A 48,221-nucleotide genomic window follows, 5' to 3' on the forward strand; every position below is an offset into this window, starting at 1 on the left:
TTTGCCACGTAAGCCTGCAGTACCAAAGGCAAGGCGTGAGCCAAAGCGATCAGTAAGTTCTTGTTCATTGTTCGTATCGACGAGGTGTTGTAGCTCTTCACGAGTCTTAGGATCAGGGTCTCGTTCTAGCCATTGCGTAATTAGTGCTGTCATATCAGTCATTCCTTAGTAGGGGGAGCCTACTTTCTTGGACACTTCGTTTGGTAAGTATCTCAATGTTTTCTTTTAAATCAATGTAAATGGTTCTCAATTACATTTCAAAGAGGGCAATCGATAAACCGAATTAATTTTTCTTATCCGAACAAAATTTAATCATATTTAATTTCTTGAAGAACCTTGGAACTATAACTAGCCTTTTAACATAAATATAACAAACCGTGTCGAAATCGTAGTTTTTGTGATTTTTCGTAAAGTTGTTCGATATTTGCATCGGGACGCAAGGAAGCTCGCGTAGGCGTAGCGGCTGAGCAGAGGAGAGATCTTTTGAAAAGATTAACGACTACTCTAGCCTTATCACTGAATGTGATTTTAATCACATTTTCCTCTTTTGGTTGGTCAAAGGAAAATGACTACAACATGACAAAAGGGGTCACAGAGATAAGTGGGCAAGTGTATGAATTACATATGCTGATTTTCTATATCTGCTGTGTAATTGCTTTGATTGTTTTTGGTGTGATGTTCTATTCCATCTTCCGTCATCGCAAGTCAAAAGGAGCAGTTGCCGCACATTTCCATGAAAGTACAAAAGTGGAAATTATTTGGACGGTCATACCCATCATCATTCTTGTCGCTATGGCGATTCCCGCAACGAAAACTTTAGTCGCAATGGAAGACACAAGCCAATCGGATATCACGGTCAAGATCACAGGCTCGCAATGGAAATGGCATTACAGCTATTTTGGCGAAGATGTTGAGTTTTTTAGTTTGCTTGCCACCAGCCAAAAACAAATTGATGGAATCGAAGCTAAAGGCGCACATTACTTACTGGAAGTAGACAACCCTTTGGTGTTGCCTGTGAATCGCAAAGTGCGTTTTTTGATGACTTCTGATGATGTCATTCACTCTTGGTGGGTACCGGACTTTGCCGTCAAGAAAGACACCATTCCAGGTTTTATTAATGAAGCATGGACAAGAATTGATGAGCCAGGCGTATATCGCGGCCAATGTGCGGAGCTATGTGGTCGTGCACACGGATTTATGCCAGTGGTGGTGCATGCGATGGAAGAAGAAAAGTTCGATGAATGGCTAGCGAGTAAGAAGGAAGAACTCGCACTTCAAAAAGCGGCGGCACAAGAAGCGCTCTCTCAAGACCTATCTATGGACGAATTGATGTCGCAAGGCGAATCGATATACACGGCGCGTTGCGCTGTGTGTCATCAGGCAAATGGTGAGGGGATTCCGGGTGCATTTCCCGCGATTAAAGGCAGTCCTATTGCAACCGGAGACGTTACAGAGCACATAGATATTATTGTCAACGGTCGCCCGGGCACCGCAATGCAGGCTTTTTCTAATCAGTTAAGTGACAAAGAAATTGGCGCGGTTATCACATATCAACGAAATGCATGGGGCAACGATACTGGCGATACAGTGCAAGCATCCGATGTGAATGCCTTTAAGGCACAAGACAGTGCTAAGGAGGAAATATGAGTAAGCCAATAGATAAGGCAGTGAAGTCTGCGCCAGCAGAAGCCAGTGCGAACAGTACCATTGCGATTGATGATGGTCACGAGCATCATGCACCTCAGGGCATCACTCGTTGGTTGTATTCCACAAGCCATAAAGACATAGGCACCCTCTACCTTTGGTTTAGTTTTGCAATGTTTCTAACAGGAGGTGCGATGGCTATGATCATTCGTGCCGAACTGTTCCAGCCAGGGCTACAGCTAGTCGATCCGCAGTTTTTTAATCAAATGACCACGGTACACGGTTTAGTGATGGTATTTGGTGCGGTGATGCCAGCATTTACTGGTCTTGCTAACTGGATGATTCCGATGATGATCGGCGCTCCAGATATGGCGCTGCCGCGCATGAACAACTTGAGCTTTTGGATCTTACCTTTTGCATTTCTTATTTTGTTGAGCTCGTTGTTTTTACCTGGCGGCGGTCCTGATTTTGGTTGGACGTTTTATGCTCCGCTGTCCACGACTTATGGCCCGGATAGCACTGCGCTGTTTGTATTCTCTGTTCATATCATGGGTATCAGCTCCATTATGGGCGCGATCAACGTTATCGTGACGATCGTAAATATGCGAGCTCCGGGAATGACTTGGTTCAAGTTACCAATGTTTGTTTGGACTTGGCTAATCACCGCTTTCTTGTTGATCGCGGTTATGCCGGTACTAGCGGGTGCGGTGACCATGGTTCTTACTGACAAATATTTCGGGACTAGCTTCTTTGACGCAGCTGGTGGTGGTGACCCGGTAATGTTCCAACACATCTTTTGGTTCTTTGGTCACCCAGAAGTGTACATCATGATTTTACCGTCGTTTGGAATCATCTCCGCTATTCTGCCTGCTTTCAGTGGTAAGAAGCTGTTTGGTTATCATTCGATGGTTTACGCGACGTGCAGCATTGCATTGTTATCTTTCCTTGTGTGGGCGCACCACATGTTTACCACGGGGATGCCAGTTTTTGCTGAGCTCTTCTTTATGTATTGCACTATGCTGATTGCGGTACCAACGGGGGTTAAAGTCTTTAACTGGGTTGCCACCATGTGGCGTGGAGCTCTGACATTTGAAACGCCAATGTTGTTTGCCATTGCCTTTATTGTGCTTTTTACTATTGGCGGCTTCTCGGGACTGATGTTGGCGATTGTGCCGGCGGATTTCCAATATCATGACACTTACTTCGTGGTTGCCCATTTCCATTATGTGTTGGTATCTGGTGCGGTATTCTCGATCATGGCAGCAGCATACTACTGGCTACCTAAGTGGACGGGCAATATGTACGACCACAAGCTGAGTTTATGGCATTTCTGGTGCTCAATTATTTCCGTCAATGTCCTGTTTTTCCCAATGCACTTCCTAGGCTTAGCAGGCATGCCAAGGCGCATACCGGATTACGCCATTCAGTTTGCTGATGTTAATCAAATAGTATCAATTGGTGGGTTTGCATTTGGGTTGTCACAACTGATCTTCTTATGGTTGGTGATCAAGTGTATTCGTGGCGGGGAGAAGGCTTCTGCAAAACCGTGGGAACGTGCGGAAGGCTTAGAGTGGACAGTGCCAAGCCCTGCGCCGCATCATACGTTTACTACACCGCCTAAGATTGACTAGCAAAGAGTGGGGTGAGTGACATGAAACCGAATCCATCAAACAAGAAGCTCACCGTGAAGTTGCTTTTGGCGACCCTGTTAATGTTTGGCTTCGGCTATGCACTGGTCCCACTTTATGACGTGATGTGCGACGCACTGGGAATCAATGGAAAGACAAGTGAAGTAGCCGCCATTCAACCGACAGGTATGCAACCGGACATGAGCAGAACTGTTCGCGTGGAGTTTATGGCGCATGTCAGCCCAGATATGCCTTGGGAGTTTAGACCCAAAGTGATTTCGATGGATGTTCACCCAGGTGAAGTCGTACAAACCGAATACCTTGCATTTAATGAAAGCGGGCAGAAGTTGGTGGGGCAAGCCGTTCCTTCTGTTTCTCCCGGGACTGGAGCTGCTTACTTCAATAAGATTGAGTGTTTTTGTTTTAACCAGCAGCCTCTGGATGGTAAACAGCAAGCTCAAATGCCGTTGATTTTTTATATCGAACCGGACTTGCCGGAGTCTATACACACGTTAACGCTGTCTTACACACTCTATAAACTTCCCCCTCCTACAGGCTCTTAGCCACTCAGGGAGAGAGATACAGACCAAGGTTGGTCAGTAAGGAGAGAAATTATGAGTAACAAGCCAGGAACATATTATGTTCCCGCTCAAAGTAGCTGGCCGATCATCGGTGCATTTGCTCTGTTTTTGGTTGCTGTTGGCGCGGGCATGACCGTCCAGGGGACACAAAGTGACGGTGCAGTGGGAACCATTGGTGGCATTGTGCTAGCGGTGGGCTTCTTGTTCTTGCTTTACATGTTGGCTGGTTGGTTTAGTAATGTGATTACTGAATCACTGAGTGGAAAATACAGCTCGCAAATTACTCGTTCTTTTCGCCAAGGAATGAGCTGGTTTATCTTTTCTGAAGTGATGTTTTTTGGTGCCTTTTTTGGTGCCTTGTTTTACGCCAGAATGATTTCTGTGCCTTGGTTAGGTGGGGCAGATAATAACTTCATGACCAACGAAGTCCTGTGGCCAACCTTCGAAGCGATGTGGCCACTCACACTGACACCGGGGGGAGAAACAACACAAGCTATGCCGTGGCAGGGCATACCCCTTACCAATACTATCTTGCTGCTATTGTCGTCTATTACGCTACATATGGCGCATATAAGCCTTGAACAAGACAAAAGAACGGCACTGATTGTTTGGTTAGAGATAACCATCGTACTTGCTGGCTTTTTCCTATATTACCAAGCGGTTGAGTATGTTCATGCTTATCAAGACATAGGGCTCACGTTGCAGTCCGGTATTTACGGTAACACGTTCTTCATGTTGACGGGGTTCCACGGTTTACACGTTTGTCTTGGGACTATCTTCTTGATCGTGCTGCTGTTCAGAATCGCTAAAGATCACTTTTCGCCAAAGAACCATTTTGCCTTTCAAGCCGGCAGCTGGTATTGGCATTTCGTGGATGTGGTTTGGTTATGTCTGTTTGTGTTTGTTTACGTACTTTAGGCGCAGTGTGAACTCTTGGTTCGACTAATAAGGGCGAGGGTTTGGTGCTAGCCAACCCGAGCTGAGCGCAATAAGCAAAAGGACGACCACCAAAGCGGAGAACATGACTCGACGGCCTAAGTAATGACTCATGGGTTTGTCTCTTTTTTCAGGATTATCTGGGTCTTCACGAACCATTTCGATAAGCGCTTTTGCGAGGTTGAAGATAATGAAAAGCAGCAAAAGGACAAGCGTCAGTTTGAATAGAAATACGGTGGACATGGCACCTCCGGTTTCATCATTGTTGTTATCAAGACAATTATGGCTATCGAAACGGTTTTGGGTTGCAGTTGGTTTAACTGTGGTTGTGTTTTCTCTTTTGGTCAAACTGGGTTTTTGGCAGTTTGAGAGAGGGCAAGAAAAACAAGCATTGGAACAAGCCATTCTCGCGCGTGCGGATAGTGCGTACCAAGCACTAAGCGTCGTTCTTGAAGACAACGACTGGCGAGAGGAAAGTATCCTCGGGAAAAAAGTGGAAGTTAATGTTGTTCCTCAGGCGTTTCCCGTAATTTTGTTAGACAACCAAACGCATCAAGGCAGTGTGGGATATTTAGCATTTCAGATTGTATTGACGAGCGATGAGCCTAGTACCTATGCGTTATTGGAGCTTGGTTTTGTCGAGGGAAGAGCAGATCGCTCAATGTTACCAACGGTCACCAAACTCGATAATTCGATTTTCATCACAGGACGCCTGTACCGAAAATCTACTAATCCACTGAGCTCAGAGTTAATGCCGGAAGTTGGCGATGTTATTCGCGTGCAAAACCTAAACATCGCGCAATTGAATCAGCTACTGAATATTGAACTTATGCCCGCAGTCTTGCAGCCAGACAATTTAACTCGTTGGCCCTATGACTTTCCTTGGAATCCATTACCACTCAATAGTGCCAAACATTTTGGCTATTCGATTCAATGGTTTTCGATGGCAGGTGTTTTCTTAATACTGACTTTAATTGTTTTTGTTCGTTGGCAAAAAAAGTTGCGTCACATGGAGGTGAAGCATGACATCTAAAGTAACCAAAGGACGACTAATGTTGATTGCGCTGGTTTGTACGTTCGCGCTTCCCGCTGTCATTGCAAAAGTCATTCTCACACAAGGGTGGTATCAAAGCGGAGTGACCAATAGAGGCGAGTTAGTCGAACCATACACGACGTTAGAGCAGCTTGGTCAAGAGTCACCTCTCAAAGACCATGGTTGGCAACTCGCTTATGTATTGCCTAACGAATGCACTGAACAGTGTAAACAGCAGCTTTACCTGCTTCAGCAAAGTCATGTTGCTTTAGGTAAGTATCAAGAGCGAGTAGTGCCAGTCGTTTGGCAGACTGAGCATTCAGATCCCATGGAAGTATCGATGTTAGCGATGCAAATGAATGAATTGGTTACCGCAAAAGTGAAACCTGGGCAAATGTTGATCGTTGATCCTCTTGGGCAACTGGTGATGTCTTACTCGCCAAAACCAAATGAGGACTTAGTCCTATTGAATAAAGGTATGTTGGCGGACTTACGCAAGCTCTTAAAACTGTCACGAGTCGGTTAGAGGAAGTGCATATGAAATTAATTCAGTTGGTTAGATTCAGTTTGCTGCTAACTCTCGTGGTGATCATGTTAGGGGCATATACTCGCCTTTCAGATGCAGGGTTAGGTTGCCCGGATTGGCCTGGTTGTTATGGGCACTTTTCTGTGCCGCATCAAGAAGAAGACGTCATACGTGCTAACCTGAACTTCCCCGAGCGGGCAGTAGAGCATGAGAAAGCATGGCTTGAGATGATTCATCGCTATTTTGCGGGAACGTTAGGTTTAGTCATTTTTGCGATGGCAGCGATATCAATAAGGTCTGAGCGTGTAAATTCAACCATTCCGATGTTGCTAAGCGTATTGGTGATTGGGCAGGCACTTTTGGGAATGTGGACAGTTACTCTTAAATTAATGCCCGTCATCGTGATGCTTCACTTGCTCGGTGGTTTTGTTTTATTGGCGTTACAGGCGATTTTTTACTGCCAATTAAAAGCGCAAAACAATCTCTATTTCTCTCCATCTTCTAGCTCTCTGAGAGGCTTTTCATTGTTGGTTTTTCTGGTCGTTTTGGTGCAAGTGCTCCTTGGAGGGTGGACTTCGTCAAATTATGCTGCGCTGATGTGTACCACACTGCCGATTTGTGAGGGAGACTGGATGAGCCATCTCTCATGGAAAGAAGCGTTTTCTTTCTGGCAAACTGGATTCGAGAATTATGAATTTGGTGTTTTGGAGTATCCGGCAAGAATGACTATACACGTCACTCATCGTATAGGCGCTATTGTTACCGCCACCGTGGTATTGGCTTATAGTATTGGGCTTATGAGGCAAGATTCTCATCATTCACAGAGAATCGGAGGGTGGTTGTTATTCACTCTGGTGTGCCAAATTATGCTGGGTGTAAGCAACGTAGTATTTCAACTTCCTATCTATGTCGCGGTGGCGCACAACCTTGGTGCCGCTGTTATGTTGAGTCTCGTTTGTGTTAGCCAGTTTTACTTGTGGCAGGGTAAAACGGCTTGGAATTACACCGCGAAAGGAGTTCGCTATGAGTAAAGAAATCGCGCTGTCGTTAAATGGGCGAAAGCGACTAAGTTCCGTTTATTTGAAGTTAACGAAACCTAAAGTGGTGGCGTTAATGTTGGTGACGGCAGTAGTAGGGATGAGCTTAGCCCCGGTTGATGATTTCCCCTGGTTGCAGGCGGTAGTTGGCCTAACGGGGATTGGTCTGATGGCCGGGTCTGCGGCAGCGTTTAATCATCTAATTGACCGCCGAATTGATGCGAGAATGGCACGCACACACAAACGACCATTGCCATCGGGTGAGACTAAGCCATCATCGGTGATAGCCTTCGCTACAGTTTTAGGTGTCTTAGGGTTTGTACTTCTATATGCGATGGTCAACCCGCTGACGGCATGGTTGACTTTGATGAGTTTGCTCGGCTATGCGATGGTATACACAATGTACCTCAAACGTGCTACGCCCCAAAATATCGTCATTGCAGGGATTGCCGGTGCGATGCCGCCTCTTCTCGGTTGGACTGCTGTAACAGGGCAATTACATGCGAATGCTTGGCTGCTCGTGATGATCATTTTTATCTGGACGCCACCACATTTTTGGGCTCTCGCTATTCATCGTGTCGAGGATTACCGCAAGGTAGATATTCCCATGCTGCCAGTGACACACGGCATTGAGTACACCAAAACTTCTATTCTGTTGTATACGGTGCTATTGACTTTGGTTTGTGTTCTACCGGTTTTGGTTGGCATGGTCGGCGTGGTGTATCTTTTTGCCTCGCTACTACTCAATGTTGGCTTTATGTACCATGCATGGAAGCTAAAATATGCACCAGAGCCAAATACCGCGATGGAGACGTTTAAATTCTCTATCTATCATCTTTTGGCGTTGTTCATTGCATTGCTTTCGGATCACTATATTGGTTTTTAACCTCTCTTAAAACAGAAAACGCCGCGTGGTTCGCGGCGTTTTTGGTTTTGATACTTTGGCTTTAAGACAAAGCTTTCTAGATTTATTGAATTTCTAGCAGTTCAACATCAAAGATCAAAACACTTGCTGGTGGAATTGGGCCAGAGCCACTCTTACCATAGCCAAGCGTGCTTGGTACGAAAAGGCGGATTTTCTCACCTTCTACCATGTATTGTAGACCTTCTTGCCAGCCTTTAATGACTTGGTTAAGACCAAATGAAATCGGCTCACCACGATTAACAGAGCTATCGAATACCGTTCCATCAATCAAGGTGCCGTGGTAGTGTACTTTTACTTTACTTGTTGCAGTTGGGTGAACCTCACCTTCGCCTTTTTCAAGAACCATGTATTGAAGGCCACTTTCTGTTGTGATAACGCCTTCTTTTTTCGCATTTTCTAGTAAGAATGCTTGGCCTTTGGCAAAGTTTTCATCCGCTACTTTATGGTTTGTCCAAGTACGGTAAATGAAAAAGCCCGCCAAAATAAAAATAATAAGAGGAAACAAAAATTTAGACACGTAATCTCCTTGTCTATTTAGGTTGTTTTAGCAAAAAGTTGATGGTTTCTGCCATGGCTTCAACGCTGTCATGACCACCAGTAATCACTTGATATTTTCCGTTTACGATAAAGGCTGGAACGGAGTTAATTTGGCCGCGAGTCGTGATCGCTTCTGCCTTAGTGATGTACTCAAACAGCGTTTTTTGCTGTGCTTCATCTAAATGGTAAGGGCTGATAAGGTTGCGAGACTCAAAGGCTTTCTCTACGGCGATTTGGCGTTCCTCAGCCGTTGCATCGGCACCCATTTGCACAGCAGTAAAAAGATCCGCCATAAACGCTTTATCTGGTGTTGATTCAAGCTGCATTACGGCAGTATAGAAGATGATGGCGCTCACTTGTGCACTTTCATTGAACGTTACATGCATTTTTTCAACGCTTTGATCGGTCAATGATTCAATTTGAGGGACAAACTCTTCCATTGAGCGGCAGTGGCCACAAGTTAAAGAGAATGCTTCAGTCAGGGGAGCTAAATCATATTCTTCAAGGGATACTGGCAAAACTTCGTATTGTTTGCCTTGCTGAGGCTGACTCTTGCCGCTATCGCATGCCGACAAAGCCATTACGGCAACAACAACAGCAAAGCCTTTCGATATGGTTTTTAACATAGTAGTGCTCTAAATGAGAAATTTGCGTTAGTTTATCGGTTAACGATAGTGACTAAAACCATTAAATAACAATAAAGTGAGACCATTGGTAACAGACTTTGCCTGACGTATGGACTGTAAGGGTAGGGTATTTTAGTGTTGCGTTTTATTTGAGAGATGATTTTGCATTGACTCCAGTGGCATGAACGCTGCATAGACAAACCAGTCGGTGGACAAAAGCGCTAAAGATTCGGCGTGTTTTGTCGACACAATGAACAAGAGTTTTTCTACGTTGGTAATGGTATGAAGCATTGGTTTTTAATTGTTTGTGGCATTCTGGCCGGGTGCAGCAGCCTCGATCAAGATATGGTCCCTGGTGGGAACATTTTAGATACAGCTCCTAAATCAAACACTGAGCTGAGACACCCAGAGTGGGGATACCCGAGCGCATCCAATGTGGCTTCTTCCCCTCGTTCATATCAAACGGCGAGGGCGTCAGTAAAAAAGTCGCAAAACGTGACCTCTCTGGAAATGTTCCTGAGCAGGCATAACATTCCTCACGAGACGCTCAGTGGTGGTCACCTGATGATACGTTTGAAAGAGCAAGTGCATTTTCAAACGGGTTCTGCACGGTTATCTGCTCAATCTCAAGACTGGATTCGAAACATTGGTCACTATCTGGCTGGAAGAACTGATGTTGATGTCGTGATTGATGGTCATGCGGATAGCACGGGAGCTGAAAGCTTCAATGACACGCTATCTGAAAAGCGAGCTCGTGAAGTAGAAAAACAACTATTGGCGACGAGTATTCCACGTCAACGAGTGTTTTCTAGAGGCTTCGGAGAGTATGTACCGAAGTGCAGCAATGTGACAGCGAGTGGTAAAGCTTGCAATCGGCGCGTAGAGCTAACATTGATCGTGGATGAATAACGCAGACGTTAGGCGGTAATCTTCGTTGTGTTGTTCTCGCATACCCGTTATTTGCTTAGTGGAGTTTAAGTTCGGAGTTGAGCAAGAAGACTGAATAAGGAAAGCTCGCACGGCAACATTTAGCTAGAAAAAATAGAAAAGAGGCACCGTTAGGTGCCTCTTTTACATCCGCCAATGTTCATAGGGGGAACTTAGGCAAATTCTTTTTCAACGTAAGCGACGATGTCAGATGACTCGTATAACCACTGTGTCTCGCCATCTTTTTCGATACGAAGACAAGGGACTTTAACTCGCCCACCACCTTGCTCTAGTTCAGCTCGATGAGTCGGGTTATTTTTTGCATCACGTAGCTCAATGTTCACCGATTGACGCTTCATTGCACGGCGGACCTTTACGCAAAAAGGGCAGGCTTCAAATTGGTAAAGTGCGTATTGTTTCGCTTTTTCATCAATACGTTGCTGTTCTTCTGCGGTGCGCTTAATACCACGAGGTGAGAACACCGCGTTCAGCAATAAGATAACCTTGCCTAAAATCCAACGGATAAACTTCATAATGATCCCTTGATGTTCATTGGGTAATTGTCCTTTAAGAATGCAATCATGATGCTTGTTGCACTGAACGTGAAGTCTATCAGTTGTTTGAAATGGATAAAACCATGTATTTTATGCGGAAAATAGACGTTTAAACCAACCCCAAAAGCCACTTGCTGAAGCCGGACGGGCTTCTTTACCTTGATAAAAACTTTGCATGAGTTCGGTTCTGAATGCATCAACGTCCATGCGTTTTATGACAAGCTCATGCTGCAATGTATTTTGAGTCTGCTCGGCATGATCGTGCGCCAAGCTGAAATCCATATTTAAATAGCCTTGCGTGTATAACCAAAGGTGGGTGACTAAGATTAGGTCTTCAGCAGATTGGTTAGTAAACTTATCCGCGTGCTCATTACCCAAGGAGTCGGTCAGAACTTGCTGCATAAGCTGGGTAGAGTGAGCATGTTGCTCGTAGTTAGCACTTGCTTCAATATGTGATTTGGTCAAAAGGCCAAGCAGGTGAAGAGTAGGTGCTGTTGAGGGTTTGTTCTCACAAACTTTTGTAAATAGTTGTGACTGTTCTTTTAACCAACGTCGCTTTGCTGCTTTATGTTCTTTAACAAAGGGGATTTCTTCAAATCCCATCTCTTGACTCAGTTCACTAAGAGACGTCATGGTTTTTTAGTTCCTTCACCGTTACTTCGATATGTTGATCATTGATATCAACAAAAATTGAGCTGCCAGTAATCATAACAGAAAGGTTAGTACCTCGGTCAAGATGCTGACAAATCAAGTCGATAGCGTCATAGTCAAAGCTCTCTACGTTGACGGGAAGCATTGAGAACTTTCCTGACATTTTGTCCCACCAGACAGCCGCTTTGGTGTTATAAGTGTAAACTTTTACATGCTTTGCGAGGCGAGAAGCTTTCTTAATTCTGTCTGGTTCTGGTTCGCCAATTTCAATCCAGTGAGTAATGCTTTGATCATCGCCAACATGCCATAAATCAGGCTCTTCAATCGTAGAGAGTCCTTTTGTAAACTCCAGATTGCTTTGAGCATTTAAACAGTAAGCTAGAATGCGAGCCAACATTCGTTGCGGCTTTTCAGAAGGATGAAGGGCGATAGTTAGATTTTTAGAATCGTAATAGTCATTATTCATATCGGAAATGGCGATACGAAATTTGTAAATGGTTGGTTTAAGAGCCATAGATTTATATCGTTTTGTTGGCAAAATAAGTTTTAGGCAAAAAAATAGCCAGCTTTAAAAGCTGGCTATCGTATCAAATTCTTTAAGAATTAAAGTACTTTGATTTGCTCTGCTTGAGGGCCTTTTTGACCTTGAGAGATAACAAATTCTACTTTCTGGCCTTCAACTAGAGTACGGAAGCCGTCACCAGTGATTGCAGAGAAGTGAGCAAATACGTCAGGACCGTTTTCTTGTTGAATGAAACCGAAGCCTTTAGTTTCGTTGAACCACTTAACTGTGCCAGTAGCTGTGTTAGACATGTCTATTTCCTAAATATCTAAATAATGTAATCTTTCGCCTCAACGGCGCTTATAGCGTGGAAAAATAAATTGCTATTGCGTACCACAGGACGACGGGTTACAAGTAATCCAACGAAATGTGAAAACAAAGAACTTTCTTTCTAGCCGTGTTTGAGTCTAGGTTAATTCCACGAAGAGTCAACATATATTAGTGCTTTATGGACAAATATTTGTATTTAGTCACTATTTAACCAGCATGTTTTTGATTAAATTTCAAATAAATGACGGTGATGTGAAGTTTTTTAGCATAAAATTCAACTAAATCTATAAATTTGACTTATTTATATAATTATTGTCCAATCTGGTTCGACCATTAAGGAGGATTTATGGCAAAGCGTAAAATCAGTCCTCAACCGAGTGGCTCACAACATGAGACCGACTTCGGCAGAGGTGAAATCAAAGACAACGCGTTAAAAGCGGTTGTTACCAGTCAGCTGTTCCAAACACGAGTCGTTAAAGCGAAAAAAGGTAAAGGTAGCTTCAGCCGTAAAATGAAGCATAGAGGCAAAGAGCCCTATTCAAAGTTCTCCCCAAGGTGGATTTTGAATAGGGCTTTTTTATTGGTACTAGGTGTTTGCAAAACTGATGATATTCAATTTTTTAGTACCAGATAAGTTTTCCTAATTTATCATGTACTGCTTCAACTGCTTCAGCGAACCAGGCGTTGAAAGTACCAATTAAGTACTAAAACTTACTAAGTTAGATTCATATCAATAAGCGTCACTTCCTGTCTTATGCAACTCTACTATATCTTTAGTCTAATCAAACAGCCGAGATTATGGTTTAAAAAGACTGGTGAGAAGTAGGTATGTCATCGACGAGTTATGGTACTTATGGTTGCAAATGTAAAAAAGCGTGTGCTTCTTTATTACTACTGTGGCTGTCCATTTGTCCGATGGCGCATGCGCACAAATCAGAGTCTCATTCTTTAATTGTTGCTAACTCCAAAGCGTGGAAGCCGTTCTCTTACCTTAGCCCAGATGGTGAACCTAAAGGTATTTTAATCGACTTTTGGAAAGAGTACGCGGCGAACAACCAAATTGACGTTCAGTTTCTCCTTTTGGATTGGGATGCTTCTTTGCAAGCCGTAAAAGAGGGTAAGGCTGACTTTCACGGAGGACTTGTCTACTCGCCCGAAAGAGCGAAGTATATGGACTTTGGCGCCGTCATAATGCCTATCCAAACCAAATTGTACGTAAATAAAGATGTACTTTCGGTTGATATCAGGAGTGTTTTAACTGGCGAAATGACGCTGCCAATTGGCGTTGTTAAAGGAAGTTACGAGTCTGAGTTTGTTCAGACGAATTATCCGAATGCACCTATCGCAGAATACATTAACAATGATTCGATGATACAAGCCGCCGTCGATAAAAAGGTGCTGTACTTTGTTGCAGACCTGCAAGTTGCTAACTTTTATATGGCAACCACGCCGGGAGCGGGTATGTTTGTCCCGACAATTAGCTTATATAGTAAAGATCTTCGGATTGCAGCAGGAATGCACAGTGCAACTTCCATTTTAGAGGTATCAAGAGCGTTTGAAAAAGTCATCGATACGGATCGTGAGCGGATCCTCACCCGTTGGAGTGTGGTGAAAACGGTTTATCCACTTTATCTTTTCCCTATTGCTATTTTCATTATGGCGGTCGCAACGCTTTATCATATTTTTGCCCTCAAACGTATGGTTGCTCTTCGGACAAGGCAATTAACGATTGCCAATCAGCAATTGCTGGAGATGACGTTGACGGATTCTCTCACAAAGCTATACAACCGTAGACACCTTATTGAGCAATTGGCGCTACTGAATCATTTGAAGCGAAACTTAACGGTGATGGTGTTTGATATTGATGATTTTAAATCAATCAATGATCGATATGGCCACCTTGCTGGAGACCGAGCAATAGTTGCCATCGCAGAAGCCGCTAAGTCGATGACTGATGACCGAATGACATTGGCGAGAATTGGAGGAGAAGAGTTCGCACTCGTTACGTCTTCTCTGTCAGAGCGAGAAGCACTCAATTTTGCCAATATGCTCTGTAAAGCAGTTTACGATCAGCCTGTTATACTGGGCGGACAAGCAATTCATTTGAGTATCAGTTTGGGCTGTGCTTACTATCCTGAGTTTACCCACATCGTGAGCTTGCAAGATGCTGACGAGTTGATGTATCAAGGTAAGTCTGAAGGAAAGAATCGTGCAGTTTTCCAAGTTATAACAGACTGTCAGCTTCAACCTGCGCTTCGTCAAGTGAATTAGATCTCGCTAATTCAACTGATACTTCAAACCATCCTCAAGCCTCAAAGTTTTAGTCAGAGTAACGTGGTAAGCGTTAACGATCACGTTGCGTTGTTTTCTTTGAGGCCAATTTGCGTACAAATACTTGCACTTTCATATATATAACCCCCCACCTGCTCACGTTTTTATCATAGAAGCAGTAATTGTTTTAAAGTGATAAGTGATTTCTTGGTAAAGATCAGAACCCCTGTCTACACTCAGTGTAAAGTAATGCATATAAAGCATGATGCATACAGTGTTGTACAAAAACAATTAAAGAAGATAAGAAATAAGTTGGCTTGAGAAGGACGGGGAATGAACAACGAATGCTTTGCTAGGTTCCGAGCTGTCACGGATGAACTGTCAATGAAAGAATCGTTGTCAGTTGGGAAAGACCCTTATGCTCACTATCTCAAAGATATTGTGGGGATTGATTTGTTGTCTCGTGAAGAGGAGTTGCATTACGCCAAACTTAATCGAGCTGGTGATGAAGAAGCGCGCGAAATGTTGATTGAGTCTAATCTTCGACTTGTTGTGAAAATCGCAAAAGGTTACCTCAAACGGCCAGGCAATAACTTTACTCTGCTTGATTTAATAGAAGAAGGTAACATTGGTTTGATAAAAGCGGTCGATAAGTTCGATCCTGAGCCAGGCTACCGTTTTTCTACTTATGCGGTATGGTGGATTCGCGAGAATATAGAAGCGGCATTAATGAACAATGGCCGCACGGTACGTTTACCTGCTCATGTGTGCAAAGAGATAAATAGCCTGGCTTTAAAAAAGCTAGATGCGTCAAAAAGTGAGAGCAAGGAGTTGTCTATTTCTGAACTCTCACGCTGCTCAGGGGTGAAAGCAGAACGTATAGATGAACTTGTTGCTCTAAGTGGTTTTATTGATGTATCGACCACTGCGGACCTACATCGTGTTCCATTTGTTCTTGAACTGTGTGAAAGTGAGTACACGCCAGATCCACAACAAGACTGTGAAAACCAGTGCTTTACTCAAGCCATTGAAAATATTATTAAAACTTTGCCAACTAAGTTGCAGAAAGTCTTGATCCATCGATTCGGATTATTTGACCAGAGAGTGAAAACCTTGTCGGAAATAGGCCTGTTATTAAACGTATCTAACGAGCGTGTTCGTCAGATGCAGATAGAGGCGGTTGAACGCGTGCAGAAACGTCTCCGATTCGATGGTTGGGTTTAAGGTTTTTGGCCCCTTATCCTAGCCGATTAATTTACTGGCTTGCTACTCTGTTCTTCCGTAAGTAACAGCAGCTCAAGCTGTGCTTTAGCTGCTGCCTCCAATCGCCATACACTCAATAATCGGTTAAGTGCTGCGCGATAAGTACGACTTTTGAGTAAAAAAGCGAGCGTACTTGTGTAGTTGTTTACGACTTGCGCTTGTGTCTCGACCAATGCAGTTTTGTTTTCGATGTCGATGTGTTGAAGGTTAAAGTCAGGAAGAAACGCACACTCATACCATACCTCTACAATTTCACGAATTTCGAGTTCTTCTTCAGGCACGTCGAAGTCTTGTAACTGGTAGTTTTCTGGTATCGTTGATAAATAAACCACATCCAATTTGTCTGCAACAAATGTATACATCGGATTCCTTAGTGTACGCGCTTACAGAGTAAATAGTCTCATCGTTTACATTTTTGTCAATGACCGTGCTCAATTATGAATGATGAACCACACCACATTCCGAACTTAACTTAGACTTTTTAAGTACTTATCGGTTAACCCGAAATACTTCAGGTTGCCATCTGGCTCCAAGACTAAGCTCATATTGGATGTAGAGATCATGCCCGGATCATTCGTTGAGAAAATAACGGTCTTATTGAGTAGTTTGTCGCTAAATAACCGCTTGAAATAGTGGGAGTTTTCTTGCTCTGCACCATTAAATGGCTCGTCAATGATAATCAAAGATTGTTCGCAGTTGCCTAGCCCTAATGCGAGCCGCAGTCTTTGTTGAATACCATTTGGTAAACTTTTACAGATATCAACGCTCAATTGAGTGTCCAGGCCTTGTGGTAACCATGTATCGAGCTCAAAGAAACTCACCATTTCACGCATTTTTTCTGTTGGGATTAATCCATTATGCAAGATGAAGTTAGTCTCCAAGGAGCCTTCAAAAATATGCAGGTTAAACGGGATGTAGTTAATCGAGGTTCGATAGCGGTAACTGTTGAATTGTTTGATGTTATAACCGTCCACCGAAACTGAGCCTTGATAGCGTTCCTCTAGCCCAGCGATAATAGAAATGAGCGTCGTTTTACCGCAACCTGTTGGTCCACAAATCACAACTTTTGCGCCCGGTGGAATTTTAAAACCAAGATTAGTTAAGCCTGTTGCCGCACCACTATAACGATGGCTCACACCAGAGCCGACGATACTACCTTGAAATAGGCGAATAGGGGGGCTTTTCTCTAACGTTAGCTTATCGTCATTCATCGCCATAAGGTTGTTGATTTGCGCAGAAGACGCCTTAATGGATTGGAACTTAGAAATAGAGTTGTAGATGCCCATAATAGGCCCCAACGCCTTCCAGACTAAAATTACGGTAGCAAGCATTGCACCTGCATCGGAGGTGCCGTCCATCACGCCGATAACGGCCGCGACGATACTTGCGGTACCAATAACCTGAATCAAACTCCCGCCTGCTGCCTGAACCCTGCTATTAGTCACTGAAACATGTTCTGCATCGTTGGTGCTTTGTAAATGCGATGCGCTAAAGCGGGATTGGATAACACGCAACAATGGCAAGCCTTGGATAGTTTTTATACCACGAAGAATCTCATTCCATTGGTAAGAAACCATGGCGTTGGCGCGAGAGCTCTTTGACGTGGCTTGCGAGTAGATGTAACGAGAATAAACACAGAACACCAACATTAGAATCAACCCCGCCATAACGACTAGCGCTGCGGTACCAGACATAAGAGCAATGGCAATAATGAATACGATAACAAACGGCATGTCGAAGTAGCTTAATGTTGACTCTGCGGTTACCAAACGGCGGAAAGTGTCGATGTCTTTCAAACGCGCTAACTGAGAAGAGACACCAGCGGTAGATGTCATCGAATAAGGAAGCCACAACAGTTTGGATATTACGTTTTGAGAAATATGCACCGCCAAATCCTTCCCTGATGTGGCGATGATGTTGACCCGCATTTTCTTGAAAAAGTATTCCGAGAACCCAACAATCACAGCAAATAACGTGAGCCAATAAAGCGTGGCTTGCGAGCTAGAGGTTAAGGCGAAGTTGTACACACTCATAATAAAAAAGGGCTGGAGTGCGCCGAGAATACTGACCACGAAGCTGAGGATAATCAGGCTCTTGAGTTCATTGTTGTAGCGATAAAACGCGTATTTAATCCAGTTACTGCGGTCTTGAGATTCAGGTGGCGGCTCTCGGAACAAGCGCGAGTATTCGCTGATCGAGACCAACAAGCATGGCTTTTTGCAGAGCGGGTATTCAATGGTGTTGTTATTGGTGTAATCAAACAGGATCAGCTTGCCGTCTTTGGTGCCCAAGAAAATCGCAGTGAGGTTTTCTATCTCGATAAAACAAGGATGAGGGTGCCCCTCGATGTGCTCCAACGTTTTTAATTTGGTGACGTCACAACGGTAACCAAGGCGTTCAATGGTGGCTATAAAACTGTCGCTGTCTTTTGGTTTAGGGATAAAAGCGTCACTGAGGATAGAAGGCGTGCCTTCCCATTCAAGCGCAATGAGGGTGTAAGCTAAACCACGAATCAAAGGTGACTGATTGTATCGCTCATCATAACTGCGAGCCTCAAAGTCCAACAAGCGTTGAGGGACATTATTAAAATCAACCAAAATACTCATTGGTCACCTCCGGTAAGTTTGACGCGTTTGAGGCGATGATTGAGTTTGTCCATCTTGTTGCTGACGATGATGAGGATTTTGTCGTTGGCGCGATAGGCGGTGCTGGTCAAAACCAATCGAGCAAAGTCGTCATCATAAACACAGTCGATGTCGTCGAAGATCAACACACGTTTGTTCGCGAGTAAGGCACGCACTAACAACAAGGCATAAGTGACTTGGCGCGAGAATGGGTTGCGTAAATGTCCTTTAAGCTCGGTGTAAAAACCAGCGGGAAGGGCATCGATTTGTGCTTTGATGTTCATGGTTTCGCAAAGCGCAAATGCCGTGTTATTTAAGCTCGGGCGGAAACAAGTCAAGTTGTCGATGATGGTGCCTTCGACGAACGAACTGGTTTTGTCGACCATGAGCACGCTATTACGCCAGACGTTGTAGTTGACGTCATCGAGCGGTGTCTCGTTGATTTGGATATCGAGCTTGCTGTCGGTGTTTTGCCGCGTAATGCAATTGGCGAGGTGGGTTTTACCTGCGCCGCTTTTCCCCGTCAGCAAGTAAGCCTGACCGCATTCAAACTCAATGCGTTGTTTTTCCGAATACTTCACCGAGATGCGCTCGACTTCTGTCGTGTCATTTTGTTGTTCTACAGATGCAGCAAGTTCAAGCAGCTCGGCGATACGTTGAATATGAAGCTTGTTCAACTCCCAGCGGCTCACCGTGCGCATTACTTGCTGGTATGGCGCGAAGTAGCGGTTGGTAAGCATGATGATAGCAGCCATGATGCCTTGGCTAGATTGCATGTTGATAACTGCCGTTGCCAAAACCACCACCACACAAGCTATGGAGAGCTGTTGTATGAGCGACAAGATAAGGCTGAAGTTCGATTCGATTTGCTCATATTTGATGTTCTCGACTTCACGTTCTTCCACCATTTGTGTCATGAGGCTCTCAACGCGATATTCCATATTGCGCGCTTTGATATCGAGTGGGCTAGAGATGATCTCGATGATTTTAGAAGTAGTTAAGCCTTCGATGTCGGATTTGTTTTCTAAGCTGTTGATTTTCTGCTTAGATAGGCTCAGTGCGAACACCGCCAAAATGATGGAGGCGAGCAAGATGGTCACTCCCGCCCAAATGTTGATCACACCGATAATCAGAATGGTCAGTATGCTGACGGCAAGGTTGATCAATGCCCGTACAGATTCTCCGCCAAAGAAGGATTTAATCTCGGGAATGGTGGCAATACGCTCTAAGTATTCACCGGGTTCTAGGCGACGAAACTTCGATATCTCAGCCAAACAGATGGATTGAAACACCTTGTTGGTTAAGTTGGTTTCGAATTGCTTCATGATCACCGACGAAATCTTCTCTTCCTGATTCTTTAAGTGATAGTCGAGGAAGATGGTGATCAAGATAATGGCAAACAGAAGAAACAGCGTGTCTTTGGCTTGGTTAGGTAAAACTCGGTCAAAGATAATCAGAATCGAAAAGGGCAGCACTAAACCAAACAGTGTTGAGATCACCGTGGAGAAAGTCAGGTAACACTTGTCAGCAAAGTTAATCTTCTGGGAAAAATGCTCAGTTTGCATTGCTACCTCCTTTCTTAATCGATGGTTTGGAGAGAAGGTGTTTTGGAACTAAGTCTTGATTGCTTCTGCCTTCGATATCGCTCATCAACTGCATGATGCTTTCGATGGATTGCACCGATAACATGCCTTTGATTTGCTCAAGATTGATCGATTCAATGATGTAGTCATAGCGCGCGCTCTCGTAATCACGTAGCGCGCTGAACAGTTTACTTTCCGCTGCCAGTAAGTCGGTAATGGTTCGCGTACCAAGCTGGTAAGCGCGTTGAATGCCTTTGTAGGAAGCGTAGTTGGCACGGATGATGTTCTCGTAACTGCTGATGGCGCGGGAGAAGTCATTAATGTTGAGTACTGAGGTGTTAACGCTATTGCGCGTCGTGAACAACGAATCTTGGTACAGCAGCTCCGTTCGCTCGATGGCAGTCGATGATTTTTGAAAACCGTAGTAATCCGAACCGCCTGAGAAAATTGGCACATTCAAGTTCAAGCCGACACTGGTGGAGTTACTGTCCCCTGTTGCGGTTGGGTCGGTTCGGTCATAGTTGTTCGCATCGTCGTAGCGGTAACTGGCAGAGAGCGATACGGTCGGCACAAAGTTTGAACCGCTTTCTTTCAAGCCTCTTCGGCTGCGCTCGACGGTTTTCTTCGCAACCAATAAGTCGTTATTGAGCTTCAAAGCTTGTTCAAGAATCTCACGTTGTTCGGATTCGCTGATTTCCGCCAAGGGCACGCTTTCGTAGATGTCCTGTGATGGGGTGACTGGGTATTGAACTTGAATCTCTAAACCGTTCAAAATTACGCGCCGGTCTTTCTCTAAGGTTCTTAAGCGATTGGCAATGCCTTCTTTCTGGGCAATTACCTCATACAACTCGCTCGCCGCAGTGTTGCCAAGTTCCACGTTGCGACGCATTTGGCGCTCACGTGTTTCAGACGATTTAAGTTCTACTTGGGTGGCTTTGATTTGCGCGTTGTTTTTGAGGTATTCGAAATATTGCGTCGCGATTTCAGAAATGGTGCTCTGGATTTTGTTCTCGTGTTTGATTTCTTCAATGTTGAAATCAAGCTTCGCGGTGCCGTATTTAAAGATGTCACCAAGGTTAAACACCGATTGGGATAAAGACACGCTGTAGCTGTTCGAGTTGTAGCTAGAACGTGTATCCGGTGTTCCCGTTAATATGGTTTCGTTTTCATTCCATGTGGTATCAGCAGCACCGTTTAAAGAGGGTAGAAACTTAGAACGGCTAATGTCGATGTTGTATTCGTTTTCTTCCACGCCTTTGTCACTAGCGCGCAGAGATAAATTGTTTTCCAAGCCGAGTTTGACCGCCTCAAGCAAGGTGGTCGCCATTGCCGAAGGAGCGTTGCTCAATGTAAGCGCTGCCAATATACAGCTAGTTAAGTTTCTGTACCGCCACATACTTGTTGATCACCTTGATGATTTCGTCGTTTTTATAAGGTTTGCTGATCACGTAATCCATTCCAGCTTCGATACAAGCTTGGTGTTCATTACTGCTGGTCAATGCTGTCGCACCTATAATGGTGCAAGGGTTCTGTCCGCTCTCTTGTTCGTATTGTCGAATGCGTTTGGTCGCTTCAATGCCGCCCATGCCCGGCATGATGCAGTCCATAAAAATGATGTCTGAGCGCTGATTCATGAAATGCTGAACGGCGTCTGCGCCATCGCCAACGGTGTCGGCTTCGTATTCTTGCTTGCTCAAAATACGTTTGAGTAGAATCTGTTGAACACGGTCATCCTCCACAATCAGGAATGAGCTGTTCTCCATCTGTTCTTCAGAGGCTTCCGCTTCCATGATTGCTAATAGGTTAGGGATGAACTCATACGGAATCGCAGGGGAGTTCAGAATCTTGTCGACAAAGGTATGGCTCTCTTGTGCTTGCTGAGTGCTAGTGACTGAAAGCAACAACTTGGTGTTCGGGTGATTGCGCAGTTGCGATTTCACCGTTTTGCTCAGTGAGGGCAGCTTGTTTGGCTCGAACGTGTCGGTCAGCATGATGGCATCGTATTCGCCAAAGGTTTTTGCAGCAGAGAAGAGTTCGTTCGGCGTTCGAATTGGCGTGATCTCCAAGCCCAAGTTGACTAACATTTTGTTCATTACATCAATGCGCAGCTGAGAGTTGGCACACAGCAACAAACGCTTATTGTCGAAGCGAGTTTTCTCGGTGTGGAAGCTTTTGGCTTTCAAATCGAGCTGAATTTGAAAACGTTCCTGATTGCCCGATTGATACCAATGGCTCTCGTAATAGCCATAATCTTTCAGTACGCTTTTCGCCAAATCGTCTTTGGTTGCAGTGTGCTGCTTATGGTCGCTCCAGTGTAGGGTATTGAGCTTGGCAAACGGCACATCCAGTGTGGTTAAGAAGTTTAGATTGATGGTCAAGCGGGTGTTTTCAATGTCTGACGCCGCGCCTGACTCAATGGTGACAAACAGTTTCTTATCGGCTTTGAGTTGGATGGCATTCGATAACTGTAGGAACAACACCCAGAATAAGCTGGTGGATTGTCCTTCAACACGGTTTGGTAAGTTATCTGAGATAAAGCAGTCTAGCTCACCTTCATTTCGCTGCACTTTGGAACTGATGTGAATCATCAATTCAGACAGCACATTCAGCAGTGAAAACTCTTTAGATTTGCTCTCGGTCCCTTGTGAAATGAGTCGGTTGTAGTTCTCTGCCAATTCAGACAGGGTATTGGCAGCCGAGGTTATATCTTGCGCCATCAACACGCCGCTCTCATCGGTCTCTTGAACGAGATATTGCACGCCGCCGTTAATGGTGTTGGTGATGCCACGAATCTCGTAACCAATCAGAGCATAGAGCTGCTTGTAGAGATCGTTATTGCGTTTTTGTTCTTCGAGTTTGCTGAAAATCAGTTTTAGGTGAGAGTAGATCTGACGCTGCTTCGGATTGATGCTCACTTCATTCAGCAACTCTTCCAACCTTTGTAAATCCAGTTGTTTGAGCTCTTGATAAAGCTCATCGAATTCTTGGTCAATGTCACGCTCATTCGAGCTGGATTTTTTCAGTTTAAGGATTGCCACCAAGTTCGATAGCACTGCGATACCAACCAGTACGACAACGACCACAAACAACCAAATGAAGAACTCGTTTTTCTCCATCATTAGGTCACTCGCATGGTTGTTAAATATGGTCCGGTAGTTGTCGTCCATTTGTAGGTAGTTATTGGTGAGCGAGAGGTACAGTGCCAACACATCGTCGCGTGTTTTTTGGCTGTCTGAGAAGCGATTGATTGCCAGTTCAAGCTGCGTGTATTCGGTCGCGCCCACCAAGCTAAACTCGGTTTTGTTGAGTGACGCGAGCGACTTAAATTGGTCAATTTCGTCTTTCAGAACCTCAAAATCAAGCTCTGTTGTACTGCAATAACGCGCGCTTAAACAGCGTTGAAGCGTTTGAATATCAAACTCGATAGTTTGGTTGAGCTGTTGAGCTTGAACCAACAGAGGCGCGTTTTGCACTTTCTCGACTGAATCCACTTTTTCCCAAGAGATATACAAATAAAAGGCGAGGGCAGCCAGCATCAAGCTGAAAGCGATGCTTAGGCGCATAACAGGAACGGAAATATTGTAAGAAGGTTTGCTACTCATCCATCACCTCTCATCGAATGCGTCTTCGATAGCCGACATAACCGGCTTCGCTGCGTATTCGATCACCCGGCGTGAACCTGTTTTCACGTCTGCGGTAAACTCCATATAAGGGGACAGCTTGTATTGTGTGCCTCCGCGCTCTAGATAGTTTTGACTGATTTGGATTTCCGCGAGATAGAATTCAGCGTCTTCTTCTTCATAAGAAGAACGGCTGATCGATGCAATTCGACCTTCCAAAAATCCGTATTTGGCAAAGTTGTAGGTATCCATCTTCACTTTGACCGCTTGTCCGATTTCTACAAAACCCATGTCTTTACGCGGGATCTTCGCCTCTCCGTGAAGGGCGTTATTGATCGGTGCAATGTCCGCGATGCTTTCACCTGGCGGTATCACAGCGGAGCGGAAATTGAAGTGCACTTTATCTACTACACCGTCAATAGGGGCGTAAACCACGAGGCGATCCACTTTATCTGAGTGTTGAGGACGTAATATACGTTTCAACTTTAAGTCCTTGTTTGCTTGAATGATTTGTGCTTGATACTCGGCATTACGATTCTCCACCAAGTCTCGGTACTGCTTCTCTAGTTTGTCGAGTTGGAAGCGTTCATTCATGACCGACTCATCAAGGTTTTCAATCTCACGCACCATGTTTGACTCTTGAACCTGCATATTCAGAACATCGACGTAAGACGCCATTTCCTCTTTGTACAAGGTGTTCTTAATATTGAGCTGCTTGCGTATTAAGGAGAGCTGGTTCTCGGAGCTTTTACGGCGCTTGAGCATTGAATCAATAAGCGAATTCTTATGTTGGATATCGTGAGTGATCAACTCTTCATTGGAACGGTTTTTAGAAAATTCTTGCTGCCAGGTATTCATGTTGACTTGCACTAATTCTGGGTACTTTTCGATGTAGGCAGAAAAATCGGGTTCCACCATATCGCGCAGGCTTTCGTAACGAATCTTGTCTAGCTCAAGCTGAATGATCTCTGTGTTTACCGTATCAAGTTGAGTGTTTCTATCCAGAGAGCGAAGGCGTGCAATAGGTTGACCTTCATAAACCACTTCGCCTTTGCGCACTAGCATTTCTTCTAGAATACCGCCTTCAAGGTGTTGCACTTTTTCGATGTCAGATTCGAGCAATAGCTCACCGCGCACCGACACCACAATGTCGATACGAGCCTGAGATGCCACGGCGATAGCCACCATGGAAAGCAAAAAGATAACCAGCAAGGTTTTGTGTACGCTGGTCATTGCACTGGCTAGCACGATTGTATCGTCTGTTGTTACCTTCGAAGCTTCGTTGTTCGAAACGAGCGCCTTTTTGAGGTGATGTTCTATTTGCTTATTACTCATGAGCCACCCCTACGATTCACTACCTGTGCGGCTATCGATTGAATTTTCGATTTTTAACAGCTGGCTAATTTGTTTGTTTACGTTGTTAAGCTCGGTTTTAACGTCCTCAATCAATTCATTAGGAGCAGGGAAATGGTGTTTGTTTAAGTGTTCAAGCTTTGCCAATTTTGGTGGTAAGTCGTCATCACATAACAAGACGAGAATGGTCTTTAGTCTTTTTGAATAACATCTGAGTGCTTCAAAACGGTTTTGTTTATGCAGCATCTCAATATCAATCCCTGCGTCACTGAAATCTTGGTAAAAATCGCCTAATAGCAATTGCAGCCCTTTATGGCTATTGTCGACTGAGCGCAACAGATTTGTCATATTTATCATTATCCCACCGCACTAATTGCTTTAATGACAACAAGTAAGGATCTTTATACTGGGTTTTCAAATTTTTTTGTTTTTATAGAACTCGAAAGGTATGAAAAAAGTTGTATAAAAAAGTTGGTTTCTAAAAATGGTGTCCTTTACTGCCTCTAAATACGATCAGTTAGCTAAAAGCAACGGAGGCTGTAATGGCAGGCGACACTAATCAAGAAAAAGACAATGAAAAGCTTAACGATGCGGTAGAGCAAACAGAAACGAAGGATACGGGGACAAAAGAAGAAAAACAGCAGTCGACCGTCTCTTCGACTGTAGCGACCGGTGCTGAAAGTGCAGATGCTGTTGATGAAGCCAATCGTGCGATGGAAGAAAATCCTAGTGGCGCGGGTACGGAAGAAGAAGCAGTGAGCTCGGGTGGCGCAGTTCAAGAAGAGGATACTGAAAGTAGCAGCGACTCTGACGCTGCACAATCCAATGTTGTTGATAGTGTAGCTTCTAGCGGAGAATCAGGTGACGAGGCTCTGGGCAGCGGTGGTTCGGATTCTGGGGCGGGTGCCCAAGCGGTCGGTGGTGGTGATGCCTCTGGCTCTGAAGGTGGTTCGGACGCAGAAGGCAATGAAGCGCAAGGACAAGCGGTACAAACTTCATCTGCGCCAAGTGCTTCTTCAGACTCTGAAGGTTCTCAAGGTGGTGACGAGCTAGATTCAGAAACCACTGAAGAGAGCTTCGCGGTGGATGTACAAGACACCAGCGAAGAAACCACGACGCAAGTAGAAGACGATTTCGACTCCGAAACTACGAGCGAGACGTTCCAAATTAAAGTCGAAGGTGAAAATGACGCGCCAGAAGTAGGGCAAGATCTGGCATACATCATGGATGAAGATGGCACTATTACCTTCACTCAAGAACAACTTCTCGGATACGCGAGTGATGTTGATGGCGATGATCTTGCCGCATTCAACGTGCAAGTGGGTGCTAATGCATCGGTTGTGGATAATGGTGATGGCACTTATACCGTCACACCTGATACTGATTTTAATGGTGAACTCGGCTTAACGTTTGATATCAGTGATGGTCAAGAAACCATTTCTAGCTCGATTGATTTAACTGTTCGTCCAATCAATGACGCACCAGTGCCTGAAGATAAAACCTTTGAGGTGGAAGAAGATGGCACGCTGATCTTTACGGACGCAGACCTGCTTACTGGCGCAACGGATATTGAAGGCGATAACCTAACAGTTGAGGGCGTAAGCTACGACGGTGGTGACGGCATCCTGACCGATAACGGTAATGGGACTTACACTTTTGCGCCAAATGAAAACTTCAATGGTGATGTGAACTTCAGCTTTGATGTGTCCGACGGCACAGATACGATTTCTGCCAACATTGATGTAAGCGTCACACCAGTCGATGATGCGCCAGTGTCTGGCAATCTTGCTTACTCGGTGGACGAAGATGGCTCGATTCGTTTGAGCCAAGAACAGTTGTTGTCGCAAGCTTCTGATGTGGAAGGCGACGCACTGACGGCATCTAATCTTTCGGTAGATGGCAATGCGACGGTGACTCAAAATGACGATGGTAGTTTCACTATCACGCCAGACGCAGATTTCAGTGGTGATATCGACATTAGCTTCGATATTTCAGATGGCACGAATACCGTTCAAGCAACTGCTGACCTAACCGTTAATCCAATCAACGATCTGCCTGTTCCTCAAGACCAACAATTCAGTGTGGAAGAGGACGGCACACTGCAATTTACTGATGCGGATCTGCTTGCCGGTGCTACCGACATTGAAGGCGATGACCTTTCTGTAACGGGAATCAGCTACGAAGGAACCGACGGCGTTCTAACTGACAATGGCGATGGCACGTATAGCTTTGCGCCAAATGAGAACTTCAATGGCGATGTAAACTTCAGCTTCGACGTATCTGATGGCACAGATACGGTTTCAGCGAATGTAGATGTGAGTGTCACGCCGGTGAATGATCCTCCGGTGGCTGGTTCAACGTCTTACACGGTTCACGAAGACAACTCTATTACCATTTCTGACGCGCAACTGTTGGCAAATTCTTCGGATTTAGAAGGGTATGTCTCGATTGATAGCGTGAGCTACTCTGGCAGCGATGGTGTGTTGCAAATCAATGGTGACGGTACGTACACCTTCTCTCCAAATGAAAACTTTAATGGTGAAGTGACGCTTGATGTTGTCGTCGCTGATGAAGAAGGCGCAACGGATGCCACCACTGCTGGCATTACGGTGCTGGAAGTGAACGATCCACCAGTCGCTGGACCAACTTCTTACACCATTGATGAAGATTCAGTTCTGACGTTTAGTGAGTCGCAAGTGCTGTTGAATGCCTCTGATGTGGAAGGCGATGTAGAGCTTGTTGGCATTAGTTACGATGGTCCGGATGGCATTTTCACCGTTAACGATGATGGCACGTGCAGCTTCGCGCCAAACGAGAACTTTAACGGACAAGTTCAACTTGATGTGACCATTCGAGATGAAGATGGAGCTGAAGTTGATACCGTCATCAATGTGAATGTATTGCCAATCAATGATGCGCCAGTATCGGGTGATTTGGCTTATAGCGTTGATGAAGACGGTGCGATTACACTCAGCCAAGAGCAGCTTCTTTCTCAAGCGTCTGATATTGAGGGCGATGACCTGACTGCTAGCGATTTGACTGTCGATGGAAACGCAACCGTTACAGCGAACGATGATGGCAGCTTCACGATTACACCAGATGCGGACTTTAATGGTGACATTGATATCCAATTCAACATTACAGATGGCACAGACACTATCCAAGCAACGGCGGATCTAACGGTTAATCCAGTTAACGATCTTCCTGTGCCTCAAGACCAGCAGTTCAGCGTTGAAGAAGACGGCACGCTGCAGTTTACCGACGCGGACCTACTTGCTGGCGCGACCGATATCGATGGCGACAACTTAACGGTTGATGGCATTAGCTACACAGGCAGCGATGGTGTGCTGACTGACCACGGTGATGGTACTTACACCTTTGCACCAAACGAAAACTTCAACGGTGATGTCAGCTTTAGCTTTGGTGTTTCTGACGGTGCTGAAACCGTACCTGCCAATGTGGACGTGAGCGTCACTCCAGTGAACGATCCTCCGGTTGCGGGTTCAACGTCTTACACGGTTGATGAAGATAATGCGATTACGATTTCCGATGAGCAGCTTCTGGCTAACTCTTCAGATGTGGAAGGCGCAGTGTCCATCGATAGCGTGACCTATTCAGGCACCGATGGCGTATTCCAAGACAACGGTGACGGTACTTACACCTTCATGCCGAATGAGAACTTTAGCGGTGATATCAGCCTTGATGTGATTGTGGCGGATGAGCAAGGTGCGATTGACGAAACGACAGCAGGCATTACCGTCATTGAAGTGAATGACCCTCCAGTTGCCGGTCCAACGTCTTACACGATTGACGAAGATTCAGTACTGACATTCAGTGAGTCACAAATTCTTGCCAACGCATCTGATATCGAGGGCGATGTAGAGCTTGTTGGCATCAGCTATGAAGGCTCGGATGGTATCTTTACCGTCAATGGCGATGGTACTTGCAGCTTTGCACCAAACGAGAACTTCAATGGTCAAGTTCAGTTGGATGTGACCATTCAAGATGAGAATGGGGCAACCGTTGATACGCACATCAATGTCGATGTATTGCCAATCAACGATCCACCAGTATCGGGTGATTTGGCTTACACCATCAACGAAGACAGCTCAATCACGCTAAGCCAAGAGCAGCTGCTTGCCAAAGCGGGCGATATTGATAGCGAGAACCTTGAAGCCATCAATCTATCGACAGATGACAACGCGACAATTCAATACAACGATGATGGCAGTTACACCATCACACCGGATGAAAACTACAACGGTGACCTAGATCTGACCTTCGATATCATTGATAACGATGGTGGCTCGGTACAAGTTGGTCTGGATATTACGGTTAATCCTGTGAATGACTTGCCACAAGCGCAAGATCAACAGTTCACGGTAGAAGAAGATGGCACCTTGCTGTTCACGGATGCAGACCTATTGGAAGGCGCATCGGATATTGATGGCGATGATCTGTCTATCGAAAACGTTCTCTACACAGGTGCAGATGGTGTGCTTACCGACAATGGCGATGGCACGTACAGCTTCGCGCCGAATGAGAACTTCAACGGTGATGTTCAGTTCACATTCGATGTGTCTGACGGCACAGGTTCAACGCCAGCATTCATTGATGTCAGCGTGACACCAGTGAACGATCCTCCGGTGACAGGTTCTACGTCTTACACGGTTCAAGAAGATGGTCAAATCATCATTAGTGACGAGCAGTTGTTAGCCAACTCTTCTGATGTGGAAGGCGATGTCGCCTTGGCGAATGTTAGCTACTCCGGTAACAACGGTAGCTTCGTGGACAATGGCGACGGCACATATACCTTCACGCCAAATGAGAACTTTGACGGTAACATTTCGCTCGACGTTACGGTTATCGACCAAGATGGTGCAACGGATACGACAACGGCAGGTATTGATGTTATTGCGGTGAACGACGCACCAGAAACGTCAGGTATTCAAGCTGAGGTGGATGAAGATAATGCCATCACCATCACGCAAGAACAGTTGCTTGCGAATGCGACAGACATTGAAGGTGATGACCTTGTTGCCAGCAATCTACAAACCAATGACCCAGATGCGACGATCGTAGCCAATGACGATGGTTCATTCACCATTACGCATACGGAAAACTTTAACGGAGACTTGGACTTCACTTACAACATCAGCGATGGCGAAAATGATGTTCTGACCACGCTGGATCTGACCGTTAACCCTGTCAACGATGTGCCAGAAGCGGGCGACGAGATCTTTATTCAAGCGGAAGAAGATCAAACCGTGGGTGTTTCTCTGCGTGAAGAGCCTGCGTTACGTCTCGACCAAGCCCCTGAAAACGGCATCATTGAAGCGAATCTAAATGACGAATGGGTACAGCTAGAAGTCGGGCAGGAGGTTCCTGCAGATACGGAAGTGCGCTTCATTCCAAATGATGATGCGTTGGCGAACGGTACGCATACCACTCAAATCGGTACGTTTGATGACAATGCGAGTGTTGATGATTGGGGTGATGAAATTGACCCATATACTCGCCAGTTCACTGATGGTGATTTGACCGTAACGGTGCAGAGTAACGACGACCCTCTTGGTGCTTGGAATGGTAACACGCACATTGGGCATGGTATTGGCGATACTGACCGCCAAGGTTTGAGTGGCGATGAAAAACTGACTGTAACCGTTGAAGGTCAAGACATCAACGAAATCAGCTTCCACCTAGACGGTCTAGGCGGCTGGTTTATGGAAGAGTCTCGCCACTTTACCGAAGTCGAAATTCGTGCATTCAACTCCGATGGTGACTTGATCGACTCGATGACTTACCACAAAGAAGATCGTGGTAGCTATGAGACGGATTACACCCTAACGGTGAACGAGCCAGTGTCTTACTTTGAGCTAGGAACAATTCAAGGTAACGGTACTTACGTGGTTCAAAACATGACGGTATCGCAAACTTGTCATGATGAAGCAGTGTTCACATCTATTGGCGTGGACGGCACGGAAATCACGGAAACGGTAGAACTGAATATCCGAGAAGGTGACAGTGAAATCGAACTGACGGCTGATCTGCCAAATGTGACCATCGATACCGAAGGTTCTACGCAGTTTGCCTCTGTGGTTATCACAGAAGAACAGCTTTTAGCACAAGCGAGTGATATCGATAGCGATGTTCTTGATATTCAAAACCTTGAGCTGGTGGGGGATAACGCGGAGCACGCTACGTTAACCGACAACGGCGATGGTACATGGACAGTCACACCAGATGAGAACTTCTACGGTGAGATTGAGCTTGGCTACCAAGTTACGGATGGTGAACTCACTGACGACAACATCATCAACATCAACTTCGAAGCAGTAAACGATGCGCCAATCGTTTCTGGTCCGATTGTATTGTCGACTGATGAGGATGTGGGCATTACGTTTAGCGCGGACGACCTGCTTGCGAATGCAAGTGATGTAGAAGGCGATGCGCTGTCTATCTCTGATATCTCTTACAGCGGTGATAACGGTGAGCTTGTCGACAATGGCGACGGCACTTACACCTTTATGCCGAATGAAAACTTCAATGGTGAAGTTGACATTGACTACAAAGTCTTCGATGGCACCGATGAAGTCGATACCCATCTAGATCTGACCGTTATTCCGGTCAACGATGTACCAGTTCCTGGTGCACCGCTGCATACTCAAATGCTAGAAAACGGCACCATCATCATCGAAGCAAAAGACCTGTTATCAGGTGCGACCGATGTGGATGGCGACATTCTGCATATCGAGAATCTACTGCTTGTCGACCAGTCACAAGGTACGTTGACAGATAACGGCGACAACACCTTTACCTTCGAGCCAACTTCGAACTTCTACGGTGAAGTGAACTTGACCTTCGACATCAGCGATGGTCAAGCAAGTGCACCAAGCACTGCGAAGATCGATGTTGAGATCGTCAACGAAGGTCCAGAGGTTAGCGGTCCGGTTGATGCGGTCGTCGATGAAGATGGCTCAATTACCATCACTCAAGAAGACTTGTTAGCGAACGCGACGGACGTGGATGGTGACAACCTTGAAGCGGTGAACCTGTCGACCAACGATCCTAATGCAACCATCGTTGAGAACGCTGATGGTAGCTTCACGATTACGCCGAGTGAAAACTTCTTTGGTGAAATCGAATTTACTTATGACGTAACTGACGCGATCGAAACCGTCGCCGCGGAGCTAAACCTCACCGTTAACCCAGTGAACGACCTGCCAGATGTGCCTGATTTGTCATTCACCACAGAAGACGGCGAAGCTATCACGATTACTGAAGCAGAGCTGCTGGCTCAAGCAACGGACATCGAAGGCGATGACTTATCTGTTGTGAACGTGACGAGCTTAAGCGATACGGTGCAAGTAACAGACAATGGCGATGGCACTTACACGTTAACGCCAGAGCAAGGCTTCTTTGGTAATGTTGACCTCACGTTTGATGTGAGCGATGGCACCGATGTGGTGGCGGCAAACATCGACTTGAAAGTTGAGTTCGTCAACGACGCACCAGAAGCAGCGCCAATCGTGGCAGACGTGGACGAGGATGGCTCTATCCTCGTGACACAAGAAATGCTGCTTGAAAATGCCAGCGATCAAGATGGTGATGACCTATACGCAACGGCACTAGAAACCAATGATCCGAATGCCTCTATCGTGGATAACGGCGACGGCACCTTCACGGTGACACCGTCGGAAAACTTCAATGGTGACATTGCATTCACTTATGAAGTGAGTGACGGTGAACTAAGTGTTGCTAATGAAATGACATTGACGGTGAATCCAGTCAATGACATTCCAATTGTTGCGCCTGGCATGTACCAAATTGAAGAGGATGGCAGCATCCTGTTCACGCAAGAAGATCTGCTAAGTGGCGCGATTGATATTGATGGTGATGACCTCACCGTTACCAGCATTAACTACTCGGGTGATGAAGGTACTGTAACGGACAACGGTGACGGTACATTTAGCTTCGTACCAGAAGAGCACTTCAGTGGTGACTTGCAATTCAGCTTTACGGTTTCTGACGGTACGGATGAAGTTGAGCAAGACATTAATGTCCATATCGAAGCCGTGGCAGATGCGCCAGACCTAGTCATCACTGATGGCGACGGTCGAAACGTGGATGATCAAGCAATCTTGGTTGAGCCAGGCGGTATTGTTGAAGTGAACATCGCCGCAGCATTGGTTGACCAAGACTTGTCAGAAACGCTGACTGTGACCGTTGATGGTGTTCCAGAAGGTTCGGTGATCAGCTACGACAACGAAGGGGTACTTAACGATCAAGACAACGGTATCACCAGTTTCAACGATACTGAAATCACGGTTACGTTTGAAGGTGAAACCGCGGGTTACCAAAACACAGCGGGTTATTACAAAGTCGATGAAGATGGCAACATCACGGGCGTTGAAGTGGTATACGAAAATGCCTCTCAAGTTGGCGGTGGCGGTGACCTCGTACCGGGACAAGATCAGTTCAGCTTCCAAATCTCGGAAGGGGAAAGCTTCAACCTATTCTTGATTCCTAACGGTCATAACTTCAATGACTTTGCGTCCATGCAAGATGGTCAGTATGAGTTCCGTGCGGCAGATGGCTCTTCTGCGAACATGGATACGGTCGACCCACAACTCGTGTTTGTGGGTGCTGATGGTTCTGAAACCGTGATTCAAAGCCAATTTGGTGATGCAGTCTTCCATGGCGGCACAAGCTCAGAGCTCAACCAAGATGGCATTGAACATACTCGAACTACTGTGAACGAAGACGGTGAACTGGTTTACGGCTTTGAAGATCTCTACGGTGGCGGCGATGCCGATTATAGTGACTTCAACTTCACCATTGATGTAGGTGAAGTGAACAGCCAGATCTACAGCGGTGAAGTAACAGTCGGTCCAGATGGTTCTGTAACGCTTCCAACCACAGCAATTGAACAAGAGCTACAGATTCAATTGCCAGAAGACTTTAACCAACAGCTAGAAATCAATGTAACGGCAACGGCGACAGAGCTATCAAATAATGATTCTGAAACCGTTTCTCAAACCATCTACGTCAATGCAACGGGTGCTCACATTGAACATACGCCTGAAGCATTGCCTGTTTCTGCTGTGGTTGAAGAAGATGGTTCAATCCTAATCACGCAAGAAGATTTGCTCGCTAATGCGCGTGACTTGGATGGAGACCAACTGACAGCACTGAACTTGGCAACGGATGATGAAAACATCACCATCACAGACAATGGTGACGGTACTTACACCTTAACGCCAGATGCGGACTTTAATGGTGACATCACCTTTACGTTCGATGTGTCTGACGGCGATGATGTTGTCTCAACCAACCTTGAGTTATTGGTGTCACCAGTTAACGATGCGCCTGAACCACAAGATCAAGCGTTCACCATTGGTGAAGATGGTGTGCTGACCTTTACTGATGCGGATCTCCTAACAGGTGCTACCGATATTGAAGGGGATGACTTATCTGTTGAGGGCGTCACTTACACAGGCGCGGACGGTGTTCTTACCGACAATGGTGATGGCACATATAGCTTCGCACCAAACGAGAACTTTAATGGCGACGTGAACTTCACTTTCGATGTTTCCGATGGCACGGATACCGTGACGGCGAATATCGACGTAAGCGTGACGCCGGAGAACGATCCACCGGTTGCAGGCAGCACGGCTTACACCGTTCATGAAGACAATTCGATTACCATTAGTAACGAACAGCTGTTGGCTAACTCTTCTGATATAGAAGGCGAAGTGGCGATTGATAGCGTGAGCTACAGCGGTAACGATGGCGTGCTGGAAATCAACGGTGATGGTACGTACACCTTCTCACCAAACGAAAATTTCAGCGGCGAGGTGAGCCTAGATGTTGTCGTTGTCGATGAAGATGGTGCAACGGACTCGACCACTGCAGGCATTACTGTGATTGAGGTAAATGACCCACCAATCGCAGGTCCTACCGCATACACTATCGATGAAGACCAAGTTCTAACCTTCAGTGAATCGCAAGTGCTACTGAATGCTTCGGATGTTGAAGGGGATGTTGAGCTAGTTGGCATCAGCTACGACGGTCCAGATGGCATCTTCTCAGTAAACGGCGATGGTACTTGTAGCTTTGCACCGAATCAAAACTTCAATGGTCAAGTGCAGTTGGATGTGACCATTCGTGATGAAGACGGCGCAGAGGTCGATACTTACATCACAGTCGATGTCTTACCAATCAATGATGCACCAGTATCGGGTAACTTGGCGTACAGCGTCGACGAAGACAACTCAATCACGCTAAGCCAAGAGCAGCTTCTTGCTCAAGCATCGGATGTGGAAGGTGATGCGCTGACTGCGTCTAACCTAGTGGTTGACGGTGATGCAACGGTTACGGCAAACGACGATGGTAGCTTCACTATCACGCCAGATGTGAACTTCAATGGCGACATTGATATCACGTTCGATATCAACGACGGCAGCGACACTATTGTTGCAACGGCGGACCTAACCGTTAACCCAGTTAATGACTTGCCGCAGCCGGAAGATCAAGCGTTCACCATTGGTGAAGATGGTGTGTTGACCTTCACTGATCAAGACCTGTTGGATGGTGCAACGGACATCGATGGCGATGTTCTATCGGTAGAAGGTGTCACTTACACAGGCGCGGACGGTGTCCTAACTGACAATGGCGATGGTACCTATAGCTTCGCACCGAATGAGAACTTCAATGGTGATGTGAACTTCACCTTCGATGCTTCCGATGGCACGGACACCGTGACTGCGAATATCGATGTGACAGTCACACCAGAGAACGATCCACCAGTGGCAGGTAGCACGTCTTACACGGTGCATGAAGACAACTCGATCACCATTAGTAACGAACAGCTGTTGGCTAACTCGTCTGATATAGAAGGCGAAGTGGCGATTGATAGCGTGAGCTACAGCGGCGCAGATGGCGTGTTCCAAGACAATGGTGACGGTACGTACACCTTCTCGCCAAACGAGAACTTCAATGGCGAAGTGAGCCTAGATGTTGTCGTGGTCGATGAAGACGGTGCAACGGATTCAACTACCGCAGGCATTACAGTACTTGAGGTGAACGATCCACCAATTGCAGGCGCGACCAGCTACTCAGTGAACGAAGACGAAGTCATCACCATTAGCTCTGAACAGCTGTTGGCGAACGCTTCTGACGTTGAAGGTGAAGTTGCGATTGATAGCGTGAGCTACAGCGGCTCCGACGGTATCTTTACCGATAACGGCGACGGCACATTCAGCTTCGCACCAAACGCCAACTTTGATGGCGATGTTAGTCTAGATGTTGTGGTTGTTGATGAAGACGGTGCAACTGCGGCAACTAACGCAAACATCGATGTATTGCCAATCAACGATGCGCCAGTATCGGGCAACTTGGCTTACAGTGTCGATGAAGACAATTCAATTACGCTAAGCCAAGAGCAGCTTCTTGCTCAAGCATCGGATGTAGAAGGCGACGCGCTAACCGCGACTAACCTAGTGGTTGACGGTGATGCAACGGTTACGGCAAATGATGATGGCAGCTTTACCATTACGCCTGATGCGAACTTCAATGGTGACATTGATATCACGTTCGACATCAACGATGGCACCGACACTATTGTTGCAACGGCTGACCTAACGGTTAATCCAGTTAACGACTTGCCGCAGCCAGAAGATCAAGCGTTCACCATTGGTGAAGATGGCGTCTTGCTGTTCACTGATGAGGACCTACTTGATGGCGCAACGGATATCGATGGTGATGACCTATCGGTAGAAAGTGTGTCTTACACTGGCACAGATGGTGTTCTAACCGACAATGGTGATGGCACTTACAGCTTCGCGCCAAACGAAAACTTCAATGGCGACGTGAACTTTACCTTTGATGTTTCTGATGGCACGGATACCGTGACGGCGAATATCGATGTAAGCGTGACGCCAGAGAATGATCCACCAGTGGCAGGCAGCACGTCTTACACGGTGCATGAAGACAATTCGATCACCATCAGTAACGAGCAGTTATTGGCTAACTCATCTGACGTCGAAGGCGAAGTCGCAATTGACAGCGTCAGCTACAGCGGCGCAGATGGCGTGTTCCAAGACAATGGTGATGGTACGTATACCTTCTCTCCAAACGAGAACTTCAATGGTGAAGTCAGCCTAGATGTTGTCGTGGTAGATGAAGACGGTGCGACGGACTCAACCACCGCTGGCATTACTGTTCTTGAGGTGAATGATCCGCCAATTGCCGGTGCAACTAGCTACTCAGTCAACGAAGACGAAGTCATCACCATTAGCTCTGAGCAGCTGTTGGCGAATGCTTCTGACGTTGAAGGTGAGGTGGCGATTGATAGCGTCAGCTACAGCGGCTCTGACGGTATCTTTACTGACAACGGCGATGGCACATTCAGCTTCGCGCCAAACGAAAACTTCAACGGTGATGTCAGCCTAGATGTTGTCGTGACCGATGAAGATGGTGCAACTGCGTCAACCAATGCAAACATCGATGTATTGCCAATCAATGATGCTCCGGTATCAGGTGATTTGGCCTACAGCGTGGATGAAGATGGTTCTATCACTCTCAGCCAAGAGCAACTTCTTGCGCAAGCCGGCGACGTAGATGGCGATGACCTAACCGCATCTAACCTCACTGTTGACAGCAATGCGACCGTTGTTGCGAACGATGACGGCAGCTTCACAATCACACCAGATGCGGACTTCAATGGCGACATTGATTTGAGCTTCGACATTACGGACGGCGATGCAACCATTCAAGCGACTGCCGATCTGACTGTGAACCCAGTGAACGACCTACCAACGGTTGGTCAGCCACAGTTTGTCACGCAAGAAGACACCAGCTTCACCTTCACCGAAGAGCAACTGCTGCAAAATGCAGGTGATATCGATGGTGATAACCTAACGGTTGAAAACGTTGCTTCTGACAGCGGTACTTTGGTTGATAACGGTGACGGCACGTACACCTTTGCTCCGAATGAAAACTTCGATGGCAACGTGAACGTAACGTTTGATGTCAACGATGGCACCGCAACGGTTCCTGCTGAAGCGAACATTGATGTTCAATCTGTGGTTGATATGCCAGAGCTGTCGATTGCTTCGGACTTGGTGATTGCTTCTGATAACTTCGAGTCTGGCTCGAACGGTTGGAACGCGAACACCGAAAGCTCACAAGGCTTCGAAACGGGCGACATGCTGGGTCGTATTGGTGGCACTGGCGGTGATGAAGCGGTCAGCAAAACCTACGATATTCCAAGTGATGTTAATGAAGTGAATATCTCGTTTAGCTTCTACGAAATCGATTCATGGGATGGCGAGTCGTTCCAAATCTTTGTCGGCGGCGAACAGCTAACCACCTTGGAGAACTCCGCGTTCCGTACTCAAGATGGTACGACAACGCTTTACGATTCTGACGGTAACGAAGTGGGTGAAGTGATCCACGGAGCCTCTCAACGTGAAGGCTTCAGTGGTTGGAACGACCAAGCACACCAAGTTAACTTAACCGTTCCGGTGGAAGACGGTCAGCTTCAGTTAGGCTTTGGTTCTACGCTAAACCAAAGTATTCCTGACGAGTCATTCGGCATCGACAACATCGAAATCACGGTAGCGGACGCGGATTACCAAATCATTGGTACCGAAGATACACCAGTGCCGCTTGATATTGATGCCGCATTGACCGATACCGATGGTTCAGAAAACCTCGCTATCTTGATTGAAGACGTGCCAGAAGGCAGCGCACTATCAGCAGGTGTTGATAATGGCGACGGCACTTGGTCACTACAACCAGGCGAGCTAGAAGGGCTAGAGTTTATTCCTTCTGCGGACTTCAATGGCGATGTGACGCTAACCGTGAATGCAACCTCTACAGATGTGGATACCGGAACCACAGCAACAGCAACGCAAGATGTGACGATTCATATCTCGCCAACCAATGATGCACCAGAAGCGACGGGTGATATCAGCGCAGTCACTGCCGAAGACAATAGTATTACGCTAACTCAAGAGCAGTTACTGGAGCACGCTGTTGATATCGATGGCGATGACTTAAGTGCAATCAACCTGAGCACCAATGATGAAAATGCAACGGTTGAAATGAACGAGGATGGCAGCTTCACCATTACTCCGAGCGAGAACTTCTACGGTGACATCGAGTTCACCTACGATGTGACTGACGGGGAAGAAGTGGTTGCTGCTGGCCTCGACTTAACAGTAACACCAGTCAATGATGCTCCAGAGCCACAAGATCAAGCGTTCACAGTGGGTGAGGACGGTCTTCTTACCTTCACAGATGCAGACCTATTAACAGGCGCGACGGATGTAGAAGGTGACAACCTAACCGTTGAAGGCGTGACTTACACAGGTGCAGACGGTGTCCTAACCGACAATGGCGATGGCACGTACAGCTTCGCACCGAACGAGAACTTCAATGGCGATGTGAACTTCACTTTCGATGTGTCAGACGGTACGGATACGACCTCTGCCAACATTGATGTGAGTGTGACGCCAGAGAACGATCCGCCAGTTGCGGGCAGCACGTCTTACACCGTACATGAAGACAACTCGATCACCATTAGTGATGAGCAACTACTGGCTAATTCGTCTGATATCGAGGGTGATGTTGCGATCAGCAGCGTGAGCTACAGCGGTAACGACGGTGTGCTAGAAATTAATGGCGATGGTACTTACACCTTCTCACCAAACGAAAACTTTACAGGCGATGTTAGCCTAGATGTTGTCGTGGTTGACGAGGACGGCGCGGTTGATACAACAACAGCGGGTATTACCGTTCTTGAGGTGAACGATCCACCAATCGCAGGCACAACCAGTTACACCATTGATGAAGATGAAGTCATTACCATCAGTGCAGAACAGTTGTTGGTAAACTCTTCCGATATTGAAGGTGAGGTAGCACTAGATAGCGTGAGCTACAGTGGCAGCGAAGGTATCTTTACCGACAATGGTGATGGTACGTTCAGCTTTGCACCAAACCAAAACTTCAATGGTGAAGTGAACCTTGATGTTGTAGTCGTGGACGAAGATGGTGCGACCGCTTCGACGACCGCAAACATTGATGTTCTGCCTATCAATGATGCTCCAGTATCGGGTGACTTGGCTTACAGTGTCGACGAAGACAACTCAATCACGCTAAGCCAAGAACAATTGTTGGCACAAGCAACGGATGTAGAAGGTGATGCACTAACTGCATCTAACCTAGTGGTTGACGGTGATGCGACGGTTACGGCTAATGACGATGGCAGCTTTACCATTACGCCTGACGCGAACTTCAATGGCGACATTGATATCACGTTCGATATCAACGATGGCACCGATACTATCGTTGCAACGGCTGACCTAACGGTTAACCCAGTTAATGACTTACCGCAGCCTGAGGATCAAGCGTTCACCATTGGTGAAGATGGCGTGTTGACCTTCACTGACCAAGATCTGCTTGATGGCGCAACGGATATTGATGGTGATGACCTATCGGTAGAAGGTGTCAATTACACTGGTGCCGATGGTGTCCTAACCGATAACGGTGATGGTACCTACAGCTTTGCTCCAAACGAGAACTTCAATGGTGATGTGAACTTTACCTTCGATGTTTCTGATGGCACGGATACCGTGACCGCAAATATCGACGTAAGCGTGACGCCAGAGAACGATCCACCGGTTGCAGGCAGCACGTCTTACACGGTGCATGAAGACAATTCGATCACCATCAGTAACGAGCAGTTATTGGCTAACTCATCTGACGTCGAAGGCGAAGTCGCGATTGATAGTGTCAGCTACAGCGGCGCAGATGGCGTGTTCCAAGACAATGGTGATGGTACGTACACCTTCTCTCCAAACGAGAACTTCAATGGCGAGGTCAGCCTAGACGTTGTAGTTGTCGATGAAGAGGGTGCGACAGACTCAACCACTGCGGGTATTACCGTTCTTGAGGTGAACGATCCACCAATCGCAGGTGCGACAAGTTACTCTGTCAATGAAGACGAAGTCATTATCTTCACGGAAGAGCAACTGCTAGCGCAATCAAGCGATGTGGAAGGCGACGTGAGCCTAGAAAGCGTCTCTTACAGTGGTAACGACGGCATTCTAACGGCGAATGACGATGGCACTTACAGCTTCGCACCAAATGAAAACTTCAACGGTGGCGTAAGCCTAGACGTAGTCGTCGCTGATGAAGACGGTGCAACTGCGACAACCAACGCGAACATTGATGTATTGCCAGTCAACGATGCTCCGGTATCTGGCGACTTGGCTTACAGCGTCGATGAAGACGGTTCAATCACATTGAGTCAAGAGCAGTTACTGGCTCAAGCGGGTGACGTAGACAGCGATAATCTAGAAGCAGTGAACTTAACCGCGGTAGCCAATGCAACCGTTGTTGAGAACCAAGATGGTAGCTTTACGATTACGCCTGATGCGAACTTCAATGGCGATATCGACCTAAGCTTCGACTTGATTGATAACGATGGTGCGAGCGTGGAAGTGGGCGTCGACCTAACGGTGAACCCAATTAACGATGCGCCGCAATCAACGCCAGTGAATATTGCTGGCACCGAAGATACCACCATTCTTATCACGCAGGACATGTTGCTTGTTAACGCGACAGACATCGATAACACCTACGACGAACTGTCTGCTGTCGACTTAGTGATTGATGAGCAATACGGTGACTTGCTAGACAACGGTGATGGTACTTGGTCATTCACTCCGGCTGAGAACTTCAATGGTGATGTGCCAATGTCGTTCGGCGTCAGCGATGGTGATTTAGTTACGCCGGTTGAAGGCAATCTAAACGTCGAAGCGGTTAACGATGCACCAGAAGCGCCAACCATCCAGATGCAAGGCGAAGAAGATGTGGTCATGGTGATTGACCCAGCTTACATCGCTGATCAAGTTACGGATTTTGATGGTGACGAAATCAGCGTAGAAAGCATCACGGTTCGTGCTCCTGCAAGCGCGACATTAACTCAGCAACCAGATGGTATGTACCACTTGGTGACCACTCAAGACTTTAATGGTTTGGTGGAACTGGGCTACACCGCGACGGATGGTGAAGAAGTGGTTGAAGGCTCGTTGAATGTGGATGTTATTCCAGTCAACGATGCTCCATTCAATGTGGGTAATGCCTTTATGGCAACCGACGAAGATGGCGCATTCACCTTCGACGCTGGCGACCTGATGAACTTGTTCGGCGATATCGATACTGAAAACCTAGTCGTATCACGCATTATCACCGCAGAAGGTGAAGATGGTGGTGAGGTAACAGACAACGGTGATGGTACTTGGACATTCACACCGACTGGCGATTTTGCAGGGGTTTCTGACTTGCAAGTTGTGGTAAGTGACGGTGAGTTTGAAACAGTACTTGATGTACCAGTGTTTGTTCGCCCTGTTGCGGATGGCGCGGTCATCACAACCGACCATGATGGTCCGTTAGTCTTCGGTGAGGACGAAACGGGTCACCTAGGCTTGAATGTCGGTCTAATCGACGATTCAGAAACGCTAAGTAACCTAGTGATGACTGGTTTCCCTGTTGGCTTCGAAGTTACGGATGGTGTGAACACCATTACTATTACGGAACCGGGTCAATACATCGACTTGAACGAGTGGGATATTTCAGACTTGCAAATGACGCCTCCGGCTGACTTTAATGGCGAGTTCTTCGTAACCGTGACCGCAACAACGGTGGATTATGGTGACGAGCCAGAAGAGTTCGAAGATGGTATCGATTCAGGTGACTTCGAAACCCTAGCGGGTGAACCCGTTATCCTAACCGCTGATGACCTAATCGGATTGGCAGAAAACGTAGACGCTGACGCGGGTGATGAAGTGAAATTCGTTCACCTAGCTGATCGCAGCCAAGGTGAGATAGTCGATAACGGTGATGGCACATGGACATTCAATCCAGCACCAGGCTTTACTGGTGAAGCGGATATCGCTTACGTGATTGATAAAGACGGTGTGCTTCATGATGAGCAAACAGGCGTGGTCGTGAAAGAAGACGCACCACAAGAGAATGCTTCTCCAGAAATCGACAGCATTTCTACCACAGAGATGGCAGCGGATGGCACCTTGTCGTTCACCAACGATGACATGCTATCGACCTTGAGCGATGCAGAAGGCGACAGCTTGAGCATTGAGTCAGTGAGCCTAATGGAAGGTCAAGGTGTGATAGAGACCGATAATCAAGGTAACTACCAATTCACACCAGCAGAAGGCTACACCGGAGATGTTCAAGTTGGCTTTATTGCAACTGACGGTGAAAACCGCATTGAGAGCTTCTTTAATGTCGACATCCAAGGTGAGAGTGAAACCACAACTAGCGAAGGCTACGCACTGGCTGATGATGGTTCACTAACACTAACGGAAGCACAGTTGATTGATGAGCTTGGCATTAGCCCTTCAGCAGAAGTGTTGGATGTCGCCGATGCAAACGATGCAGGTTTCTTCGCGAAATCAGGTGATGAAGAGTGGACATACTGGCCGAACGATGACTTCGATGGCAATTTGGCTATGGATGTTCAGGTCAACGACAACGGTGAGGTATCGACTCAGAATCTGAGCATCCAAGTTGCGGACGACTCAGCGCAAAGCGAGGAGCCACAAATCCAAACTGCTCAAGCATCATCAGAGCAGCAAGTCGGCGAAGCGCAACAGCCTGAAGAGCAAGCAGCAAACGGTGCAGACAGTGAAGAGGAGAGCGCAGCTGATGTGACTGCAGCACCAGGCGATACCATTTCTATCTCGGTTCCAGATGAGGTCAGTGGTAACGAATCGGTGGATTATGCAGAAATGTCCGGTCTACCTGATGGTGCATCAGTAAGCAACGCACTGGATAATGGCGATGGCAGCTTCACATTAAGTGGCAACCTGAACCAACCAGTATCGGTTGACCTACCAGAAGGTTACGAAGGTACGAGCGAAATCCAATTCCAAGGTTACGACGAATTGGGCAGCGCAGTAGAAGGTGCGAGTGGTACAGTTGAAGTTGAAGTCGATGATCAATACACCATGCAAAGTTCTGCTCAAGATCAGCAACCAGATATGGCGGGTATGGAATCTGGCGGCAGCGACTGGACAAGTGCGGGAGGTCAAGATCAAGGTGTTGACTTCACGGATGACTCTGGCAGCTTCGACTCGGATACTCAAACGGGTACTGACCAAGGCAACGATTTCGATCAAAGCTCAATGTAACCAGTCCTAGACGAGGGCAGTGTCATTGCTGCCCGAACCAAAGCCATGCAGAGCCTACTTTGCATGGCTTTTTTGTTGGTCTTCTTTCTATGAGCTCTAGAAAAAAACTTGGAAATTGAAAAAAGTATTCTTAGCTAGTTTATACCCAAGTAACCTCGAGATGTTAGGTTCAGCGAGAATGGCTTGGTTTGTAGACGCAGCGGCGATTTAAAGGTCTAGTGGGTCTAAATCAAGAATCGACAACAAAGTATACAAACCAAGACAGCTCGCCCTTCGGGAGCGTGTCATTGACTCGGCTTCTGTGTCAAACAACTTGGAAAGAGCTGACTATTACGCTGCGTTGTTTTCCTTGACCCCGAATCAATGACAACGCTCTGAATCCTGCATCTTGAAGTCACTTGGGTATAAGAGTCATTTACAAGGAGGAGCGACATGTACCGTTATGTCAGTTCGCCAAAAGCGTCAAAGTACATAGTACCGCCGCCACTGCATCGTGAGTTGTCGTGTATGGATGTGCCGGAGTCAGAACTAGAGATGCGTGAAATTCTGAACAATTGGTTTGCCGATGGATTGGCGCCGATCATTCAAAATGAAGACAATTACATCTCTGCTAATGAGCAACAGCGCTTTAAGCAGCTCAGCCGCACGGTGGGTGTGCTACTGCGTAATAAAGATTACTACTTCGCCACTAAGCGGATTCTTTCGTTGTGGGATCAAGACTGCTTAGAAACGACTTACGTTAATTATCTGATTTTACGTAGTGAGCGCATACCATACTTCAAATAAGCCCTATTTATCGGCTTAAAATAGTGATTTACATGGTTTTCTTAGTAACTTTTGATACCAGTATTTAACATTTTTGTAAACATCGTTATATTTAAGGCTCATCGTTGTCAGGAGTTTATGGATGAACCTTACGATATCAGGGAAGTTGCAGCTCAGTTTTGTGCTGCTAGCCGTACTTTTTATGGCATCAGCGGTATTCACGTATCGCAACGTCACTACCGTAGAGCAATACGCCTCTTCGTTACTTAAATCCGATTTACCGACCGTCGACACCAGTCGCGGTATCCAACAGTCCGTTCAAGCGTCGCTGTCTTCTATTCGAGCCTACATGTTGCTAGGTGGCGATGAAGAGGCGAGCGCACGTCTGAGTGAGGACGTACGCAATATCATGGCATCTACAGACGAGTCGCTTCCAACGTTGCAGGCTTTGATCTCTGAACAGGATTTTCAAGCGATTCAAACCCAGTGGGATGCGGTAAAAGTTTCTCTAAACAAGTTGATTGAACTTAGCCACAGTGATGAGAACTTACCCGCGCATAACCTCTTTATTAACGAAGCGGCACCCATTGCAGAAGTGGCACTTGATCAGCTTCAAAGCTTAATCAACGAAGAGTCAGGGAACCCATTTGGTGGGGACAGAAAGCGTTTGTTTAAAGTCTACGCCGACAGCTATACCTCCCTCGCCAATGCACTGTCTGCTTTGCGAGATTTCCTGTTGTACGGGCAGCAAGATCATTTGGACAAATACCACGACTTGATTAAGTACCACAATCAGTCCGTGGCGGAAATCGACAGCAAACTCGACAGACTTACCGATAACGACCAATCACTGTGGTCACTGTTTAAAGAAATGCAGCAACTGTACTTTCCTTTAGCAGAGCAGGTGATTGCATTGCGTCAATCGCCAGAATGGAACGAATCAAACTTGTTAATGGCGAATGAACTGTTGCCAGCAGCGGATGCACTAGACCAAAGTTTAGAAACGATCGTATTGGCTCAGCAAAGTCGTGCTGATCAAAGTGGACAGGGTATTAATCAGTCGATCAAGAACGTACTGACCACTATGTTGATTGCAGCAGCATTAGTTTTGTTTGCCGCAGTAGCGATTTCAAAATACATGGGCAACACCATTGGTCGCCGAGTGAAAAACTTATCGGAGCGTGCAAAGACGATCGCTTCAGGAGACGTTTCTCAGCCTCCGCTCACTGTTGTTGGGAAAGATGAATTGGCAGACCTTACCGATTCGATTAACCGCATGAACCAATCGTTAGCGAGCATCGTGGCAGGGGTGAGTGAGAAAGCGCACCAAGTGGATACCAGCATGGGAGCTTTGTTGGAATCGGCGCAAGTCACTTCATCGAATGTTGAACAGCAACAGACCAGCATTGTTGAAATGGGAAGCCAATTGGATGAAATCGCTTTAGCCGCGCGTAACACTCTAGATCAAGCCAATCAATCTGTGCAGAAGCTTTCTGATTCAAAAGGCGAGATTGAACAAGGTCGCGATGCTTTAGAGCAAAACAAAGTCACTATGGAAAGTTTGCACGGCAGCATTGAAACTGCGAGTACGCAAGTCACACAGCTAAGCAAAGAGAGCGAAGCCATTGGTCGAGTGACGGAAGTGATTGAAGGTTTGGCAGAGCAAACTAACTTACTGGCATTGAATGCCGCGATAGAAGCAGCGCGCGCAGGTGACCAAGGGCGAGGCTTTGCGGTTGTGGCGGACGAAGTACGCATGTTAGCGACTCGCACTACTCAATCGACGACGGAAATCAACGACATTATCAACGCGATTCAACGCTCGACCAATTCGGTGGTTGAGGAGATTGAACACAGCCAATCACTTGCGGAGCAGGGCGCTGAGCACATTGAAAAAGCGGTAACTCGTTTGCTTGTCACGACCGAGCAAATTGGTTCTTTGAATGAACAAATGGCAGAACTTGCGGCAGCGGCAGAGCAGCAATCTCATGCGACCAACTCGATCACTGGATTGATGTCCGGTATTACTCAATCAGTGGATGAGGTTTCGAATAACAGCCAACGTGCATCAGAGACATCATTGCAAGTAAAAGAGCAAGTTACTGAGCTGAATCAACAGATGGCAACTTTCAAAACGGCATAGATAAGGTTTACGTCCGTTCATCTACTTTTGAACGTTAACCAAATAGTAAAAAAGCCCCAATTCTTTTTACACAAAAAGGGTTGGGGCTTTTTGATGGATGATACGCCGATATTCGTCTACTTGCTCATTGGATTTGGCTATTTAAATCATAGTTAAAACCAAATTTTCTTCACCGAGCCGGAGTCGTAATATGACTCCATCGGCAGCAAATACTGCAAAAGAATTTTTAAACTTTATACCAATCCCGGTAAGAGAATCGTTCGTTACTACGATTGGTATCATCCTCCTAGGAGCAAGATTATGAACAAACAAGTAAGCCTAATTGGTCTAGACAGCGAACAATCAGCACAACTAGCTCAACAGCTAAATCAACTGCTAGCGCATTACCAAGTGTTGTACATGAACTCTCGCGGTTACCACTGGAACATTAAAGGTGCGCAATTCTTCGAACTGCACGTAAAATTTGAAGAGATCTACACTGATCTACAAACAAAAATCGATGAGCTTGCAGAGCGTATTCTAACTTTGGGTCATACGCCAGCACACGCATTCAGCAACTACTTGGAAGCAAGTGAAATTAAAGAACATCAAAACGCGACTTCTGGTGAGGAGTGTGTACAAGGTCTGGTTCAAGGCTTTAGCGTTCTACTTCTAAAACAGCGTGAGATTCTACAAAACGCGGGTGAAGCAGATGACGAAGGTACAGCGGCATTGATGGGTGACTACATCCGTGAGCAAGAAAAATTAATGTGGATGCTTAACGCTTACCTACAAGGCTAAGCGACGCATCACCCAAGCAATCCTTGGGAACGCATGAAACAATCGGGAATAAGTCATAAGGGGCACGTTGGTGCCCCTTTTTTTGTTTTCAGCCCTAAACCACCTACTTCAGTAGGTGGTTATCATCCGTTTCGGCTTTGCCTGTAAAACTACTCATGTTAA

31 protein-coding genes (1 of these 31 only partly in view) are annotated in these 48,221 nt (G+C 46.3%); 16 read left to right on the top strand and 15 right to left on the bottom strand.

Going from position 1 to position 48,221, the window contains the following annotated elements:
* Positions 1-153: the 5' end (the start) of a phospho-sugar mutase gene (locus R7Z41_RS16685; protein WP_025768465.1), read on the bottom strand. It extends 1,542 nt beyond the left edge of the window; the window shows 153 of its 1,695 coding nt (coding positions 1-153); the start codon lies at positions 151-153; its stop codon lies beyond the left edge, outside the window.
* Between the two features lie 330 nt (positions 154-483).
* Between R7Z41_RS16685 and coxB the strand changes: the two genes are divergently transcribed.
* From coxB to R7Z41_RS16705, 4 genes are read left to right on the top strand one after another with little or no spacing between them, the layout of a single operon-like run.
* Positions 484-1,647 carry a cytochrome c oxidase subunit II gene (gene coxB, locus R7Z41_RS16690; protein WP_053350487.1) on the top strand — a complete coding sequence of 388 codons (1,164 nt, stop codon included), beginning with the start codon at positions 484-486 and terminating at the stop codon, positions 1,645-1,647.
* On the top strand, positions 1,644-3,275 hold the full coding sequence (gene ctaD, locus R7Z41_RS16695; RefSeq protein WP_005375510.1) for a cytochrome c oxidase subunit I: 1,632 nt from the start codon (positions 1,644-1,646) through the stop codon (positions 3,273-3,275). Before coxB ends, ctaD begins: the two co-directional genes overlap by 4 nt.
* Before the next feature lie 20 nt (positions 3,276-3,295).
* Positions 3,296-3,835, top strand: a complete 540-nt coding sequence (locus R7Z41_RS16700) for a cytochrome c oxidase assembly protein (protein WP_005385211.1) — start codon at positions 3,296-3,298, stop codon at positions 3,833-3,835.
* Positions 3,836-3,886: 51 nt separating this feature from the next.
* On the top strand, positions 3,887-4,771 hold the full coding sequence (locus R7Z41_RS16705) for a cytochrome c oxidase subunit 3 (RefSeq protein WP_005385214.1): 885 nt from the start codon (positions 3,887-3,889) through the stop codon (positions 4,769-4,771).
* Positions 4,772-4,795: 24 nt separating this feature from the next.
* On the opposite strand, the gene R7Z41_RS16710 is transcribed toward R7Z41_RS16705, so the two are convergent.
* Positions 4,796-5,032, bottom strand: coding sequence for a DUF2909 domain-containing protein (locus R7Z41_RS16710; RefSeq protein ID WP_005375504.1), 237 nt, complete (start codon positions 5,030-5,032; stop codon positions 4,796-4,798).
* Between R7Z41_RS16710 and R7Z41_RS16715 the strand changes: the two genes are divergently transcribed.
* Genes R7Z41_RS16715 through cyoE form a run of 4 tightly spaced genes read left to right on the top strand, consistent with a single transcriptional unit; the run spans position 5,031 to position 8,271 of the window.
* Positions 5,031-5,822, top strand: coding sequence for an SURF1 family protein (locus R7Z41_RS16715; RefSeq protein ID WP_031777208.1), 792 nt, complete (start codon positions 5,031-5,033; stop codon positions 5,820-5,822). The two genes, R7Z41_RS16710 and R7Z41_RS16715, sit on opposite strands and share 2 nt — an antisense overlap.
* Entirely contained in the window at positions 5,812-6,348 is a 537-nt protein-coding gene (locus tag R7Z41_RS16720) for a hypothetical protein (RefSeq protein WP_017635864.1), read from the top strand. The genes R7Z41_RS16715 and R7Z41_RS16720 overlap by 11 nt, the downstream gene beginning before the upstream one ends.
* A gap of 11 nt (positions 6,349-6,359) precedes the next feature.
* Entirely contained in the window at positions 6,360-7,379 is a 1,020-nt protein-coding gene (locus R7Z41_RS16725) for a COX15/CtaA family protein (RefSeq protein ID WP_033906821.1), read from the top strand.
* Positions 7,372-8,271 carry a heme o synthase gene (gene cyoE, locus R7Z41_RS16730; RefSeq protein ID WP_005375639.1) on the top strand — a complete coding sequence of 300 codons (900 nt, stop codon included), beginning with the start codon at positions 7,372-7,374 and terminating at the stop codon, positions 8,269-8,271. Before R7Z41_RS16725 ends, cyoE begins: the two co-directional genes overlap by 8 nt.
* A gap of 82 nt (positions 8,272-8,353) precedes the next feature.
* Here the strand turns inward: cyoE and R7Z41_RS16735 are convergent, their stop codons facing one another.
* Both R7Z41_RS16735 and R7Z41_RS16740 read right to left on the bottom strand, forming a co-directional pair.
* Positions 8,354-8,827, bottom strand: coding sequence for an FKBP-type peptidyl-prolyl cis-trans isomerase (locus tag R7Z41_RS16735; RefSeq protein ID WP_005375638.1), 474 nt, complete (start codon positions 8,825-8,827; stop codon positions 8,354-8,356).
* 13 nt (positions 8,828-8,840) lie between these two features.
* Positions 8,841-9,473 carry a thiol:disulfide interchange protein DsbA/DsbL gene (locus R7Z41_RS16740; protein WP_005375635.1) on the bottom strand — a complete coding sequence of 211 codons (633 nt, stop codon included), beginning with the start codon at positions 9,471-9,473 and terminating at the stop codon, positions 8,841-8,843.
* A gap of 282 nt (positions 9,474-9,755) precedes the next feature.
* On the opposite strand from R7Z41_RS16740, the gene R7Z41_RS16745 reads away from it, so the two are divergent.
* A complete protein-coding gene (locus tag R7Z41_RS16745; protein ID WP_225477758.1) occupies positions 9,756-10,382 on the top strand; it encodes an OmpA family protein in 627 nt (208 codons plus the stop codon).
* A gap of 191 nt (positions 10,383-10,573) precedes the next feature.
* Here the strand turns inward: R7Z41_RS16745 and R7Z41_RS16750 are convergent, their stop codons facing one another.
* From R7Z41_RS16750 to R7Z41_RS16765, 4 genes are all read right to left on the bottom strand, one after another.
* A complete protein-coding gene (locus R7Z41_RS16750) occupies positions 10,574-10,933 on the bottom strand; it encodes a glutaredoxin family protein (RefSeq protein ID WP_005375631.1) in 360 nt (119 codons plus the stop codon).
* 111 nt (positions 10,934-11,044) lie between these two features.
* Complete coding sequence (locus R7Z41_RS16755) at positions 11,045-11,587, bottom strand: hypothetical protein (RefSeq protein ID WP_225477756.1); 543 nt, start codon at positions 11,585-11,587, stop codon at positions 11,045-11,047.
* Positions 11,574-12,119, bottom strand: a complete 546-nt coding sequence (locus R7Z41_RS16760; RefSeq protein ID WP_064376786.1) for a YaeQ family protein — start codon at positions 12,117-12,119, stop codon at positions 11,574-11,576. The genes R7Z41_RS16755 and R7Z41_RS16760 overlap by 14 nt, the downstream gene beginning before the upstream one ends.
* Positions 12,120-12,208: 89 nt before the next feature.
* Positions 12,209-12,418, bottom strand: coding sequence for a cold-shock protein (locus R7Z41_RS16765; protein ID WP_005375625.1), 210 nt, complete (start codon positions 12,416-12,418; stop codon positions 12,209-12,211).
* A 365-nt stretch (positions 12,419-12,783) separates the two neighbouring features.
* Between R7Z41_RS16765 and R7Z41_RS16770 the strand changes: the two genes are divergently transcribed.
* The 3 genes from R7Z41_RS16770 (at position 12,784) to R7Z41_RS16780 (ending at position 15,932) form a co-directional block, all read left to right on the top strand.
* Positions 12,784-13,071, top strand: a complete 288-nt coding sequence (locus R7Z41_RS16770) for an alternative ribosome-rescue factor A (RefSeq protein ID WP_017821594.1) — start codon at positions 12,784-12,786, stop codon at positions 13,069-13,071.
* 194 nt (positions 13,072-13,265) lie between these two features.
* Positions 13,266-14,708 carry a diguanylate cyclase domain-containing protein gene (locus R7Z41_RS16775; RefSeq protein WP_017635871.1) on the top strand — a complete coding sequence of 481 codons (1,443 nt, stop codon included), beginning with the start codon at positions 13,266-13,268 and terminating at the stop codon, positions 14,706-14,708.
* Positions 14,709-15,041: 333 nt separating this feature from the next.
* Positions 15,042-15,932: an RNA polymerase sigma factor RpoD/SigA gene (locus R7Z41_RS16780; protein WP_017635872.1), complete on the top strand. Its 891-nt coding sequence runs from the start codon at positions 15,042-15,044 to the stop codon at positions 15,930-15,932.
* Between the two features lie 26 nt (positions 15,933-15,958).
* Here R7Z41_RS16780 and R7Z41_RS16785 read toward each other — a convergent pair whose 3' ends face one another.
* The 7 genes from R7Z41_RS16785 to R7Z41_RS16815 all read right to left on the bottom strand — a co-directional run bounded on the left by R7Z41_RS16785 (position 15,959) and on the right by R7Z41_RS16815 (position 25,511).
* A complete protein-coding gene (locus R7Z41_RS16785) occupies positions 15,959-16,333 on the bottom strand; it encodes a hypothetical protein (RefSeq protein WP_005375619.1) in 375 nt (124 codons plus the stop codon).
* Between the two features lie 105 nt (positions 16,334-16,438).
* On the bottom strand, positions 16,439-18,577 hold the full coding sequence (locus tag R7Z41_RS16790) for an ATP-binding cassette domain-containing protein (RefSeq protein ID WP_053809549.1): 2,139 nt from the start codon (positions 18,575-18,577) through the stop codon (positions 16,439-16,441).
* Positions 18,574-20,160 (bottom strand): ABC transporter transmembrane domain-containing protein, encoded by a 1,587-nt coding sequence (locus R7Z41_RS16795; protein ID WP_213896790.1) that lies wholly within the window; start codon positions 20,158-20,160, stop codon positions 18,574-18,576. The genes R7Z41_RS16790 and R7Z41_RS16795 overlap by 4 nt, the downstream gene beginning before the upstream one ends.
* Positions 20,150-21,574 (bottom strand): TolC family protein, encoded by a 1,425-nt coding sequence (locus R7Z41_RS16800; protein ID WP_206969216.1) that lies wholly within the window; start codon positions 21,572-21,574, stop codon positions 20,150-20,152. The genes R7Z41_RS16795 and R7Z41_RS16800 overlap by 11 nt, the downstream gene beginning before the upstream one ends.
* Positions 21,549-23,780, bottom strand: a complete 2,232-nt coding sequence (locus R7Z41_RS16805; protein WP_005375594.1) for a response regulator — start codon at positions 23,778-23,780, stop codon at positions 21,549-21,551. The genes R7Z41_RS16800 and R7Z41_RS16805 overlap by 26 nt, the downstream gene beginning before the upstream one ends.
* Positions 23,781-23,783: 3 nt before the next feature.
* Positions 23,784-25,133 (bottom strand): HlyD family type I secretion periplasmic adaptor subunit, encoded by a 1,350-nt coding sequence (locus tag R7Z41_RS16810; protein WP_005375593.1) that lies wholly within the window; start codon positions 25,131-25,133, stop codon positions 23,784-23,786.
* Positions 25,134-25,142: 9 nt separating this feature from the next.
* Positions 25,143-25,511 carry a hypothetical protein gene (locus tag R7Z41_RS16815; protein WP_031777210.1) on the bottom strand — a complete coding sequence of 123 codons (369 nt, stop codon included), beginning with the start codon at positions 25,509-25,511 and terminating at the stop codon, positions 25,143-25,145.
* Positions 25,512-25,693: 182 nt separating this feature from the next.
* Here R7Z41_RS16815 and R7Z41_RS16820 point away from each other — a divergent pair, with 182 nt between their 5' ends.
* The 4 genes from R7Z41_RS16820 (at position 25,694) to R7Z41_RS16835 (ending at position 48,059) form a co-directional block, all read left to right on the top strand.
* Entirely contained in the window at positions 25,694-44,371 is an 18,678-nt protein-coding gene (locus tag R7Z41_RS16820) for a tandem-95 repeat protein (protein WP_318136380.1), read from the top strand.
* Between the two features lie 432 nt (positions 44,372-44,803).
* Positions 44,804-45,157 carry a hypothetical protein gene (locus R7Z41_RS16825; protein WP_005388258.1) on the top strand — a complete coding sequence of 118 codons (354 nt, stop codon included), beginning with the start codon at positions 44,804-44,806 and terminating at the stop codon, positions 45,155-45,157.
* A 121-nt stretch (positions 45,158-45,278) separates the two neighbouring features.
* Positions 45,279-47,279 (top strand): methyl-accepting chemotaxis protein, encoded by a 2,001-nt coding sequence (locus R7Z41_RS16830; protein WP_206969217.1) that lies wholly within the window; start codon positions 45,279-45,281, stop codon positions 47,277-47,279.
* A 300-nt stretch (positions 47,280-47,579) separates the two neighbouring features.
* Positions 47,580-48,059, top strand: a complete 480-nt coding sequence (locus tag R7Z41_RS16835; protein ID WP_005388254.1) for a Dps family protein — start codon at positions 47,580-47,582, stop codon at positions 48,057-48,059.
* Positions 48,060-48,221: the final 162 nt, after the last annotated feature.

The organism is Vibrio sp. 1457 (genome assembly GCF_033340195.1).
GTDB classification, from domain to species: Bacteria; Pseudomonadota; Gammaproteobacteria; order Enterobacterales; family Vibrionaceae; genus Vibrio; species Vibrio alginolyticus.

Bases quoted from the DNA above. Each gene is read 5' to 3' on its own strand.
- ctaD (WP_005375510.1), top strand. From the start codon at position 1,644: ATGAGTAAGCCAATAGATAAGGCAGTGAAGTCTGCGCCAGCAGAAGCC.
- R7Z41_RS16700 (WP_005385211.1), top strand. From the start codon at position 3,296: ATGAAACCGAATCCATCAAACAAGAAGCTCACCGTGAAGTTGCTTTTG.
- R7Z41_RS16705 (WP_005385214.1), top strand. From the start codon at position 3,887: ATGAGTAACAAGCCAGGAACATATTATGTTCCCGCTCAAAGTAGCTGG.
- R7Z41_RS16715 (WP_031777208.1), top strand. From the start codon at position 5,031: ATGGCACCTCCGGTTTCATCATTGTTGTTATCAAGACAATTATGGCTA.
- R7Z41_RS16710 (WP_005375504.1), bottom strand. From the start codon at position 5,032: ATGTCCACCGTATTTCTATTCAAACTGACGCTTGTCCTTTTGCTGCTT.
- R7Z41_RS16720 (WP_017635864.1), top strand. From the start codon at position 5,812: ATGACATCTAAAGTAACCAAAGGACGACTAATGTTGATTGCGCTGGTT.
- R7Z41_RS16725 (WP_033906821.1), top strand. From the start codon at position 6,360: ATGAAATTAATTCAGTTGGTTAGATTCAGTTTGCTGCTAACTCTCGTG.
- cyoE (WP_005375639.1), top strand. From the start codon at position 7,372: ATGAGTAAAGAAATCGCGCTGTCGTTAAATGGGCGAAAGCGACTAAGT.
- R7Z41_RS16740 (WP_005375635.1), bottom strand. From the start codon at position 9,473: ATGTTAAAAACCATATCGAAAGGCTTTGCTGTTGTTGTTGCCGTAATG.
- R7Z41_RS16745 (WP_225477758.1), top strand. From the start codon at position 9,756: ATGAAGCATTGGTTTTTAATTGTTTGTGGCATTCTGGCCGGGTGCAGC.
- R7Z41_RS16750 (WP_005375631.1), bottom strand. From the start codon at position 10,933: ATGAAGTTTATCCGTTGGATTTTAGGCAAGGTTATCTTATTGCTGAAC.
- R7Z41_RS16755 (WP_225477756.1), bottom strand. From the start codon at position 11,587: ATGACGTCTCTTAGTGAACTGAGTCAAGAGATGGGATTTGAAGAAATC.
- R7Z41_RS16760 (WP_064376786.1), bottom strand. From the start codon at position 12,119: ATGGCTCTTAAACCAACCATTTACAAATTTCGTATCGCCATTTCCGAT.
- R7Z41_RS16765 (WP_005375625.1), bottom strand. From the start codon at position 12,418: ATGTCTAACACAGCTACTGGCACAGTTAAGTGGTTCAACGAAACTAAA.
- R7Z41_RS16770 (WP_017821594.1), top strand. From the start codon at position 12,784: ATGGCAAAGCGTAAAATCAGTCCTCAACCGAGTGGCTCACAACATGAG.
- R7Z41_RS16775 (WP_017635871.1), top strand. From the start codon at position 13,266: ATGTCATCGACGAGTTATGGTACTTATGGTTGCAAATGTAAAAAAGCG.
- R7Z41_RS16780 (WP_017635872.1), top strand. From the start codon at position 15,042: ATGAACAACGAATGCTTTGCTAGGTTCCGAGCTGTCACGGATGAACTG.
- R7Z41_RS16785 (WP_005375619.1), bottom strand. From the start codon at position 16,333: ATGTATACATTTGTTGCAGACAAATTGGATGTGGTTTATTTATCAACG.
- R7Z41_RS16790 (WP_053809549.1), bottom strand. From the start codon at position 18,577: ATGAGTATTTTGGTTGATTTTAATAATGTCCCTCAACGCTTGTTGGAC.
- R7Z41_RS16795 (WP_213896790.1), bottom strand. From the start codon at position 20,160: ATGCAAACTGAGCATTTTTCCCAGAAGATTAACTTTGCTGACAAGTGT.
- R7Z41_RS16800 (WP_206969216.1), bottom strand. From the start codon at position 21,574: ATGTGGCGGTACAGAAACTTAACTAGCTGTATATTGGCAGCGCTTACA.
- R7Z41_RS16805 (WP_005375594.1), bottom strand. From the start codon at position 23,780: ATGAGTAGCAAACCTTCTTACAATATTTCCGTTCCTGTTATGCGCCTA.
- R7Z41_RS16810 (WP_005375593.1), bottom strand. From the start codon at position 25,133: ATGAGTAATAAGCAAATAGAACATCACCTCAAAAAGGCGCTCGTTTCG.
- R7Z41_RS16820 (WP_318136380.1), top strand. From the start codon at position 25,694: ATGGCAGGCGACACTAATCAAGAAAAAGACAATGAAAAGCTTAACGAT.
- R7Z41_RS16825 (WP_005388258.1), top strand. From the start codon at position 44,804: ATGTACCGTTATGTCAGTTCGCCAAAAGCGTCAAAGTACATAGTACCG.
- R7Z41_RS16830 (WP_206969217.1), top strand. From the start codon at position 45,279: ATGAACCTTACGATATCAGGGAAGTTGCAGCTCAGTTTTGTGCTGCTA.
- R7Z41_RS16835 (WP_005388254.1), top strand. From the start codon at position 47,580: ATGAACAAACAAGTAAGCCTAATTGGTCTAGACAGCGAACAATCAGCA.